Origin of the sequence: uncultured Kordia sp., assembly GCF_947489565.1 — a bacterium.
In the GTDB taxonomy this organism is placed as follows: Bacteria; Bacteroidota; Bacteroidia; order Flavobacteriales; family Flavobacteriaceae; genus Kordia.
On record NZ_CANLEA010000003.1, the window covers coordinates 115344 to 173014 of the forward strand.

Here is a 57671-nt window from a genome sequence, read left to right on the forward strand (position 1 = left end):
AAAAGTCTATTTGAACAACATGCTTTTGAAAGCTACAACTTTGGAACAGCGTGTTTCTTCACTTTTAATAGCTTGTAGACATGAAACTTTTTATGGTGCAACGGAAAAAGCACTTACACATGTTGACACTGCAATTTCTTTATTACAAACTCAGCAAAATAATAGCTTATTAGGAAAAGCATATGAACGAAAAGGCTTTGTTTTTTATTATAAAGAGAAAAATTATGAGGTAGCACTAGATTTTTATTTGAAAGCATTGCAACTTGCCAAAGATGCTGATAATAAGCTGTTATTAATCACTGTTGAGCATAAGATTGCAGCTTTGTATTTTATGATTGATAATAAAGAAGTTGCGCTACAAAAATATCGCGCTTTATATCATGAAACTTACAATAAGTCTAACATTCCTTATGAAGTGAAAATCCCTATTTTAAAAAGTTTAAGCAATGTTTATTTTAAAAAGTATTCTGTACATCCTGCGGAGAAAAAGTTATTAGACTCTTCCCTTTTTTTTGGCGAAAAAGGTTTGAAACTTGCTTTAGCAGAAAAAAACAAAAAAGATATTACCTATTTGACAACCTTATTAGGAATTGCTTCTTATACTGACAAATCGTACGATGAAGCTTTGTCATATCTAGCGAAAGCGGAAAACACAGCCATCAAAATTGGCTTACAAGGACGATTGCCATCTATATATCATTATAAAGGCATGGTTTTTTTGGCAACACAGACATCCGATTCGGCGATTTATTATTTTCAAAAGAATGCCGAACATTTGAAAGACACTACAAAATTGTTTGCTTTTCCAAATACCTATGCCTTGTTATCTGAAGGTTACGAGCAACAAAACGATTTAGAAAATGCTTTACATTATGCTCAATTAGCCATTGATTATACCACAAAAACATATACTAAAAGAGCCGCATTACAATATACATTAGATACAAAATACGACATTCCGAAACTCAAAGAGCGATCAGAGTTACTGAGAAAAGAGTTACAAAAGGCTTCGTATACTAAAGGAGTTTGGATAGTTTTGACCATATTTTTAGCCGTTATTTTGATGTGTAGTTTTATTTTTTTTAGAAGAAGAGAACGCTTACATCAGAAAAAAATTGACACTATAACAGTCGCTACCGAAACAGAGAATGTTATTAATACTGCTACGAAACAAACTGTGACTACTCAGGTTTCAGAAGCACAAACCAATACTATTTTGAAAGCTTTGGAACATTTTGAAAATAGTACTTTGTTTGTAAATCCAGATTGCACTTTGTCATTTTTAGCGCAAGAATTAGCTACAAACACTTCGTATCTTTCAAAGACTATCAATACACATAAAAAACAAAGTTATACGGAATATTTAGTCAACTTACGTATTTCTTATGCCATAAAACGACTGAAAAATGAAAAACGATTTAGAGCCTATTCTGTAGCTTCCATAGCGCATGAATGTGGTTTTAAAAGCGCCAAATCATTTTCAAGAGCATTTAAAAAACATACCGGAATTTATCCTTCAAATTATATTAAAAATATAAAGTCCGAATTCTCACATGGACGAAATCCTTAGGTTTTATTTACAAATGAACACTAGTATGTTTGACTTTACATTTACATTTGAAAATACATTTTTTAAAACCTTATTATTATGAAAAGAAAATTAGTCTTAAAAAAACACTCTGTCTCTAATTTGAGGAGTTTTAAGATTGCCGGAGGAACTGGCGAAGGAAATTCATTAGACGATGAAACGAACCAAGTACCAACAGGCACTTGTGTTCAAACACAACAACAACAAAATGGTTGCAGACATACCCGAGATTATCCTGCTGATTGTAGTGCAGAACCTTGGAAATGCATGGTTGATCCGCCTACGCATCCGTAAGCTATTTTATTTTGAGAAATAATTCCATTGTTATCCCAAAAAGACAACAATGGAATTATAGTCATCTTATGCTACCTTTTAACAAACATTTATCTGATTACTTGGATTGCACATTCCATTAAAACATGATGGTTGACAACTCACGTTTGTTGGACAATTGTTGTTGGTAGGACATGTTACCGTGCAATTTACAGTACAACCTGCTGATGGACAATTTGCAACACTTAAACACACAAAAACTTGTGATGTATCACAGGTAACTTCTCTTGTATCTCCTGTTCCACCTTTTACTTGTGAAGCTTTAAGGTTTGATACAGTCGTTCTTTTAAAAGATAATTTTGCTCCTAAATTCTTTTTTTTCATGGTATAAATTTTAAATGGTGTATACTTTGAATTGGTATTGCAGTCAAAGTTTCTGCGTTTGAATTCTGAGTGAATCCAAACGAAAGTAACCATTCGTTTTAGGCATAAAAAGAAAAAGATATGCCCATTTATAAATGGGCACACCTAAAGATTGCTTGTAGTATGTAGTTTTGGTTATTCTGAGAATTTATTCGTTTTCATAAATAGAAACGGTTCCACTATCTTCATAAGAAATGATGACCAATGCTTTTCCTGTTGGACTATCTTCTGCTTTTACAGCCAATAATCCTTCTGGAGCAAAGTCAGTATCTTTTTGCAGGAATTGTAAAAATTGTGGCGCTACAGGATTGGTAATATCGTATACCATTACTTGACTGTTTCTTTCCAAGCCCACAAAAAGAATGTAACGTTGGTTGGCAATGTTTAAGACTTCTACAGATTCTGGTTCTGCGCCTTTGTCATCGCTTCTTTTGTCTGTAGCATCATCTTCCCAATCCCAATTGAAACGATCTGGAGTTTCTGCTAATACACGTGTTGCAATTTCGTTTCCGCTATCATACAATAATGCTCCGTCGGCAGACCAAATACTGAACGAACGTGCTCCGTAATTGTATAATTTATCATAATCGCCATCGCCATCGGTATCTCCTAAATCTAGCGCAATTTTTAAACGACCAATTTTTTCATTTGCTTGATAGTCTTCTGAAGTTGGAAAGGCAGTTTCATCAAGTGTTACGTCTTTTACACGATCTTCCCCAACATATCCTGGTGTTCCTTCGTATTCTCTAGAATCTCCTTCGTTTGCCGAAATTACATAGTCAGTTCCATTAATATTTACCGAAGTAATGGCATCAGGTTGATACATTCCGTATACAGGCCATGTTTTCAATTCGTTGGTATCATCTTTATCGCTGGCATCAATCGCATTTCCTGAAACACTGTAATCTTTGAAACCTAATGGATAAATAGCTTCAATTGTTTTTGTTTGTAAGTTGACTTTCGCAATTCCGTTGTTTTCTTGCAACGAAACCCATGCATATTGTGAGTCTTCTGAAACCGTAATGTATTCTGGTTCTACATCTGCGGCTAAATCTGCATTGGGTCCAAATACTCTAAATCCTTGATTTTCCAATGCTGCTTCTTGCGAGTTGAATGCTGAAAAATCTAAAGTTGTTACCGTATTATTAGCCACTTCAATAATACTTACCGTTCCGTCAGGATCTACCGTATAATCGTCATTGGGTTCACCTTCATTCGCCACTAAAATAAAGTTTCCATCTTTCGTAAATGTCACCATATCTGGCAAAGAACCTACGGTGTATTCATTGGCTAAAGAACTATCGGAGGTATTGTATACATATACTTTTCCTGCTGCTTGTTTATTGCTTGCTTCTACAGCAACAGCCACTTTTCCATTATGAACCGCAACGCTGTTTGGCGCACCAAAAGCGCTTACATCAATTGGAGTTGCTAGTACAGGAACATTTACATCAGAAATATCATAAATTGAGATTTGATCTGATTCTGTATTCACAGTAAATAATTTGTTTGTGGAAGGATCGAAAGCAGAGATTTCTGCCGAACCTTCTCCTCCAATATTGATGGTGCTTTTAAATTGAAAGTTTACAGAAGTATCTACTGGAGGCGTCGTAGTTTGATTGTCATCATCGTTATTACAACTGTTTAATCCTACGAGAGCAGCTGCAACAAAAAGTGTGTGTTTTAAGGTTTGCATTGTGTTGATTTATGTTTATTTCAACAAAAATGAACCTTGTGTTTTATTTGAATGTTAGTGAAAAGTGATTGAATTGTGTAGCTTTTGAAAACTTATTGTAAAGAATTACTCATCCGTTAATATAAGCTTAATGATAACTTCTTGTTTGCTTCTTATTGCTGCTTCTAACTGTGTTAATTTTGAATGAGAAGCTACTGCAGGAAAATCTTTGAAATTATAGTCAAGCCAATCCATGTTTCCTGTATATGCATCTCTAACTTCCACTTTTATATTTTTTAATATTGGATAGTTTTTTTGCAAGCCACGAATAGCATTTTCAAAAGCAGTTAGTTTTGCTATAAATTGTGTGGATTTCTCTGTGTATTTGCCATTTTCTTTGAAGAAAACGGCATTGTTTTCTGTTATTTTAGGGGATTCACCAAGATCGTGTGCGGCAAGTCCGCCTGGAAATAACGCTTCTTGCAACTCTTTTATATGTGTGATGATTACTTCGGAAATGCTATTGAACGCTTCCAAATTCACTTTTTTATCTGTTGATTCTTGTGATTTTATAATCGATTTTAGTGAATCTATTTGCGCTTCAGTTCGAAGTACTTCGTTTGGATTGATCGTTTTCCTTATAACGAAATCCTCTAGTTTAGGATCGTCTTTCTGTATAATCCTTTTTAGGGAATCCTCCTGTTTTGTCGCTTCATCCACTTTGCTTCTTTTTGAAGTTTCTGTAACTGGATGTTTTTCTAAAACCGAATTATTTCTACCATCAACCGCTAAAAACATAATTCCAATCAATAAAAGACTGACAACTGCAAACGTGATGAGAATTCCTTTTGGAGACATTTTATTTTTTTCTAAAATACACTTGTACAGGAACTCCGTTAAAATCAAATTGTTCTCGGAGTTGGTTTTCTATGAAACGCTTGTACGGATCGCGCACATATTGTGGCAAGTTTGCAAAAAAGGCAAATTGCGGATACGGCGTTGGCAATTGCGTACAGAATTTGATTTTCACATATTTTCCTTTGTGTGCTGGCGGCGGCGTACGTTCAATGATTGACAACATTGTATCATTTAGTTTGCTCGTTGGCACACGGTTGGAACGATTTTTATAGACTTGCACAGCCGTTTCAATTGCTTTGAAAATACGTTGCTTTGTCAATACCGAAATAAATACGATTGGCACATCTGTAAACGGTTCAATCTGCTTGCGAATGTGTTGTTCAAATTCTTTAACTGTAGATGTATTTTTTTCTACCAAATCCCACTTGTTGACCAAGATGACAATTCCTTTGTTATTTTTTTCAGCCAACCAGAAGATATTTTGTACTTGCGAGTCAAATCCACGAGTAGCATCTACCACTAACAAACATACATCACTATGTTCAATAGCACGAATAGAACGCATTACAGAATAAAATTCTAAATCTTCTTTTACTTTGGCTTTTCTACGGATTCCGGCAGTATCTACCAAGTTGAATTCAAATCCAAAACGATTGTATTTGGTATCAATAGCATCACGTGTAGTTCCTGCAATGTCGGTTACGATGTAACGTTCTTCTCCAATTAAAGCATTGATCAACGATGATTTTCCAGCATTTGGTCTTCCGACAACCGCAAAACGAGGTAAGTTTTCTTCTTCAACTTCTTCAATGTCTGGCAGAGCTTCTACCAAAGCATCTAACATTTCTCCTGTTCCACTTCCGTTGATGCTGGCAATAGGATAATATTCGCCTAAACCTAAAGAATAAAATTCGGTAGCATCATGCAAACGATTGGCTGCATCTACTTTGTTTACTACTAATAGTACAGGTTTATTTACACGACGTAATAAGTTTGCAACTTCTTCGTCCATTCCTGTGACACCCGATTCTACATCCACTACAAAAAGAATGGCATCTGCTTCATCAATAGCCAATTCTACTTGCTTGTCAATTTCTTGTTCAAAGATGTCATCACTTCCAACTACATATCCGCCAGTATCGATAAGCGAAAATTCTTTTCCGTTCCAATCTGATTTTCCGTAATGGCGATCTCTGGTTACACCACTTACTGAATCAACAATCGCTTCTCTACGTTTAATCATACGATTAAATAAAGTCGATTTTCCAACATTTGGACGTCCTACGATGGCTACTATATTACTCATTTCGTTCTTTTTGTGCCTGCAAAGGTACATTTTCTGTCGATGCGTAAAAAGTAAATTGAAGTAAGTTTTTCTATAAACCTGCTAAAGCATGCTATTTATGCTATTATTTGACACTTCTGATACATTGTTTATATCTTTCTAGACACGTTTTTCCTAGTTCAACTTTATCATTAGACACCCATTTTTCTTTTAGAGTACTTACTTCTACCCTCATTAATTCTAAGGTTTCTAAATTCAGAAGTATTTTGCTTTTACGTGCCTTTTTTTCTTGATAAATTTCAAATTTTATATAATAAGGCATGATCTCTTTGGAATGATACCAAGAAGCTAACACACGTATATTTGAAGTATTCGAAGTTTCAAAATATTCACGAACACATCGAGGAAACGTAATTTTTTTATCTTTTATTCTCAGGTGTTTATTTTTCAAATTAAACCTAGCTTTCCCATATTCTGCAGGCAATCCAAGTATGTTTCCGTTTTTATCAATTTTAAGAATTGTGTCTTTATGTAAAGGATGATGACTTGATAAGAAGAAAAATGTGGCTAAAAGCAGTAGTTGGAGTTTCATGGATATAAAAATTATGTACGTACTATTTGATATAACTTTCTAACATAAACGCACACATACTTCATATCATATTCTGAGGACTACTTTTTTGTTGTTTTTACAGCAAAAGCATTTTCCTTGTAAAGTTTCATGAACAGTTTTGGATCAAATTTCATTTCATATTTTGGATTGATCTGATTTCGTTCGAATCTAAATTGTACCAATTCATTTAGAAATGATGAAAGTCCGCCAAAACCACTTTTAGTATCAAATCCCACAAAAGAAACTTTCATGATTTTATTCTTAAAATAGAATGTATAGTATGCTCCAACGTTATTACTCAAAGGTTTTTTATACAAAACATAATCTCCGTTTGCATAATAAAGATGCAATTTCTCACTAGAGTTTTTATACCTTTCTATGTATTTTTCATCTTTTTCAACCCAATATTTATAAATAGCATCAACAAACTTTTTTCGGAGACTATTATCATCATCAATCGCAATTTCTAAGAGATAGTTAGCCGTTACAGTATCAAATGTTCCTCCTGTTAAGTTACAAGATGTTTGCACTCTTATGTTACTATTTATTTTAAATCTTTGGACTGGAATTGGCTTCTTATCAAAAAATGTACTTGTAGAATCTGAAAGCTTTTCAATAGTATTATATCTCAACATAAGACCATCTAGAAGCGCCAAACTATCTTTTGGAAGCTGTGTTTTTTGTTGTGAATATCCGCATATACTCGCTAGCAACACAAACATACATACCATTCTCATAGCATTGATTTTTAGTATTTATAAAAGTAATCGATTGTATTGTAGAATTAAATTTGAGATTGATAAAGTTTTCATAAATCATTTTAATTCTTGTCAAACCAACATGATATATATCAGTCTTATTTTTAACGGAATGCACTATTTTGGAAGCCTAAAAAAGTATTTGTAATGAGTTTAGGAGAAGAAATTGTATTACGTCCGCGGTTTCAAATAACGATTCCAGAAGCATCTGAAAGTATATTAAATCGTTTGGAAGCAACTAAAAAAACACAGAAAGATTTTGTGGTTTCTCGAATTGATCAGCATGTTTTTATAAAAATTCCGAAACAACAACAGCATTTTTGGTCGCCGCAATTGCATCTAGAAATTGATGAGATTGATGATCATAATTGCCTGCTTCATGGATTATTTGGACCAAGTCCGACCGTTTGGACCTTTTTTATGTTTTTGCACTTTTTGGTGGCATGTTTGTTTATTGGATTTGGTGTTTGGGCGTATTCCAATGCTACTTTAGGGAATTCGTATGCTATTCAAGTTGCGTGTATGTTTTTCATGGTATTGGTTTGGTTTTCGTTATATCTTGGTGGTCGTTGGGGAAAAGCTACTGGAAAACAGGAAATGCATGATTTGTATGGTTTTTTGAAAACTATGATTGAGGTGTAATTTTCATTTTTACACTATTTTTTCATAGTAATTATGGGAATCCACAAAGTTATTAATATGAGATTATCTTATTTTATAAATTAAAAGATATGACTGAAGCACAAAAAAATGGTTTAGAATTGAGTCAGTTTGTAAACACCCACAAACTGCGAAATAAAAATGGAATCATTCTCTTTAATGCATTAATATCAATTTTCACTACTAAAAACAAACTACTAAATCAACAATTAGAGGTGATGATTTCATTTGATAATTACAATAGTTATGGAGACTTGAAGTTTTTAACTGGTGAGCTAGATCCCTATTTATTTCCAACAGATTTTGAGGCTAAATGGCAAAAGTTTGAAAATGAACCTGATCATCTACTAATTACTGGAAATCATACTCAAAATAAAGATATTGGGAAGTACAGCGTTAAAGTTACACCTTTAGGGCTAATTTAATGCTTAAAATTCCATCTTAAAGTATCTAAAAACTACTTATTGTTATACCCAAAACGCTTCAATTGCTTAGCATTGCTACGCCAGTTTTTGTTAACTTTTACATACAATTCAATATGGATTTGCTTCCCAAAAAACTTTTCCAAGTCTTTTCGAGATTGCATTCCTACAGTTTTTAGTGCGCTTCCTTTGTGACCAATGATGATTCCTTTTTGAGTTTCGCGTTCTACCATGATTACAGAGCGAATTCGGATGATGTTTTCTTCTTCAAAAAACTCTTCCGTCTCTACTTCTACTGCATATGGAATTTCCTTTTTGTAGTTTAATAAGATTTTTTCGCGAATGGTTTCGTTGACAAAGAAACGTTCTGGTTTGTCTGTCAATTGATCTTTTGGATAAAATGCTGGCGATGCAGGTAATAATTCAATAATTCTTGAAAATACTTGTGGTACATTGAAGTTTTCCAACGCTGAAATCGGATAAATTTCTGCTGTTGGTACTTTTTCCTTCCACAATTCCATTTGCTCTTCCAACTGTTCTTGTGACGATTTATCAATCTTATTCAACAATAACAATACAGGAATTTTACTGTTGATGATCTTTTTGAAAAATGCTTCATCTTTTAAGCTTTTCTCTCCAATTTCTACGATATAAATTAATACATCAGCATCTTCAAAGGCAGACTTCACAAAGTCCATCATAGAAGATTGTAATTCATACGCAGGTTTTATAATTCCAGGTGTATCTGACAAAATCACCTGAAAATCATCTCCATTTACAATTCCCAAAATGCGGTGACGTGTAGTCTGCGCTTTTGAGGTAATAATGGAAAGTTTTTCACCAACAAACGCGTTCATTAAGGTTGATTTCCCAACATTTGGGTTTCCAATAATATTTACAAATCCTGCTTTATGTGTCATATATTGTATTGATATTCAAGTATTGTTCTGTCGATCTTAGATTTTCTAAAAAAACAGCATTCTACTTCTCCTTTACAGCATGCAAAAGTACACATATTTCCCAAGAAACATTGGTTTTCCTGCTTTTTCATTGTTTTGATTTTCAAACAATTCTCATTTATTTTTTTAATTCATTACACATTTTTTTTCAAAAAAAATAGTTAAACTTTTATTTTTCAATAGTATTACTATTATATTTGTAATTAGTAGTATGGATCGTTTGCAAATACATATCGTTATCAGTGAAGAACTCTACACGAAAAATCCTGAATCGTCAGAATTGGGTAAAAAAATCGTGTCGCGTAGTATTGAAATGATTGATGAATTGGGTTTTGAAGCATTTACATTCAAAAAACTCGGACAGTCAATTGGTTCTAACGAGAGTTCTATTTACCGCTATTTTGAAAGCAAACACATGCTGCTAGTGTATCTGATTTGTTGGTATTGGAGTTGGATTGAATATAAGTTAGTATTTGCTACGACAAATATTCAGTCGAAAGAAGAAAAATTATCTGCTGCGGTTGAAATTTTGACACGCAAAGTAGATGTCGATAATTCTTTTTCATACGTAAATGAAGTTATTTTGAATAGAATTATCATTGCAGAATCTTCCAAAGCGTATCATACCAAAGATATCGACACCGAAAACGAAAAAGGATATTACAAAGTATATAAACGTGTTGTGCAACGTGTAAGCAATATGGTAAAAGAGATTAATGCAGATTTTGATTGTCCGCAAATGTTAATTTCAACAGTTATTGAAGGCGCGCATCAACAACGCTATTTTTCAGAACATTTGCCATCATTGACAAACGTTCAAGAAGGAAAAGACACTATTGTTCAATTTTATAACAATTTAGTTTTTAAAGTAATTAACTAAGAATGCTAAACAACCACCAAAATATATCAAAATTGCTAAAACAACTTCCGTTTTTGCTGGTGATGTGTGCATTATTGTCACAACCTATTATACAAACGTATTCGATACTTTCTGATTCTAATATAGAAGTTGCAGACTTTGACTTTGAGGATGATACCGAAGAAGAAGCTGAAGATGCATCGGAAGACGAAAAAGTAACACAAGATTCAATTCATTTTATACTTGCTACCAATGATTTATCTTTGTACAATTCTCACTTTTATGTACAAAAATCAAATCTTTTGCACAGCATTGAAATATTGATTCCTCCGCCAGAAATGGTCTAAATTACCGCTATGTACATCGTGTACATCGGAACAATTTTCTGTGTATTCTCACAAACTAAAAACACAGTAAAAAGTTCAATTCTCAAAAAAATAAGCTAACTACGAATTTGAAGTAATGTGTATATCACAACTTTCTATTCAAAAAACATTTACTTACTATCATGCATAGTTCAAACCCATTTAAAAACTTGAAAGCGGATTTACCCGCTAGTATTATTGTATTTTTCGTCGCTCTTCCTCTCTGTTTAGGTATCGCTATAGCCAGTGGAGCTGAACCTTTTGCTGGTTTAATTGCCGGAATTATTGGAGGAATTGTTGTCGGAGTTATGAGTGGCTCACAAATTGGTGTGAGTGGTCCTGCCGCAGGTTTGGCAGTTATTGTACTTACCGCGATTAACACACTTGGTTTCGAAAACTTTTTAGTAGCCGTTATTATTGGTGGTGCGATTCAAATTGTCTTTGGAATTCTGAAATTTGGAATTATTGGATATTTCTTTCCATCCTCTGTAATTAAAGGAATGCTAACCGGAATTGGTATTATTATTATTTTAAAAGAAATACCACACTTTTTCGGTTATGATAAAGATCCACAAGGAGATTTTGCCTTTTTTCAAGTAGATGGAGAAAACACATTTTCTGAAATCTTAAACTCTGTCAACCATATTAGTATTGGGGCAACTTTAGTTGCTATTACTGGATTGGCAATTTTGATTCTTTGGAATACCGTTTTATCTAAAAAAGGAAAAATCTTTCAATTGATCCAAGGACCGCTAGTGGTAGTAGCTTTAGGAATTATCTATTTTGCATTGACTCAAGGTAACGATACTTTTGGAATTTCTGCAGAACACATGGTAACAGTGCCTGTGCCTGGAGATTTTGATTCGTTCATAGGACAATTTACATTACCAAACTTTGAAGCAATATACGATTATAACATCTGGATTACTGGTTTTACCATTGCATTGGTGGCTAGTTTAGAGACATTACTTTGTGTAGAAGCTACCGATAAATTAGATCCGTTAAAACGTGTAACACCAACAAACAAAGAATTATTAGCTCAAGGAACAGGAAACGTAGTTTCTGGATTGATTGGTGGATTGCCAATTACGCAGGTAATTGTAAGAAGTTCTGCAAATATTCAATCTGGTGGACGTACTAAAATGGCTGCCATTGTACACGGTTTCTTATTATTAATTTCTGTGATTTTAATCCCAGGTTTATTGAATATGATTCCACTTTCTGTATTAGCAGCAATCTTATTAATTGTAGGATATAAATTGGCTAAACCGAAATTATTCTTACAAATGTATAAAGCGGGTTGGAAGCAATTTGTACCATTTATTGTAACGGTATTAGGAATTGTTTTCATCGATCTTTTATGGGGAATTGGATTAGGTCTTGCAGTTGGTATTATAGTGATATTATACAAGAGTTTCCAAAATTCTCACTTCTTACACATTGAAGATAAGAGTAACGGAAAGCATAGAATTAAAATGACACTAGCTGAAGAAGTAACTTTCTTTAATAAAGGAGCTATTTTAAAAGAATTAGACAGTTTACCAAGAGATACATTCTTAGAATTAGACGTTCGTAAAACACGTTTCTTGGATAATGATATTATCGAAATATTAGAAGATTTTTCAGAAAAAGCACGTAACCGAAACATTGACATCAAGTTAATTTCAGAACGTGGTATTGTGGAAAATCCACCTAGTTTTATAGAATTCTTTCAGCTAAGACCTAAAACTACTTAAGTAGATTCTAATCAAAAAAGATGAATTAAAAGATATTGCTACAACAATTTCTAAAAATAATATTGGATTGTCATACATCAATCCGAATACAAAGAAAAGTTCGGAATCTTTAAGCAATCTAAAATCTAACTTTAAAGAAGCGATTCAAAAAATCAACGTACTGATTTTAATCGTGAATAATAAATCAACAATTCAATTACAATAACACTATAATTAATTATATAATGAAAGCACAAACAAAAGAAACACAGGCAGTAATGACTCCAGATTCTTCAATCCAAGCATTGAAAGACGGAAACCAACGCTTTGTAGAAAATACGCAGGTTTCTCGTGACTTACTAGATCAAGTTTCAGACACAAGCACAGGACAATATCCATTTGCGACAGTTTTAAGTTGTATAGATTCACGCGTTTCCTCTGAGCTTATTTTTGATCAAGGAATTGGTGATATTTTTAGTGTTCGTATTGCTGGAAACTTCGTAAATGAAGATATTTTAGGAAGCATGGAATTTGCTTGTAAACTTGCAGGAACAAAAGTAATCGTAGTTTTAGGACATACAGCATGTGGAGCTGTAAAAGGTGCTTGTGATCATGCTAGACTTGGAAATTTAACAGCATTGATCAACAAAATAGAACCTGCAGTAGAAGCTGTAACTGAGCCAACAGACGAAAGCTTACGTAATTCAAAAAATATTGAATTTGTAAACAATGTTGCGGCTAAAAACGTAGAAATGACAATCGAAAACATTCGCCAGCAAAGTCCTGTATTAGCAGAATTAGAGCGTGATGGAGACATTAAAATTGTAGGCGGAATGTACGATATCAGTAATGGTAAAGTAACTTTCTACTAGGATGAAATTAAACATACAGAAAAAAATTATTGTCCTGCTATTGTGCATGACACCACTAATGAGTTGGAGTCAGGATGAAACAGGAAATTGGTTGATGTATTTTGGATCAAACCGAATTAGTGAAAAATTTAGTATTCACTCGGAAGTTCAATTTCGTAACCATACCGTATTTCCTAACAATACAGAACAATGGTTGCTACGTACAGGATTAAATTATCATTTTACAAAAAATGCTTTTGCAACGGCTGGATATGCCTACATTGGAAGTTTTGTGTACGAAAGTGAACGCGATAGTCCGGAAACGGAAGAACATCGTATTTGGCAACAATTGATTACGAATAATTATTTAGGACGTGTAAAATTTGAACATCGCTACCGTGCCGAACAACGTTGGGTAGAAGGCGATTTTAAAACACGTTTCCGTTATCGATTGATGCTGTTCATTCCAGTAAACAAACCAAAAATGGAACCTGGTGCATTTTTCTTCGGTGTCTATAATGAAATCTTTGTCAATGGACAAGAAGAACTGTTTGACCGAAACCGTTTGTATGGTGGTATTGGTTATCAGTTAAATAAAAACCTGAATTTACAAACAGGAATGCTCTACCAAAGAGTGCGTACCACTGGAAAAGGCTACTTACAATTTAGCGTTGTATATAATACCGATTTGCGTAAAAAGAAAAAGGAAAACGATAGTTAAAAGAGTTAGCTTATTTAATACTGAGAAAAACCGAAAGTTTCTAATAGAAACTTTCGGTTTTCTATTTTTTTAAGGTTTAAGAAAAATTGGAAATCCAACATTAACTCTTATGAATTCAATAGTAAATGATTAAAAATACAAAACATTACTGCAAAGAGTTCACGACGTAACTGTCTGTTACAATCATATTCCTATTTTATTTAGAAAATTCTCATACTTTCAAATTTAAAAATTTAGCATTTTACATTTATCATTCCATTGTCGTATCTTTACAAGGCTATAAAAAAGAAAAAATTATGTTCGGACTATTCAAAAAGAAATCAGAAAAAGACAAACTCTATGAGAAGTATCAAAAGCTAACTCAAGAAGCTTTCAATCTGTCTACATCAAATAGAAAACTAAGCGATCAAAAAACTGCCGAAGCAGAAGCGATCATGAAACAAATTGAAGCGTTGTAAAATTTCACAAAATGTATTTATGAGAAAAGCTGCTTGTAATAAGCAGCTTTTTTAGTGTATTAAACTCTGTTCTCAGTTCAATTAATGTTCATTCTCGTTTACTAGCAGTAACTCTTTTCAAGACAATAGTAGCTTTTCCTTTTTGATCGAATAATGTTAACATTGAATCATCACAAGACTTAATTGTTGCCTTATTTTCGTTACCATTAATGACAACTACAATATCATTCCCTTCTATTGTAAATTTTTCTGTTTGAGGTTCTGAATTTCCCAAAGCAACCGTGACTGTATTATCTTTCTTAAAAATCATAGAACCTTCTTGACTACCTTCATTAATGGTTTCTATTGCCCAATCACCATATATACAATCTTTATCTTGCGCAAAAATGGAACCTGATATAAATACCAATAAAATCCAAAAGCGAGATATCATAAAATTTTTCATCTTGTTATTTTTTTAGTTGTCATAAAAGTAAGCATTTTTACGTGGAATAGATATTTCTTACAAAGCAATAATGTAACCAATGTTACAGCACAGTATTTTCAAAAGCGGTAATTTTGAAAATCAAATACTTTCATTACTTTTAGAAAGCTATGATAAAAATCTAAATTGTGCTTCATGATTCAAGAACTTAAAGACAACTACGGACATCTCTTTGAAGAAGATTTACTCAATGAAATTGCACACGTAGGAACATTTAAAGAAGTGCCTGCAGGTTTTACCATGATGGCCATTGGCGATTACGTACGCGGAATGCCTTTGCTTGTTTCTGGAGCCATTAAAGTGATGCGAGAAGACAAAGAAGGAGACGAATTGCTATTGTACTACTTAGAAAGTGGTGAAACCTGTTCTATGACCATGAATTGTTGTATGGGGCAAACCAAAAGCGAAATCAAAGCTGTAGCCGAACAAGATACCACACTTATTATGGTTCCCATTCAAAAAATGGAAGAATGGACTGCAAAGTATAAAACTTGGCGCGATTTTGTGTTTCAAACTTATCATAACCGACTCAATGAAGTATTGCATATATTGGATAGTGTAGCGTTTGAAAAAATGGATCAACGCTTACTAAACTATCTTAAGGAGAAAATTCGCATCAATAAATCAAACACAATTCACAATACACATCAAGAAATTGCTTATGATTTACACAGCTCGAGAGTAGTCATATCAAGGCTTTTGAAAAAATTAGAGCAAATGGGACGCATAGAATTGCATAGAAATCATATTAAAATCATAAATTTAGCCTGAATATGTAACTTTTGTTACTGCAAAATCATTGCATGTACTATACTTTGCACTGACAAATATTTGAACAATTATGGAAATACTTGGCTATGTTAGTGCCTTGGTTATTGGAATTTCTCTAGGTCTTATTGGCGGCGGCGGCTCAATATTAGCTGTTCCTGTACTTGCGTATCTATTTGCTGTAAACGAAAAAATAGCAACCGCATACTCTTTATTTATTGTCGGAACAAGTGCACTTGTTGGTGGACTTAAACAGCACTTAAAAGGATTTGTTGACTGGCGTACCGCAATCGTTTTCGGAATTCCTTCCATTATAGGCGTAACACTGGTTCGCTATTATGTAATTCCTTCTTTACCTGATACTATATTTACCGTAGGAGACTTTGAATTTACACGCAGAATGGGCATGTTTGGCTTGTTTGCAATGCTTATGTTTCCTGCTGCCATTTCTATGCTGAAAGAACGTAAAGAAAAAACAAACTCAGGACAAGTTTCATATAATTATCCGCTCATTCTTTTGGAAGGTTTGGTCGTTGGAGCAGTTACCGGAATGATTGGTGCTGGTGGCGGTTTTTTAATTATTCCTGCGTTGGTATTATTGGCTAATGTAGAAATGAAAGTCGCTGTAGGAACTTCATTAATTATTATTGCCTTTAAATCTTTATTAGGTTTCTTTTTAGGCGATGCGATAACCATGGAAATTGATTGGCAATTTTTAGCAATTTTCACTTCCATTTCTTTAGTTGGAATCTTTATTGGAAGTTACTTAGGAAATTTTATCGATGGAAAAAAACTCAAAAAAGGATTTGGCTATTTTATCTTCATCATGGCCATTTTTATCTTTTATATGGAATTTTTTGTGAAGCAATAAAGACTTCAAAAAACACGATTCTGTAACACAAGTTACTGTGTATGAATGTTTGACTATGTAATTTTATATCATCTTAAAATTACTACTTATGAAGATTGAACAAATATATACAGGCTGCCTAGCACAAGGCGCATATTACATCGAAAGCAACGGCGAAGTTGCTATTATTGATCCATTACGCGAAGTACAATCGTACATTGACAAAGCACAACAACAAAACGCTAAAATCAAATACATTTTTGAAACACATTTTCATGCTGACTTTGTGAGCGGACATGTAACTTTAGCAAAACAAACTGGTGCGCCAATTATATACGGACCTAATGCAACACCAGCGTTTGATGCTATTATTGCACAAGACAATCAAGAGTTTCGTTTAGGAAATAGTACGATCATTGCTTTGCATACGCCAGGTCATACCATGGAAAGTACTTCGTATTTATTACGTGATGAACACGGGAAAGATCATGCATTATTTAGCGGAGACACTTTATTTTTAGGCGATGTTGGCAGACCTGATTTAGCACAAAAAACAGGAGAAATTACCGTAGAAGATTTGGCAAGTCATTTATATGATAGTTTGCGTAAAAAAATTATGCCTTTGGCAGATGATGTCATTGTATATCCTGCGCACGGAGCGGGTTCAGCTTGCGGAAAAAATATGATGAAGGAAACGGTAGATACTTTAGGCAATCAGAAGAAGGTAAACTATGCGTTACGTGAAGATATGACACGAACAGAATTTATCAAAGAAGTTACGGAAGGTTTATTACCGCCACCAAGTTATTTCCCAGACAATGTAAGACTCAATAAAGAAGGCTATGATGATATTTCGAAAATCTTACAACGTGGTACGACTCCTTTGTTGCCAACAGAGTTTGAAGTCATTGCCAACGAAACCAATGCTATTATCTTAGATGTGCGTCATCAAGATGATTTTGTCAAAGGACATATTCCGCGTTCTATATTCATAGGATTGGATGGAAGTTTTGCTCCTTGGGTTGGCGCTTTGATTGCCGATATTCAACAACCTATTTTATTAATAACACCCGAAAATCGCGAAGAAGAAGCTGTCACGCGATTATCGAGAGTTGGTTTCGATCATACCTTAGGATATTTACAAGGAGGATTTGAAGCATGGAAAAAAGCTTCGAAAGAATATGATACTATCAGTTCAATGTCTACCAAAGCTTTTCAAGAAAGTTTCCAAAAAGAAACACTCATATTTGACGTAAGACGCACCTCTGAATTTACTTCAGAACATATCCTAGAAGCAAAAAATACACCATTAGATTATATCAACAATCATTTAGCGGAGTTTCCACAAGAAGATACATTTTATGTGCATTGTGCTGGCGGTTATCGAAGTGTCATTGCTGCTTCTATCCTAAAAAGTAGAGGCATTCATAACCTCATCAATATTGAAGGTGGATTTAAAGCCATCAAAGAAACCACAATTCCTATTTCAGAATTTGTGTGTCCATCGAGTTTGTAAATACTATTTGAGTGCAGTTGAGCAAAAAATGTTTTGAGTTTGTTATGGTATAATCGCTCGGCTGCGCTCAAAAATAATAATCATATATTTTGTGACTAAGGTTACTGTATACTATCAACAGACACCCTATTTTTGTAACAGAAAACCTCTAAATCTGAATACATGTCTTTTTTCAATTCCTTATTTGGCGCAACATCAAAAGCTACTGAAGCCATCGAAATTATAGATGCTATAGCTTTCAAAGAAGCAATTTCCGCTGAAAACGTTCAATTAGTAGATGTACGAACAAAATTAGAATACAATGCGGGACATATTGAAAACGCTATAAATATTGACTTTTTTGATCGTTCAAATTTCGCAGAAAGCTTTGCTAGTTTTAACAGAGAACAGCCTATGTATTTATATTGTCGTTCTGGACATAGAAGTCAACGCGCAGCCAAAAAGTTAGCTAAAATAGGCTTTCAAAAAATCTACGATTTACAAGGTGGTTTTAAAGCTTGGAAGTAAATACTATTATATAAAAAAAGCGACTTAAACACATAACTTAAGTCGCTTTTTCATGTTATCTTCTACTCACTAATATAGGCTTCTAACTTAGAAAATGCTTTTTCTCTGTAGGGAATTAATGCTTGATATGCGTCACTCTCAAATACTGCATTAAGCGCATCCATATCTGGAAATTCCATGATCGATACGATATTCGGTGTATACGCACCAATCAATGGTTTCGTGACTTTAAACTTATTCACAGGTTTTGCATTTACTTTTTTGTAAAGATCACCTACTTTTTCGATATAGTGTGACAATTGTTCTTTTCCTTCTGGATTGATCGTACCTACGATCGTTACATTTACTTTTCCCATGCTTTTAATATTATTTGTTAACTATTTTGCTTGACCCATTGCATGATAATGTAATGAGAAATAGAATCTTCTCTAGAAACCACGAGTTTCTTTGCTTGCACTAATTCTGTAATCTCAGCAGCTGAAAACCATTGTGCTTTCTTGATTTCTTTATCGTCTATTTTAAATTTTTTACTATTTGTTTTCGCTGTAAAACCTAGCATCATAGAAGCTGGAAATACCCAAGGTTGCGAAGCCACATAGTTGATATGACTCACATCCACATTTACCTCTTCTTTCATTTCTCTGACTACGGTATCTTCTAAGCTTTCTCCTATCTCTGAAAATCCTGAAAACAACGAACACATATATCCATAATCCTTTTGATGCATATTCAACAAACACAAAGGCGATTGATTCGTTCCTTGATATTCTATCAATACAATGACTGCTGGATTAATTCTTGGAAAATGCGGAATTCCACAACTTGAGTTAGTACATTTTCGACGATGTCCTTTTTCTTCCATTACCGTTGAAGCGCCACAATTGTTACAGAATTGATGTGTATTATTCCAATTGATAAGACCTTTTGCATACGCCAATAAAGATGCTTCTTGTTCATTGATAAGATGTAGACAATCACGAACAGAAAGTAACACTACATTTGGAAGATATTTTGCAATGGTTTCCTGTGCTATCTCCGAAAGATCAATACACCAAACCTCTTGATTGTCAACAATACCTAAAAAATAATACTTATCTGTTTTGCTGACTAATTCCATGGGCGTTTGCATCAAAACCGAGGCAGTTTCGCCTTGAAGCACAAAAAAGTCTCCTTTATACATTGGAACAAACGAAATATTCGTTACATCCGTAACAACTTCACGTAATTCAGCAGCTCTATTAAATTGTTTATTACTATAAAACTGTACGTTATGCATCTTCCTTAAAGTTTTTTGCCCATACTCTAGCCCATGATTCTAATGGTGCTAACAACTCAAAAATTTCTTTTCCTTGCTCGGTGAGTGCATAACCATCTACGGTTCTTTCTATTAAAAAAGCTTTGGTTAGTTCTTTGATTCTTCTGTTGAGTGTTGTGGGAGAAATGGACTCGCATCGTTCCTGTAAAGCTCTAAACGTACAAGAACCTTCATTCAACCTCCAAATAATTCCCATTGCCCAACTTCTTCCTAATAAATCAAAAAGCGCCATTAAATGGTTTCCTGATTTTGATCCTCTTACGGGTTTGCCTGGAATTGGTAATGACATATTAAATAAATTTGCTACATTTTACGTAGCAAAGCTACACAATGTGTAGCAAATAAAAAATAGAAATGTTATTTATTTTGAATTCAAAAGATCTTAATCCAAATTAAAGCTTAGAAGTCCTTTTAAAAATCAATATACCGTTTGAACGTATAAATGATTCAATGTTTTGTCCACACAAGATTCTTCTTGAATTTTGGTTGTCAAATTTATGATTTCTAAACCATACGTATTGGTAAGACGTGCTGATATTGTTTGAAAAGCAGGAAATTCACTCAGTACTTTAAGTTGGTATTTTGTCACAAGTTTTGCAATCTCTTCTTTGGTGGTTTTAGGATGAAAACTAATATCAATTGTTCTTTGAAGACCTACTCCATAGTTCATCTCGATATCATAAATTTGCGGTCCAAAAAATTGTATTTTATCGTACGAGTATAGTGTTTGATATATGTTTCTTAGCGTTATGCTATCCATGACTGTGTTTTGAAAAACGAGTTTTCTGTAAAAAACATGCCCTATTTTATCATCTGCGATTCCTTTGTGTTCTATGGTAAATTTATAGTTTTTAAGCAGTTTTAAAAGCTCTTTGTCTCTTTGTTCATTTTTAATGCTATCGTGTAACGATTCATTTATCAAACTCAAATAAAATACATTTGGTTTTATGTCTTTTGAATACTTTTTCACACCGTGTTCCCAATAAAAATTAGGTACAGTCGTATTGTTTTGACAAAAAACGTTGGTCAAACTAAAAACAAACAAAATACATATACTAATTCTCATAGATGATAAAAATTACTTCATTAACACCAAGGTTGTCATGCTTCGTAAGTCACTGACATTGGTACTTTTCACATGTTCCAATAATGAAAGTTGATGTGTTACCATCATTTCATTTAATAATGAACGTGTCAACAAAAAGCGTTCCGAATCATCTGGTAAAAAATACACACCGTTGTGCAAATGTTTGGGTTTTCCTTCAATACCAATATCCGAAGTCATTCGTATAAATAAGCTTCCGCCCTTTTTCAATACACGCACCAATTCTGAAAACATCGTTTTAAAATGCGCTTCACTTTTTGCAAAATGTAGTACGGCATTGCACAAAATATGATCAAAAATAGCTGATTCAAAAGGTATATTTTCTAAAGCTGCTACTTTGAAATTGGCAGAAAGTTCAGGATATCGCTGTTGAAGGTCTTCAATTTGTGCTGCATTCGTATCAATGGCATAAAACGTATAATCGCTTTCATGGAAATAGTGTAAATTTCGTCCACTTCCACAACCTGCATCTAAAATTAAGTCGTCGTTTTTGTAGCGTCCTTTTAAAATTTGATCGATCAAATAAATATCTGCATTCCCTAAAATTTCAGTCAACATTTTTTGCTTCATGCATCTAAAATAAATAAACAAATACACATTTTAACAACTCTGTAACTTAAGTTACTTTCTACTGCTTTTTATTTTCTTTTTTTTGTTAGAAATTACTTGTTATGGAATGGATATATGAACCTTGGCCATGGTACGTTTCTGGTGTGATGATTGCGCTGGTCATGTTTTTATTAATTATGGTTGGAAAGAACTTTGGAATGTCTGGAAACCTGCGTACAATTTGTAGCATTTGCGGTGCCGGAAATAAAGCAGGTTTTTTTCAGTTTGACTGGAAAGCACAGCGTTGGAATTTAATCGTAGTGCTAGGAACTATTATTGGCGGATTCATTGCTCATGAATTTTTAATGATCGATGATTCGGTGGCTATCAACTCAGATACTGTGGCAGATTTACAGTCTTTAGGATTCAAAAGTGCAGGAAAAGCCTATCTCCCTGAAACCTTGTTTTCTCTAGAAGCTTTTACAGATATAAAAAGTCTTTCCTTATTAATTATTGGCGGATTTTTAGTTGGTTTTGGCGCTCGATACGCTGGCGGTTGCACTTCTGGTCATGCCATTTCTGGTTTGAGTAATTTACAAGTCCCTTCTCTCCTAGCCGTCATTGGTTTCTTTATTGGCGGTTTATTGATGATTCATTTTATTTTTCCTTTACTTTTTTAAATTATGAAAAGAACACTCGCTTATTTATTGATCGGAATTGTATTCGGAATTACCATGATGAAGTCAGAAGCAGCTTCCTGGTTTCGCATTTACGAAATGTTCAAATTTGATTCGTTTCACATGTACGGAATTATTGGAATTGCATTTTTCTTGGGTGTAATCATGACACAAATTATCAAACATTATAAGGTGAAATCATTGTATGGGGAAACTATTCAATTTCCACCAAAACAAAAAAAAGTGCTTCGATATGCCTTCGGCGGAATCATTTTCGGATTCGGTTGGGCTTTGGCAGGCGCTTGTCCTGGACCAATGTTTACATTACTTGGCGCAGGTTTTCTTCCTGTTGGTATTCTCATTGTTGCAGCATTGGCAGGAACTTTTGTATATGGATTGTTGAAAGATAAGTTGCCACATTAATTCTGGTATTGGATTTTAGGTTTTTGGTGTTAGAAAAATCATAAAGAAATACTATATTAAAAAAGTAATCGTTTCATAATTTAGACAACTTAAAATCCAATAATGAAACGAATTTTACCTTTACTTTTTTTAATGCTTGCTATGGTTTGCTTTGCGCAAGATCAAGATATTTTTGAAGTAACAGTGGATGCCAATGTAGAAAATGCCAATGATGCTAATGAGAAAGAAATTATAGCACTTTGGACGGCTTATTTACAATCTGGCGAATATAAAAATCCAGCAACTCCTTTTTGGGACACAAGTCAGTATCGCATTCCAGATGATTTTTTATGGATGATTGATCTTAGATCATTGCGTACGCGAACTCCCAAAGTCCAATGCACTGTATTAGGTGTATTTGCAGTTGAAAACGATCATTATGCGATTAAAACTTCTTTAGCACATCTTACGGAAGATAATACTATTGTTTTAGAAGCCATTCTTTCTGTATATGCTAAAAAAGTGAATGGAAAATATGTACTCGTAAACAGTTCACAATACCACAAAGGTGTTTGGCAAAAAAAGCAGATTGGTGCTATTACCTATTATATTCACCCTACACATCAATTTGATGAGAAAGATGCTGCTAGAATGAATGTTTTTAACGAAGAGATTGCAAAAATTTTCAAGGTCGCTCCTATTTCGTTTGATTATTTTGTGAGTAGTTATTCCAGAGAAATTGTACGTTTGTTAGGCTATGATTATATGGCAAAAATTTACATTCCGGGACAAACTGGTGGCGTTGCCGATATCCAGAATCGAATTGTATATGCTGGAAACAACTCTGCCTATTATGCGCATGAGTTGGTTCATATTTACACTCACGAACTGTTCCCTGAAGCAAATCATTTTTGGTTGAATGAAGGGTATGCAACGTATATGGATGGAAGCGGCGGCTATGATTTGGCTTGGCATACTAAAAAGCTTAAAGCGTATCTTTTAGAAAATCCAGATTTTGAAATTTCATTGAGTGAATTACGCGGTTATATTCCGAATGGCGAACATCATACAGAGTTTCGATATGTTATTGGCGGATTGATTTGTAAAAAGGTGTTTGAAAAACATGGAATGAAAGGCGTTATTGATGGTTTGCGAACTGTAGATACAGATGATGATTTTTTTAAGTTTATTAAAGAGAAATTAGGCGTAGATCGAGATGATTTTTCTGCGTATGTTAGAAAAATTGCTACTGAACAGTTTTAGTCTGATTATTATAAATACATGTTTTTGTCACGAATTCACGAATTGTTTTTGTGTTGTTTCCTTTGAATAATTGGCACAAATCGTTTCGATTTCAAAAGAAAGTAGGTTGTTTTTTTATAGATTGTACTTCGGAAGTATCTCAATTCTAATTAAAGCTTCACCACGAATTCACGAATTGTTTTTGTATTGCTTCCTTTGAATAATTGGCACGAATTGTTTTGGTTTCAAAAGAAAGTAGGTTGTTTTTTTAAAGATTGTACTTTTGAAGGTATCTCAATTTTAATTAAAGTTTTACCACGAATTCACGAATTGTTTTTGTGTTGTTTCCTTTGAATAATTGGCACGAATTATTTCGATTTCAAAAGAAAGTAGGTTGTTTTTTATAGATTGTACTTCGAAGGTATGTCTATTCTAATTAAAGTTTTACCACGAATTCACGAATTGTTTTTGTATTGTTTCCTTGGAATAATTGGCACGAATCGTTTTGGTTTCAAAAGAAAGTAGGTTGTTTTTTTATAGATTGTACTTCGGAAGTATCTCAATTCTAATTAAAGTTTTACCACGAATTCACGAATTGTTTTTGTGTTGTTTCCTTTGAATGATTGGTACGAATCGTTTCGATTTCAAAAGAAAGTAGGTTGTTTTTTTAAAAGATTGTACTTCGAAGGTATCTCAATTTTAATTAAAGTTTCACCACGAATTCACGAATTGTTTTTGTGTTGCTTCCTTTGAATGATTGGTACAAATCGTTTCGATTTCAAAAGAAAGTAGGTTGTTTTTTTTAAGATTGTACTTTGAAGGTATGTCTATTCTAATTAAAGTTTTACCACGAATTCACGAATTGTTTTTGTGTTGTTTCCTTTGAATAATTGGCACGAATCGTTTCGATTTCAAAAGAAAGTAGGTTGTTTTTTTATAGATTGTACTTCGAAGGTATCTCAATACCCAATACTAATATCTCAGTTCTAATAACTAAAAATTCAAATCAACTTCTGAGATCTCGCTTTTTGAACAGCTTCCATTTTGTTGTGGACTTTTAGTTTTCGGTATATGTTTTCTATATGTTTGCGAATGGTTCCTGAAGAAATGAATAGGTTTTCTGCGATTTCGTTATAGTTTAAACCTTTGCTTAGTTGTAATAAAACATCGGTTTCTCGTTTGGTGAGTTTTACTTTTTCGATTTCTGAATCTGTTGTGATTTGAAGTGGGTTTCGCAGTAAATTCAGTGCTTTTAAAGCAATACTTGGTGACATGGGCGCACCATCGTTCACAACTTCCAGAATTGATTTATGAATGTTTTCTGCATTGATTTCTTTCAACAAATAACCATCAGCACCTGCCTGAATCGCTTTAAATATGTTTTCTTCATCATCAAAAACTGTCAACATAATGATTTTGATTTGCGGATGTTTTTCCTTGATGATTTCTGTTGCTTTGATTCCGTCCATTTCAGGCATTTGAATGTCCATCAGAATGACATCAATATTATGGTTTGCTTCTAATTTTCCAACCATTTCTGCACCATTAGCCGCTTTAAATTTAAACACAAAATCGTCAAAGAAAGATAGTTTTTCAATCACAGCTTTCGCTAAAAAATGGTTGTCTTCGGCAATGGCTATTTTGAGTTTCATGGGTTTTGGGTTTTAAAGAATACTGTTTATCGATTTAAAATTATCAAATTTCACCACAATTTCAGTTCCTTTTGATGACGCTGAATTGATCGTAATATCTGCATTGATTTCATCCATACGTTTTTGCATATTAGACAATCCGTTGCCTAATTGCACAGTTTCTTTTTTAAATCCGATGCCGTTATCTTTTATTCTAAATATGATTTGATTGTTTTCTTCTTTAAAATCAACCGTTACCAAATTCGCATTCGCATATTTTAATGAATTATTGATCGCTTCTTGGATGACACGAAATAAATGCATTCCTTGAATTGCTGTGAATTGCATGGAAGTATTGACTTCATTATTGAATTTAAATTTAACTTCCTGCTTGGCTATTTTGGCTTTTTCAATAAACGCTAGTGTTCTGCTTTGCAAGTCCGTCAATGAGATTTCATCTTTGTTCATTGCCCAAATAGTGTCTCGCAATTGATCTATCGTTGCTGATGTGAATTCACTGATATAACTGAGTTTGTCTTTGAATTTAGCAGATGTTTCTTTGGAGGCATATTGTAAGTTGTCAATCGACGAAATGATGAATGACAATTGTGCACCAATATTATCGTGCAAATCGCGCGAAATCCGCAAGCGTTGTTCCTGCAATTTGTTTTGCGTTTCTATTTCTTTTAGTGCAACTTTTAGCTTGTTTTCTTTGACTAATTGTCGGTTTTTCAACTTCTGTTGATTGTAAAAAAGATAACCTAAAACTAATATTAATAACGCCAATCCTAAAGCACCATAAATTTGATATTTGCGTTCTTGCAGCAATAATCCTTGTTCAGCGATATCAGCACGTTGTTCTAAGATTTGACGTTCTTTTTCGGCGGTTTTGTATTTGGTTTCCATTTCCGAAATTCCATCCGCAAAACGTTTGTTGTAATTCTTAATGGTTAATGAATAAATAGAATCTCCCAATTTGCTAGCAGCTTCATAGTCTTCTTTTAACATTAACAAGCGTTTTTTTTCTACATAACCGTATAACAATCCTGGATTATCCGTGACCTTTTTGTAGGTTTCAATAGCAGTATCATACATTTTTTGTGCAACTGCATACTGTTTTTGGTCTGCTAATAGCTTTCCTTTTTTTATTAATGCGAAACCTTCTTGCGCAGCATTTTGAGCTTTTTCTGCAAAATAAATCGCGCTATCTAATAATTTCAATGTTTTTTGACGGTTCTTGAGCTGATTGTAACTTTCTGCCAATAAACTGTAATTGGACGCTAGTTTTGTATATTTTTTGTTTTTACGATTGATTGATATTGCGTTGTTTAACCTTTCAATTGCATCTAAAAACAAAGCTTTGTCTTTTTGCTGCATGCCCAATTCTATATTGACCGCCGCAACATTTGCTAAGGCACTTGTGGCTAAATCTTCATCGACATATTGTTTATTTTCCAAGACTTCTAACATGGTACTTTTCGTGTCTTCGCGTCGATTTACATAGTAATAACAGATCCCAATTTTATAGCGTCCGCGGTAATAATTTTTATAGTCTTTTTGAAGTTTGAAGAATTCCGTTGCTTGTAATAAGACTTTCATTGCTTGATCTGATTCTGTATTTCGTATGAGTGCCGAACCGCGAATGAGATCTGCTCTGTAATGATAGGATGAGTCTTGTATTATGGGAAGTAATTTGTCTAGTTTTTTCAAATAGACTTGCATGGAATCAAATTCTCGTTTTTGATTAAAGGCTTCTCCCTGTTGTTCATAGGTTTCAAACAATACGATTGCTTCTTCTTTTGTAGATACTGAGTTTGCAGTATTCGTTTGGGCAACAAGCAATGCTGTTACAAATAAGAAGAATATAAATATGCGTAATTTCATCTTTATAAAGATAGAAAATGTTTTGGTGCTTTTGTTTTGTGTGATGATTCACTAAACAATATTCTTACTTTTTTACGGTATTTCCTATACGAAGAGTTGCGTATATTTTTGGATTTGAAAGCTGTTATGTGAAATGCAGAATCAGGTTCAGCATGACGAGAAAACGAATTATACTCTTTTTACAGAATTCGAATTCTAAAGGATTGATCTACATAAATAATCGCCCAACTTACGATCAGTACAATGATGAATGTTGCTAGTTGAAACTTCCAATTGAGTTTGTATTTTTTACTCACAATATATACCAATGAAAATAAAAAGATGCTGATTATGAGTGATAATGTATGTGTTCCTATTCCCAAATATTGACCAACACGTGCTTCATCATTTGGATTTAAAAAGTTCATAAAACCTGCAAAAAGACGCATGTAAAACGCCGTGAATAGAAATAGGTATGCGTATTTATTCCAGCCCTTAGATTTTAGTAGTACAAAAACAATCACACCTTGCAAAATGGTAATTATGGGTCCTGAAATAGAAATAATTGCTTTGTGTCCTTCGTTAGAGATAGCTCCGTTTACAGGTCCTACACTGTTGAGTCGCATGAAGGCTTCATATCCTAATAATTCACTTGTAATCCAATGTGTAAATTCGTGAATACACCAAGTTATCAATACAGCTAGTATTCCAATGAAAGTATATTTCAGCGTTATTTTTTGATTTTTCATGCAATGAATTTCTAGGATTTGCGATGTAAATTAACAAAAATCCTGTGATTCTTACTTATAAAATCTATGTTTCCTAAAAAGAAAGAGATCACTTAAAAAAAGTATTTTAAGCAATCTCTTTACCACGACTAACTGGGTTATTTTAGGTATTTAAAACTGTTCCAAACAGTTGAAATCGTTAGTTTGTCTTTGAAGTCTTCATACGTTTTTACTTGATCTTCTCGTGCTGCCATGAGCATGATGATGTTTGTGTCTCCATACGGATTTGGCTTTGCAACTACATTAAAGAAATATCTGCCTACAAATTCTTTACTGATGCCTTCTTTCATTGTTCCGATAGCACGTAATGTCATGTATTCTTTTCCATCAAATTCTTGTACTCCAATATTTTTTTCTTCTATTTTGTAGCCGCCACTTTTAAGCATTTGCAAGATTTGATCCATAAAAGAGCCACCATCTTTTTTGAGTGACATGTTTCCTTCCATTTTAATGTATCCAAAAGAGCACATTTCTCTAGTAACACTATCTTCTCCAACTTCCTGAATCATTCCATACGAATATGTTTTTTTGCCTTCAACAGGTTTGTCAAATTTTAGATTTTTAGGAATGTCTACTATAAAATGCACTTCTGGCTTGTCAATTTTTTTAGCAAATTCTGGGGTCACTTCATACGTTTCTACTTCAATCTTCTCTTTGCATTGAACGAAACAGATGTGCACACAAAGAAGCATTATAATACTTGTAATTTTCTTCATTTAAATGTTTTATTTATCGTTTTAATATTCTTTAATTTTTGCTCCTTTATTATTAAATACACCGTGAACTATGTTTCCTGTTTTCTTGTATTTCATTCTTCCTAAGCCATCAATTCTATCATTGACAAATACACCTCTATATATAGAGCCATCTATGTACATATAAATTCCAAAGCCATTGCGTTTTCCATCTGCAGTGTACACTCCTGTATATTCACTTGAGTTGCTCCAAATATAATTCCCTACAGAATAGCGTTGACTATTTTTGAAGAATCCTAAATAAGTATCGCCATTGTTATACGTATATTTTCCAAAACCATTGCTGCAGTTTCCTTTACAGTTTCCAGCCGTTTTTCCAGCTATATAATCGGTTGCTTGTTTTTCGACAAGTTTTCCGTTTTCAAATCGACCAGCCGAAGTCACCTTCAAACCTTTGTCTAAAGTATATCCCAATCCGTGTTGTTTGCCATCTTTCCAATATCCTATATATGAATTTCCGTTTGCCCATCTGTAATACCCGAATCCGTCACGTCGATTATTTTTGTATTTGCCGTGATAGTATGCATCATTCGGATATGATATATACGCTACACCATCAATAGCACCATTTTTAAAGGTTGCTTTGGTAATGATTTCACCAACTTTTATTTTCCCCCAACCTTCGTTACAATCGCCTTCAAGACATTCTAACTTATTCGTTGTTTTTGTTGTTTCTGAAGTTTTTTGAGCATTGTCTAATTCGCCATTATATCTTTTCCCAAAAAGCACTTCTCCATCTTGCGCCATTCTAAATCCTGTGAGCACATAGCTAGGTTTTTCATTAATAAAAATGACAGGATCACCATTGGTTAAATACTCAAATCGCGCTTTTTTATAATCAATATGTTTTCCTTTATCTAGGATGAAGAAATTGTCTTTTTTCAATTCACGCGTATATAAAATAGAAGCTGTGTCTGCTGAAAACAGTTCCATTTGTTTTACTTTCTGCTCTTTGATGTTTTTGTAGTTTCGGATGATGTATGTTCTTCCAAGGGTTTTGTCAATTCGATAATCGATCATGTGTGCGCCAAGAAAAGCAAAGTCACGCGATTTTACTTTATTAAAACCATATACATAGTTGATAAATTTTCCATCACTTACATAATTGATATACGGTTTTCCTTTAGAAAGTACCGTTGTCACTGGAATTCTAGTATCTATGGTATGATTTTCAGGCACAATGTTTGGAACTGCATAATAGGTATGTGTTAAGCCATCATAAATGACTTTTTCATTTGGTTTTACACCTTTACTAATGGTAATATCTGTACTTCGTGTTCCATTTACATATATAGTTGTCGCTTTTTTAGCTGTTGTACTCTCGTTTACTTTGTAATACCCTAATTCAAGTTTTATAGGCTTGTTTGCATCACTAAAATAACGGTTGAATGTTCTGTAGTGTTTTGGATTTGGTACACCCGCAGTATAAAAATCAATTTTATTTTGCTTGGCATCTGTTTTAACCACATACGTATAGGTTCCTGAAGAAAGCTGCTCTTTTACCAAAAATCCATTGATATAGTATGATTTCGTCATAAATCCGTTTTTTCCATTGGTATACATATATTCCATATCTACAATGAGAGAATCTCCTTTTTTGCTATATGTAAACAAACGTTTTTGACTCAGTTTTCCTTTCTTTTTAATGATCGTACTGCTCAAACGATCTTTGTTGTCGTATGTATACGTTTTTTCATCTCCATACGAGCTTTTTTCATGTACGAGCAAGTCTTTTGGACTGAATTTGTAGGTAGTAATTCCGCCGCTTTTATATTTGAATTTTATGATGTTTCCTCGCGAATCATATTCAAAAGTATCATCATAGTTGTTGCCCGTAATTCTCCCATTAGCATTATAATAATAGCGTGTTCCATAATTGAATATTAAATTTCCTTTTTGGTCAAAAATCTTTCCTGAAGAAGAATAGATATCGCCACGTAAAAAGAAATGCTCTTTTTTATGTTTGAAACCTATAGGATTTCGTGGTGCATTGACCATGTCTATTTTTTGCGCCTTTGTCAGTTGACACATCAAACAAAAAAGCAGCATCAGTACTATATTTTTCATTTACAATTATTTATTTGATTCGTTTTTAAAATTCTTTAAGTGTATTCATCATCTCATCACACATATGTATTTTTACAGGCAAGCCACTAAATACTTTTTTTGTCAATTCCATTTTTAAGCGTGTCAAATAGCTTAGAACAGCTTCGTTTTCCAGTTTGTTTTTAGCAATGATTAGTTTAAAAATGTAGGTCATACTTTCTCTATCGAGTTCAACAGTTTTCTCTACGTTATCACTTGAAAACCCATATTCAATCAAAAAGTCTTTTAACTTTTCAACATCTTCAATCATTACCTTATCTGTATAGCGAATTTCAGTTCTTTTCGCCATCATGGTTTTGAATGCATCTTCTAGTTTATACACTCGTAACGTGTTGAATTGGCTATCACAAAGGTGTAAATCGATCGGCAAATCCATATAGCCTGAAAGTTCTTTTGGAAAGATATTAAAGATGTTTTCCAATGATTTGTCTTCTAAAAATTGTTCTTTAATGACCATTTTAAATAGATACATATCACCATCTTTGACAAACTGAACAGATTTCACTTCGCCATTAGTAAATTCTGCATCCATCAAACTTTTTCCAAGTTTATCTGCTTGAGCTTCTGTAACGCCATCTTTATAATATATTTCTGTACCATCAAAGATTTTCTTTTCTCCATAATTGGTACAAGAAGAAAGAAGCGTTAGTATAAAAAGTAGTATTCCTGTTTTTTTTATCATGTCCTTAGTTTTGATCATTCTGATATGTCAAAATTCTCTTTTTTAAACAGTTTGTACAATACGACATATTGCGTATTTTCTACAGATTTAGTTTTGCTTACACTTTGCCATGTATCGTCTTTGATTGCCTGTGTATCCTAGCTCTATAGCTTTTTTCCAGTTGGCACATGCGTTTTTAAGATCACGCTTCATGTCGTAAATATTTCCTTTGTTGGAATAGGCTTTTCCATACGACGGATTGAAAATAATTGCCTTTTCAAAGTAGCTCATGGCCATATCTATATTTCCTTTTTTCGCATTACAAACGCCCATACTATTGTACACTTCGGGTTGATTTACTTCTATAGCAATTGATTGTTGATAATCTACCAATGCATCTTCTATAAAACCCATCGCATCATGCGCGCCACCACGAAAAAAGAATGCTTTTGCATGTTTTAGATCTAGTTCAATTACTTTGGAATAGTTTGCAATAGCAGCTTTGTAATTTTGATAATCTGCACTCGCATTTTTCTTGTTGATTAATGCTGTATGAAATCCTGCTTTATAGAAATAAGCATCTATGGAAGTACTGTCTAAAGCTATTGCTTGTTCACATAATGCAATGCCTTCCGTAAACTTTAGTTGCTCTTTTTTTACCAAAGCACTATCGAGTAAGGTTTTAGTAGTTTGTGCCATTGCGAATGATGTGATACAAAGGCTCAACAGTAGATATATGTATTTCATGAGTGATAAATTTAGAGTTTAAAATTCCGCATTTACACTGCATCAAACAATACGACAAATTGCGTATTTACAGTATTGTTAAAAAAATATGTACCTTGAACTCGTATCATAAAAACAACACCTATGAATACGCAATCAATGCCATGTCCAAATTGTAAAAAAGGAAAAATCCATTATACTCTTGAAACATTATTAGCTGGACAAACATTTAAATGTGATTCTTGTGATATAAGCATATCTCTAGGGACAAATGGTGAGGAACTTACCAAAGGAAGTTTGGATGCTTTGGAAAAATTAAAACATAAAAAATAAATATCTATAGTTTGGAATTATTTTATATTATAATTAGTGGTTTTGCAGTAATTGCTTTGTTTGACGCAATTGGCTCAATATTATCTAGACAGTTAAATTTTAATTATGCTTTTTTAACACTCGGTTCTATTGTAATTTATGCTTTCATTGCAATATATGCAGCAAAATCTGGAGGAACTATTACAGGAATTATCATCAGTTTTTTAATGGGGATTTTTGATTCAACTGTAGGACTGAAAATTTCTGAAAAACTAAAAGCGAATATTCAAAATACTGGCGTTAACTTTGCTATTGATGTTAAAACCGTTTTGGGTGTAAGCATTTTTGCTGCCATTATTGGTGCTATTGCCATTAGTATTTTTCTTTAAAAAACAATGTATCACTTATGAAAACAACAATTACATACCTATTTATTTTTTCTAGTTTATTGCTGGTTTTGAGTTGTTCTGACAAAAAGAAAACACAAGAAACAACTGAGCAAAAAGCAACTACTATAGAAACATCGAAAGAAGTAAGAGAAGCGAGTGATGTGAAAGACACAAAAGAAACGAAAAATACTACTGATACTTCAACTGAGGAAATAAAAATACGTCCGTACCATTATATTTGCTACACCAATGACGACAAACCTTCTTTACAATTATCAATTGCGTTCAATGAAGAAGGAAATGCTTTATTTGTAAGGTATAAAGGACAACAAAGTAGTATTCCATTAGTAAACGTAAAAGAAAATTTTGAAAATGATGGTGCGTATCCAACAATTACTCAGTTTTACAACGAAATGTACAATGGGAAGAAAAATGGGGTTTATGAATTGACTCATTCTGGAAATTGGGACTACGCAAAATACATACGCGAAAAAGATGGAAAAGTATTCAAATTCACTATAAATCACGAATTGACAGTCACGGGAAATGGATACAGAGCCACACCATGTTGGTAGTTATAAATAAGACTATTTTTTAATCTTTATACGAATGACTAGAATATGGATGTGAAGAAAAGTAGTCGCTAATATTGAATTTTCGATCTTCAAATTTCTCTTCCGATATTTTAAAATTTTGAATTCGATCAATTCTAAAAGAACGCATTTCATTACGCAAATGACACCAGGCAATTAAAATCCACTTATTGTCAGTAGAATACATTGCACAAGGTTCAATTTTTCGATGGGAAACTTGATAATCATTTGCCTTCTTATAATTGATTTCCATGATATTGAAATTAGTAATTGCCAACTGAATTTCCGAAAGTGCATCACTAGAAGTATCTTCCAATTTCCAATTAAATACATGAATTTTATCGCTCAATAATTCACTTTTTTCTTGTATCGATGTTTTAAAAACCGATTTAATTTTAATCAGTGCTTCTTTAAAATCATTTACAAACGAAACATCTTTGGATTGATTGATGATATGTTCAGCCGTAATAAGCGCATTGGCTTGTTTTTCGGTAAACTGCACCGGCGCAATCGTATACGTATCAATCAAACTATAACCTCTACCTTCTACGGTATATACAGGCACGCCAGCTTCTTCTAGCTTTCGAATATCTCTGTAAATTGTACGTACACTCACATCGTATTTTTCTGCGAGTTCTGTTGCTGTTAACAATCGTTTTGATCGTAACAATGTTAGTATTGATATCAATCTTGCAAGTTGTGTCATGATCTATTTTTCAATCATTATAAAAAATTCAATTTCGAACAAGCCAAACTTGATTCAGTATCTCTTTAAACATGCATCACCACTTTATGAGATGCTGAATCAAGTTCAGAATGACGTTAAAATAGTCTTTTTTGTTAACTCATAGAATGTAACGCTACTCTATTTCCTTCGGTGTCTAGAAATTGTGCGATAAATCCATTTTCTTGAATGTCCGTTTTTGGCATCACAATTTTTCCGCCTGCTGCTTCTACTCTGGCCAATGAAATACTTAAATCGGCTCCACCATTTAAATACACTGTTGAACCATCTTGTGAAGGATTTGAACCTTCCATTTGCATGATAGCGCCTCCAACATTATGATTTTCCATATCGTATGGAAAAATTCCATATTTCATATTGTCCATATGATGGTCTTTAATTTCTTCTCCCAAAACTTCAGAGTAGAATTTTTTGGCTCTTTCATAATCTGTTACTGGAATTTCAAACCAATTTACTGCGTTTTTCATGTTGTTGTATTTTTTTAAGAATTAATAATACTGCAAATGTATCCGCGTCTTTGACAGATGATGTCAGAGGTATTTTATTTTTTAAAAATTAAAGTTCCTCGTTGATATTTACATACATATTCCACGTTTGAAAGCTGTTTGTATTTTTTAATAATATCTTCATGAATTGCTGCTGCTGGCAATGGATGATGCGCTCTGTAATTTTCGCCTATAAAATCAATAACCGTCAATTCGTTTGCTTCACACAATTCTAAATAATACAGGTACGACAAGCGATTGGTATAAGCGATATCGTTGCCTGCCCAAAAATTCCAAGTTGCATCTGAATACTTTAAAAAGTTAAATTCTGAAATATTTTTGTCTTGAAAAAAACCTGGATTCGCAAAGTGATCTATAAAATTGATCGTATGCACAGCGCGACCATCTTCGGTTAACCAAACTTTCATTTTTGCAAACAAGTCTTGTAAAAATGCAGGTGGAATGTGTTCAAAAACAACTTGTGAACAGATATAATCAAATGAATTCTGTGTGCTTTCTATAGCGTCTAAGGTATATCTTGGAATGTAGATAATATTGCAAAACGCAACTACCTTTTCAAGTGTTTTAAAAGATTGTATCTGTGTCAATTTCTCTTTGATTTCTGATAGACTAAACTTTCCATGTTTTACAATGGTTTGAAGCAATGCATCATCGTTTAGATATTGGATTTGTTTTTGAAAGGTTTTCATTGAAACATCTTTGGAAATATCGACTGTTACAACGGTTTCAAAACCTAGCAGATACAAAATTACAGGTGCAATCAACGAATATCCTGTACCAATTTCTAAAGCAGACTTTTTAGTTTCTGTAGCTAACTGAATGTTTGAAGCTTCAAACTTTCGAATGCATTCGTAATATTGATACAAACACACATTTTTATGGTAGTCTTTTATAAGCGTAGCCGGAATATGATTGAGCTGATCACCAATCTTTGTGAAATGCAATATTTTTTGCAAACTCGCTTTAATTTTCCAGTGCATACGTTTTCATTTAGTAAAATCCTTCTTAACTTTTCTATGTATGAAAAGAGAATTGGCATCCATACTTCAATATTAAAAATTTTAAAGCAGACGATATCAATAGAATCGTGATAAATACATTTTTGAAACGTGATTTTCTATGAATTCAGATAAATTATTCAATTTTTTCTAATAAATTTTAACATATTTTTAACTTTTTGATTAACTTGTACTAAGCCATTAACTCGTTCACTATACAAACCTATTTTGAACGCTAACCGAAACCAGTTAAAACCCATTTCTTATTTTGAAAGAAATTCATAAAAACCTACATCTTACCTTATCTTCCATTGCTATTTTGGTTGTCGGTGTTACTTACGGACTCTATCCGAGCACTTTTTTACCACTATTCTTTGATTTTAGTGTTGAAACTACTGATTTAAATCATGTTTTTAGAGCCATGATGGGCTGTTATTTTGCACTTGGTTTTTATTGGGGCTACAGTGTTCTTTTCCAAAAACATTGGCGTAGTGCTACCTATTCTGTTGTCTTTTTTATGGGCGGATTGGCGTCTGGACGCTTGTTAAGTATGCTTATTGATGGAATTCCTTCTACAGCATTTACAGTCGGTACTTTTTTAGAAATCCTATTTGTTATTTGGGGCTGTTATAATTTAAAAGTCTACGAAAAAGAATAATTATCTTTCTATTTTTCACAACATATATTTAGTTTGTTAGCTATATGAATGTACTTGTTTTGTTGTATTTTTACGCTGATTGTTTAGCATAAAAATTACAATGAAAAAAGAAGCGCACAAAATTTATATTGTTGGAGCAGGAATTAGCGGATTAATCGCTGCACAAGTTTTAGAAAATCACGGATTTCATCCAGAAATTATTGAAGCTACCGATCGTGTTGGTGGACGCGTAAAGACTGATATTGTAAATAATTATCAATTAGATCACGGATTTCAAGTATTGCTGACTTCCTATCCTGCTGCTACAAAATATTTAGACTATGATGCGCTCGATTTACAGCAGTTTTTGCCTGGTGCTACTGTTTTTACAAAAGGAAAACAAAAAACGATTGGCGATCCATTGCGAAAGTTTTCTTTATTATTCCCAACACTTTTTTCAGGAATTGGGAATTTTTCAGATAAACTTAAAGTGCTAAAGCTAAATTCAAGTTTGAAGAAGAAATCGTTGGACGAAATCTTTGCGCAGCCAGAAACTACAACACTTGCACATTTGCAAAAACTAGGTTTCTCAGATAATATGATTGCAAAATTTTTCAAACCCTTTTTTAGCGGAATCTTTTTAGAATCAAACCTAGAAACATCCAATAGAATGTTTGAGTTTGTATATAAAATGTTTGGCGATGGTTTTGCTGCTTTGCCAAAATCAGGAATTGAAGCCATTCCTAAGCAATTACAATCCAAATTAAAACACACAAAATTTCATTTCAACACAAAAGTACAAACGGTAGAAGATGGAAGAATCACTTTAGAAAACGGAACGGTTTTAGAAAGTTATTTTACCATTGTAGCCACGGAAGCTAGCCAATTGATTTCAAATTTGAAGTCGCAAGAAACCGCTTGGAAATCTTGCGAAACTCTATATTTTGAAACTCCTAAACGTACCATTTCGAAACCGCTCATCGGATTGGCAGCCGATAATACATTGTTTGTAAACAATATCTTTTTTCATCATAGTTTGCCTGTAACTTCTAAAGGAAACAAAGAATTGTTATCCGTTACCGTGGTAAAAAATCATAATGTATCTAACGAATTTTTGATTAAAAAAGTTCAAGAAGAATTGCAGCAATATTGTGGCATCACGGATTGTACATTTTTAAAACAATACACCATTCCGAAAGCGTTGCCAAATTTACAACAGCTTCAATATAGCGTATTGCCTTCAGAAACACGTTTAACCACACACACTTTTCTGGCAGGAGATGTACAACTAAATGGTTCATTAAACGCGGCAATGTTGGCAGGAGAAGCTTCGGCTTTAGGAGTTATTGAAGCATTGGGAAACATATAGCCACAATTTGCAAAAATTGAAATAACAATGCTGCTCTATAAAATTTCTCAACTCTTTTGTCGTTATTAGCTTAATTATATTGAATCGTTTATCTTTCAACGCCCAAAAAGCGTAATTTTAGTACATGTCAAATCTTACCCGAATTGTTATCGTAATAGTATTCTGTTGTTCTTCAGCTGTATATGCACAATTGGGCGATTTAGCACGTATCGATTACACATACATTCCAAATGCAAAATCAGATGTAGAGTATGAACGTTTTCGTGCGTTGTTCAACTATCCTATCAAATTAAAAAATGATGATACTTATTTATTTTTAGGATTAGATTACAGCAAAATTCATTTAAAATCTGAGGTTCAATTTCCTTTTCCTACCAGAGATTTAAACGATTTTCAATTGCTCGATTTGAGTATTGGATATACAACTCCATTACGCAACAATTGGCGATTAGGCATCCGATTTCAACCTGGAGTAAGCACCAATTTGGTAGCTGATGCGCTTAGTGTAAAAGATATTGTTCTTTCGGGAACTGTCGTATTTATTAAAAAGGGAAAAATGTATAACGGGAAAGCTCAGAAATTAATTTTAGGTGTTTCTTATGCTGGAAATTCAGGATTTAACTTTCCACTACCTTTTATTAGTTATTTTAAGAAGTTTCACCCAAAATGGTCGTTCAATTTGGGAATTCCCAAAACAAATCTGCAGCATTATTTTTCCCAAAAACACCGACTCAAAGCGTATGCGCAATTGGATGGTTTTACTTCCAATTTGCAACGAGAAGTTCCTGTGATTAATGGAGAAGCAGCTAGAAGCATCAATATGTCGCTCATTTTATCTGGATTGCAATATGAGTATTACTTCACCAAACAATTGCAATTGTATGTACGTGCCGCTTATATTTTTTCGTTGGATAATGAACTTCGAAATGAAAATCGAGAAACAATTTTTTCTTTAGATAATGAAGCAAAAATCTATTTGAGAACTGGAATTAAGTTTAAGATTTAAGAAGTTTTATAGCATTCGATTTCAACTAAAATGGTTGTTTTTCACTTAAGTATTTCCAATAGCGTTTTGGAACATGTCGCACATGCAACAACATATTTTTCCTGGATTCTATATTGGTGCTTTTGAAGTAGTTTTGCCATAATTCTTGAAATTCCAATTCTTCTTTGGCGAAAAAATCTTCGGACGTTTTTGTAAAATCAAAGTGTTTCGGAAATTCCATCACAATGGTCTCTACATGTTCTAAATTGTAATGCAATCCATAATTTCGTTGGATATCATAAATCACCCATTTCTGGTCTGCATACCGCGATTTAAAATGCTTCGCTAACAATGGTAATACATTAAAATCTGGTGCTACATTCGCAAAATACAAACCATCTTTGGTCAGTTTGAAACGCACAAAAGCTTCCATTCTATGCTTCTCGCGTCCAACGCTTCTCGTAATTTTTGATAGCTTTAAAACGGTACTGTTTGAAAAGTCTTTTTCTATATTTTCTGTAGTGTCAAACACTTGCCGAATGTAGTCTAACAATGTATTTTCAATTGAATCCATTTCGCTTAGAAACGAATAATACAATTGATTTCGACCGTAAGATGTTAATTTCTTTTGAAGTCCTTTCCAAACACGATCCGCATGTGTTTTGTTGGTAATTATTTCCTCAGTCGCTCCAAAAAAAGAACCTTGCACATTGCTTTCACGCTGAATATCTACTTGCGATAATTTTTCTTCATATACTTTAAAAACAGTACTTAGAAAACCTTCAAACGTACCATCATAACTTAAAACTTTCTGCATTATCCAAATAGATTTAACTGATTACTTGTAGCATTTCTGAACTTACTTTTTGAGTTTTGAAGAATGAGTCCTTTAATTTTATCAGGTGCTAAATCGCGGCGTTCAAAATCGTTCGAATTACAGATCAAAAAATATTTTGCTCTATTGAGCGCAACACCTAAACGTTTTAAATGTTCCCAATTGAGTTGACGAAATTTTCGAGCATTCAATATTTTGTACACAGACGTCATTCCCAAACCTGGAACGCGCGCCAACATACGTTTATTAGCACGATTTACGTCTACGGGAAACTCATGAATATTCCGCAAAGCCCATGATAGTTTTGGATCAATATCTAAGTCCAAATGTTGATGTGTTTCATTGACAATTTCGTGAATATGAAAACCGTAGAAGCGCATTAACCAATCGGTTTGATACAATCTATTTTCACGTAACATCGGAACTTCGCTTCCTATTTGTGGCAAACGACTGTCATAACTTATAGGCACATATCCTGAATAATACACACGTTTTAGATTGAACTTTTTATAGAAAAAATTAGACGCAGTCATAATTTGATAATCATTTTCTCCACTGGCGCCAATAATCATCTGCGTACTTTGTCCTGCTGGTGCATATTTTGGTGTGCTTTTGATAATTTTCTTCTCAGCCTTGTATTGAATAATTTCCTGTGTCACCTTTTTCATAGGTTTGATAAAATCTTCACGTTTTTTATCAGGAGCAAGTCGCTTCAGACCTTCACGAGTTGGGATTTCAATATTAACACTCAATCGGTCTGCATACAATCCTGCTTCGCGCATTAATTCGTCTGAAGCACCTGGAATTGATTTTAGGTGAATATATCCATTAAAGTTTTCTTCCAAACGCAATCTCTTCGCGACAGCCACTAAGCGTTCCATCGTATAATCTGCATTTTTGAAAATCCCTGAACTCAAAAACAAGCCTTCGATATAATTTCTGCGGTAAAAATTAATGGTTAAATCCACAACTTCCTGAACTTTGAAAGCTGCGCGTTTGATATCATTACTTTTTCGCGTGACACAATAAGCACAATCAAAAATGCAATGATTTGTCAATAGAATTTTCAACAAAGAAACACAGCGACCATCTTCGGTATATGTATGACAAATTCCCATACCTTTTGCATCGCCTAAACCTTTGTTTTTATTGGTTCGATCGCTTCCACTAGATGCACAGGAAACATCATACTTTGCAGCATCTGCTAGAATGCTAAGTTTTTCTTTGATACGTTCAAAAGACATAAAATGATTTCTTTTATTGATGGTAAATACGCGTTGATCAGGTTTTTACAAATATAACATTTTACAGATTTAAATTAAAACATATTTTAAATAATTCTGTTAAATGTTTTAAAATTATTTTTATATACAATTGAAATTCAACTGTTACGGAATAATTATTGCTACCATTAACATCATATTACATGAACATTTTACCATTTTTATTTATGAAAAAAATTACACTTTTATGCTTGTTTCTCACAAGCTTGTCATTCACAGCAATTGCTTCAAATCAAAGTAGCATTCAAAAAGCACAAAAATCCACTAACGAACGTACATTTTGCGAAGGCTGGAAAGATGGATATGAAGTAGGTTTTAGTTATTACAATCTAACGAATCGCAAAGTGAAACCTATTTTTATTACGCCTATTTGTCCTATAGCACGTATCGGACAAGATTCGTATCAAGATGGATATAATCGCGGGTTAATTAAAGGGAAAAAAGATTTTAAAAAGCGCAATCCATCCATAAAAGATGATGATAGTCATCCATTGGCGATTCCTGTAGTTGATAACGATGATAAACGTTCGTATTGTGACGGCTGGGAAGATGGTTACAGAGCTGGATATACTTACGAGAGTTCCGTCAAAAGAAGAATAAAACCCATTTTTATCACACCCATATGTCCTATCGCTAAAATTGGTGCTGACACTTACCAAGATGGCTACAATAGAGGACTGCGTAAAGGCTTGGAAGATTTTAAAAAACGATAGTTCTAAAAAGAAAAAGCGGACATAAAGTCCGCTTCCTATTCGTTATAAAAATATACATATTCCATTTACACACCTGGAAGCACGGTCGATAAAAAAGCAATCAGAACGACGTACACATCCTATAGGAAATCGTATTCCTCCATTGATATTTCCCTGTTCTTTTTTGTTTAATTCTTTTGCTCCTTCTAAGTTTAAAATTGATTTTAACATAATCTAAGTTTTTGGTTATACCGTAAATTATTAAATATAATTTTGATACGTTTACGGGAATCCCATATTTAACATTGACCAATTTTAGGGCACCGATTTTACTACAAAAAAGCTTCACATTCCTGCGAAGCTTTCGTGTATGAGCACAACTCCTAATTTACCTGAAATAAAACTTTTTATTACTGAGATCCGAAGTAAAAAAGGAGTTGCTAATCATTCATAAATCATATTTGACATGCATAATCTTCAAACATATTTAACAGTGAAATTAACTATGAATTGTAGTTATAAAAAGGAGTTGATATCGTATTTATTTAATTTCGAGTAGTAAAAAACTGGTCCCTTTCGAGTATTTAGAATGCTTTACACCATTTTTCAATCTATTTTGAAAATGTGTGTATTTTCATGAATATAATGAAATATCATACAATAATAATCATGAAAAAAAGTACGATACACTTCTCAAACTTTATATTTTCTTCACAATTAGAATCTATCTTAACCATAAGATAAATAATTCATAACTCTTAATATATTTTACAATTAAAAGTAAGTATTTACACTTGTATTTGAAAAATAGGGGTTTCCACTTCTATAAAGAAACAGAAAGAAACCTATGTTTACATAACATAAGAATAAAAACTCAACCACCTGTAAATGAATTAAATACATAATATCAGCAGTCTATTTTTGAAAGTGATTAAAATTGGAAGAAGTATTCATAAAATAACTGTGAATTGTATTTAAAGAGTCACTTACAAAAGAATGAATTCACCATTTGGTAACCTAAACAACAAACCAATGTACAGCCTAGAGAATCCTGCCCAACCTCAGCTAGTAGAAGAGCTTGATCCTTCTTCAAATTTCCAAGATGCATTTGACGCTCAAATTTTAAAAAAAGCTACTTCAGTCGCCATTGAAAAACTTAAAGACAATATTTCAAATTCGAATCCTAGAGGACTGAAATTGCTATCGCCTGATAAATTAATGACACTCGTAGAAGCATTTGCAAAAAGAAACTCAACATCTTCAGCATTATTAGATACACAACTTTTAGAAGAAATTATTGATTTGTATACTGCGACCGGAATTCCTGTGTATTCCACAGGTTATATGGGACGACAGTTTTCTGGTGTCATTCCAATTACAGGACTTACCGATTTATTGACTTCTATGATGAGTCAGCCTTCATCCTTTTACGAATCTGCACAACTTCCTAGCATGGTAGAAAAAGTAATTGCAAAAGAATTTGGCGATTTACTCGGATGGAAACACGGAACTTACGATATGGTCACTACCTCTGGCGGATCCTTGGCAAATATTACTGCGATTTTAACTGCCAGAAATAGCAAAATACCTGATTTTACAAATTTCAAAATCAAAAGAAAAACCATTCCCGCAATTGCCGTAAGTGCCGATGTGCATTATTCTATTAAAAGAGCTGTGGGAATTTTGGGAATTGGTGAAAATCAAATTATTCCATTACCCATTAACGACAAAGGGCAAATTTGCATGTCGCAGGCAGAAAATACTTTGCTAGAAGCTGAAAATAATGGTTACCATGTGTTTTGTTTGGTCGCTACTGCAGGAACAACTGTCGTTGGTGCTATTGATCCATTGGAAGAATTGACTGCATTATGCAAACAAAAAGACTATTGGTTTCATATCGATGGCGCGCATGGCGGAAGCTTTTTAGTTTCAGACACCTTACGAAGTCGTCTCAAAGGAATTGAATTGGCAGATTCTTTTGCCTTAGATGCGCACAAAACTATGTTTTTACCTGCTTCTTGCACACTTTTATTTTATAAAGATATTGCTTCGCCCAAGAAGACTTTTTATAAAGAAGCCAGTTATATTTTTGAAAACGAATCCAACAATTTTGATGGCGGAGAAAAAAGCTTCGAATGTACCAAACGGCCTATGATTATGAATCTTTGGATTCCGTGGGTTTTATATGGGAAAGAAATCTTCGCTCAAAAATTAGAAGCCTTATGTAATATTGCAATGCAAGCGTATAATGAACTTACCATAGCTTCCGATTTTGAGTGTTTACACCAACCACAAACAAATATTTTATGTTTTCGATATCAGTCTGAAGATGCGCAGTATATGGAAGGTTTTGACTTTCAAATTGCAATTCGAAATAAAATAAAAGAAGAAGGTAAATTTTTCATTTCTAAAGTAGAAGTTCAAGGAAAAACGGCTTTACGCGTGGTTTTTATGAATCATGAAATTAATATCGAACATTTTAGAAGTCTCTTAGACGAAATCCGAAGCATCGGTCAAAAAATAGCATCCAACAACAACATAGAACAAGCGATCACAATCTAAATGGAAACAACTACACCTACACAAAGCAAGCAGGAAACGTTTATAAACCAACTATTTCCAAATGCCGAACTGACGCCAACATCCATAGATCAGGTAGTACAATTACCTCGATTCCTTAGTAAAATTGAGCAATGTGAGCAGCATTTCGGAATTCCCTTTGATGCCTTAGCTTATGAAACACAACAAGAAATTATAGGAACACGATTGCACCAAATCGTAAACATTCTAATGTTAAATCCGTTGTGGAAAGCGCGTTTTGAAGAACACGGAATTACAGAAGCGCCAAAAACCTTTGAAGATTGGCAACGTATTCCTATTACGGATAAAGAAACAGCTATCAACTTTTATTCGGAAGAACGAAAAGGAATGGTGGTTTCGTTAGAATATGGCGGTTTTGAAATTGTTGCCAGTGGTGGAACAAGTACTGGAAAACCTTCTGAAACAGTATATTCTTTAGAAGAATTAGACGATACGTATCATCTTTCAGGGAAATTTATGGGCGATCATTTATTACCTAGATTTTTTTCCGAAGAAGACGGAATGCCGATTATATCTACCACATACGCAGATTTTCAATTGTGGAGTAGCGGAACGATGGTTGGTGGCGTTTTGCAGCGAATTCCAAATACGAATTACATCGCGGCTGGTCCAATTGATAAAAAGGTTTACGAATTAATGATGAGTTATGAAGGTCCAAAAGTAATTTTGGGATATATCGAATCTATTTGTCAGTTGTATGATAATGGTTTGGATTTAGATCAAGAAGCAAAAGACAGCTTGCGTTTGGCATTATATTGTAGCGGATTGCTGTCTAAAAAGAAACAGAAAGAATTAAAAACACTCTATCCAAATCTTGATATTCTAAGTTATTTTTCTGCCACGCAAGCAGAAGCCATTGCCATTCAGTTTGATCCGAATGATGATGCTTTAACCACGGTTCCGGCGTTACATTTTATAGAAGTTGTTGACGAAAATGGAAAATGGGTAGAAGAAGGTGAAGAAGGCGAATTGGTAATTACACGATTGCACTGTAACAAAGCGCCTATTATTCGTTATAAATTAGGTGATAGAGCTATCAGGTTACCGATACGAGAAGAAGAAAACTTAAAAACATTTCAGTTTGAATTTAGAGGACGAAGCGGAGATGTAATTCACATAGAAGATCATCAATTTTCAGCATTGAATACCTTTGATTACGTGAAGTATCAGTTGAATAATTATCACAACATCGATTTGGATGATATTGCTTCAGAAACACAAATTACACATTACAGAGATCAAAAATTACTCTCCATTGTCATTGCAACTGATTATTCTGGTTATTACGAATCTGTATTACAGACAACTTTAGGAACAGAAGGTGTTCAATATTTGGTAAAAGATGCACTTATGAAATCAATGGGATTGTACAGTAAATCATCAATCAAAGAAAATTCGCTAGACCAAATAGGATACACATTCAAAATTACATTCGTAAACACACATTCCGATCAAATTTACAAAACGTCACTTGGAAAAATTCCATTCTACAGAGATGTCCTAGACTCAACATCAAAATCGTAAGCAATGGAAACCACAACCAATATAGAAATTATAGAAAATCTTATTCATGGGAATACGAAAGAACTTCCATTAGATTTTAAGAAAGTATTTGACACGAATTTGTTTGAGAAACATTCCGATATTATTGTCGATAAGCTCGAAGCATATTTGTTAGAGAGTCAGCAAACTCCAAAAGGAATTGACCTGAGAAAACCGGAAGAATTATTGGAAGAAATCCAGGATTTAATGAATTCCGAATCTTCGAACACTGAAGATACCTTGAAAAGTATTATCGATTTATATCTTCAAACAGGTGTACAAGCCAATTCGCCAGGGTACATGGGAAGACAGTTTTCTTCTGTATTTCCGTTAGCCAGCGTGTTCGATTTTATAAGTTCCATGTTAACGCAACCTTCTTCTTTTTATGAAGCCGCGCAATTGCCTAGTGTAGTTCGTGTATACATGGCAAAAGAACTGAATAAATACATCAACTATCCTGAAGATGAATTTGATATGGTCACTACTTCTGGTGGATCATTGGCAAATTTAACCGCTTTATTATCAGCCAGAAACTATTACTTTCCAGAGTTTTGGGAACAAGGAATTTTGAGTATTAAAGAAAACGAGATTCCAGCAATTGCCGTGAGTGAAGAAGCGCATTACAGCATTATTCGTACGGTAGAAATGTTAGGTTTTCATAAAGATCAAATTGTAAAATTGCCTGTCAATCAAAAACGACAAGTAGATATCAAAAAAGTACAACCTGCACTTGATCAAGCTAAAAAAGAAGGTTTTAAAGTATTTTGTATTGTTGCCAATGCTGCTACGACTGCCGTTGGTGCTTTTGATCCTATTGATGATTTGGCAGCTGCAGCTGAAAAAAACGATTGTTGGTTACATATTGATGGCGCTCATGGTGCGAGTTTTTTACTTTCAGAAAAACACCGTGGAAAATTAAAAGGCATTGAAAAAGCAGATTCAATTACGTGGGACGCGCATAAGATGATGTTTATTCCGGGAACCTGTAGTATGCTTTTTTATAAAGACAAGCGTCGAAGCAAATTAGCGTTCAGACAGAATGCGAGTTATGTGTTTGAAAAAGAAGAAGATCAATACACAAAATATGATGGCGCTAAGAAAAATATAGAATGCACCAAACGACCTATGATTATGAATTTGTGGGGAATTTGGATGTTTTACGGACCTGAAGTTTTTCAACAGAAAATTGATCATCTCTGCGATCTTGGTCGTAAAGCATACAACGTATTAAAAGCAAATTCCCATTTTCAATCTTTACACGAACCAGAAGCAAATATGCTCTGTTTTCGATATAAACCTAAAGGTTTCGACAGTAGCAAACTCAAAGATTTCCAGTTACAAATCCGAAATCAGATTAAAGCAAACGGTAATTTTTTCATCTCTAAAGTTAATATTGACGGAGAACCTGCATTGCGCGTGGTTTTCATGAATCACCGAATTCAAATAGACCATTTTAAAATGCTTTTAGCAGAAATTCAACAAATAGGCAATCGTATACTAAACCCAAATACCAAAGCTATGGACGTACACAATCATATCTCCATAAAAAATACTCCAATCAACGGAGCGGCAAGCATTCAGAAAAAGACGAAAAAAAATAGTAATAGCAAAGCTTCAAAAGCAGCTGCATTTGCTAAAAAAATTATTCCCGACACGGAGTTTTCTCCAAAAAGCATTGATGATGTAAAGAAACAACCAATGTTTTATGAGAAGATTAAAATGGTGGAAGCAGAAAAAGGAACCAACTTTTACAAAGTAGATTTTGACACACAAGATGCTTTGGTATTGAGAAGGTTGCAACAAATGGTCAATAATCTCTTTTTAAATCCTTTTTGGAAAAATAGATTGGAAACTGCTGGCATTACAGAAACACCGATTGATTTTGAAGCTTGGCAAAATATTCCTTTAACCGATAAAGAAACAATGACGACGGCTTTTAATGGAAAAAGAGAAGGAATGGTCGTACCCTTTAGCGATGGCGGTTTTGAAATTGTTGCCAGTGGCGGAACTACTTCTGGAATTCCATTAGAAACTGTATACGAATTGCAAGAATTACAGGATACATATAAAATTGCAGGAGAGTTTATGGGGAAATTTATTGCGGATAAATATTTTAAAAAGAAGACTCCAAAATGGATTATTACCACTTTAGCAGACACACAAATGTGGAGCAGTGGAACCATGGTTGGCGGTGTTTTACAAAAAATTCCAAATACAAATTTCTTAGGCGCAGGTCCATTAAATCTTAGCGTGTACGATCATATGATGTCGTATAAAGGAGATAAACTTATTATGTCTATTTCTTCAGCAATTGCCGCTTTAGCAGATTACGGAAAAGAAATGAGCGAAGAAAAACGAGCGAGTTTTCAATTGGCCATGTATGGAAGCGGATTGATGTCTCAACAACAAGAAACTGCGTTAAAAGAGGTGTATCCAAATGTAAAACTACTCAGCTATTTTGCAGCGACACAAGCAGAAACTATTGGACTTCAATTAGATCATAAAAGCAAAACTTTATCGGCAGTTCCGGGACTTCATTTTATAGAAATTGTAGATGAAAACGGAAAATGGGTCAAAGAAGGTGAAGAAGGAGAATTAGTTGTGACAAGATTGCACAGTAACAAAGTTCCTAATGTTCGTTACAAATTGGGTGACAGAGCGATTCGATTGAAAAGAAAAAACACCAAAACCTTACGAACTGACCAATTTTTATTCCAAGGACGTAGTGGAGATATCATTCACATTACAGATTCACACTTTTCAACAATTAAAGTAATGAATGCTTTGTTTGCTGAGTTGGACAAAATTGGAGTCGAAATTTCCAAGCAGGCTTTAGAAATTCAGTTTTTAAATGATAGAGCAAATTGTAAACTAACCTTGCTCGTTTCCACAGAAACTCCCAAAAAATTATATGAAATGGTACAGCAGCATTCAAAGGAAAAAATTGATGAATTATTTGTGAATTCATTAGTGCAATCCTTACCAATATTCAATGCTTGGGAATCGAACGTAGCGTATATCAAAAAAAGCAAATACGAGTTTGAATTGAAGGTTGTTGACAAAGGATCAGATGCCATATTTAGAACTCCATTAGGAAAAACTCCCTTGATTAAAGATCAATTTTAACCATAAAAAACCTTACCATTATGCGAGAGCAAATTAATATCATGATTATGGTAGATTCTATCAAAGCTTTAGTAGATCAAAGCTTAGAAGGAAACTGCTTCATGGTGGACGATAGCTGTTTTTTTAGTAAACAGAAAGGAACGCTTTATCTGGACACACAATGCATTCCGGATCAAAAAATACATTGGACGGTAAAAGCGGTGGATGTACAAACGCCGGTTAGCATCAAACAAATTTCTTTTGAACCGTATCAAGTGTATTTTAACACTACACATGTAGACAACTTAGATGCCTTAGTTTGGAATGGAATTGTGCCATATGTAGGCAGCAAACAAATGACTTACAAATACAAAATTGTATTACAGATTGGGAAAGGAAAGAAAAGTAGACTTGCAACGTTTACACCTTCATTAACCATTTTACCACCTTATTAATCATCTAACACAACACATTATGAGTCAACAATTTGGAATCATGATTATGATCGATGTGAAAGCAGCCTTAAAAACGCGAAATCTAAAGGATCATGTATATTTAATTGACAATATGAAAGACTTTGGATCTCAAAACGAAGGAACCAATGCTTTAATCTCAAAAGTGAATGGAACTTATTGGGCAGATGGAACACAAGCTGGTGAAGAAGTAATGAATTGGCTTGCTATCGATATTAATGATATGCCTCGAACCGTACAAAAACCTTCTTATTATACCTATTTCAAAACCAAAGCCATTGAAAGTTTTTTAAAGAATCATTTGTTAGATGTCAGAGAAAAGAAGAATGACAAAAAGGATGAAAAAACGAACTATGAAATCGAAATGACATCCGATGGTTTTAATACTATGTTTGACAAACTTCAAGACATTGCGAATGTAGCGCAAGGAGGATTGAAAACGAATACCGATTCTACTAAAAATATTGAAACCGTGTGGCCATTAGTAAGTGTTACTGGAGAAATAGAAGGTCAAAACACAACAGATATCAAAGAAGACGATTATATAAACCTTCCTCCTATTGTGACCAATATTACGGGAGAAGCTGTGGATCTAGGTATTATTTATCCTGCGCAATATGGATCGCCGAATTTCATTACAGAAGGTTGGTATTGGTGTGCTACGGTGAATACTGCAAAGGCAGGAAAATATAGATATACAGCACATATCACGTTGTTTGATTTGGTTACCAAAGAAGGTAAAATTTCTTGGAAGCCTGTACAAATGACGTTTGATTCGCACATATTAATTTCTAGAGATCCGATGCGAAACGGATTTACAGGAGCAGGCGATAGTTATTTACCTATTTATTAATTTAATCAAGAAACATCATGAGTTATGTAAATATAAAAGCACTTGTAGACGTTGTTGCAGTGCTCTCAAACGATCAATTGGAAGGCAATGTATACATTTTAGACACTAACAAGTTAAAAGGATCTAGCAAAGAAGGAACTATTTATTTAGAAACTGCCGTTGAAAAGAATGATATTATTCTTTGGAGTACTTACGGATTGGAAGTAGAATCGTATGTGAAAATTTGTGACATTCAGGTAAATGAAACCTATTTATCGAAACCTACGGAAGAATACTATCAAGGTACAAACATACAGTATTGGACATCGACAGTTAAGAAAGTACCAACACAAAACATTCCATACAGTATTCATTTTGAAGTTGGAAACACGACTACTCTTTTCGCTACGAAAAGTAACGGACCAAGTGTCAAATCAGTAACAAACAGCTAGAAATCATGAGTAAAAAAGAAATACCTCAAGGAGTAGTCAATGGAATTCAATTAAATATTGTGAGTACTATTGACTATAAAAGTATTAAGCGAAGTGGATACAAATCATTGAACAATGCCGTGTTTTTGACTGATAATGCCTTTGAAAGCACTAAAAAAGGAACACCCGATTTGGAAACGGTTTGCACACAAGGACAAGTATTGAATTGGTTAGTTTTTCCTATAAATATTGATGAATTTAAAGATCCTTTTGTTTATAGTCCGACTATACGAATAAGCAATATTGTTTTTCTTAGAGACAATGGTGAAATCTATCAGGAAAAAATCTGTGAGAACCTACATTCTTATGGTAGTTTAGAAAAAGGAAGACCGTATTTATGTCCTCCAGTATTTTTCTATTGGGCAGCGAATGTACGTGTAAATCTTCCGCCAGGACGTTATAAATATAGGCTCATTTATGAAGTAGACGATTATACTTCACCAGCTATAAAGTACTATTTAAATTTAGATTCTGCGAGTTTGTGCGTTGTGCCTTTACAAACAAAAACCGCATAAAATTATCATATAAGAAAGCTTCACAGAGATGTGGAGTTTTTTTGTTTTACGGCAATAATTATTTTAAAGAAAATACTTACTTTTGATTATTGCTAACAAAATAGCATTTTAACAAATTATGAGTAATGATAAGTATAGTGAAGTTTATGACAAATGGATAGAACTGTATAAGTTTTCTATGTTTATAGTACTTCCAGCTGCTATCATTTGTATGGTAGTATTTAACTTATTTTCATACGCTTACTATTCAATGCTATTTGTTTTTTTACTTGTAGGTATTTTATATTACAAGTATATTATGTTCAAAAAACAATGTGCACAATACAATTTACCAATATTCTTTACCAACAAAAATCCTGTTTTATGGATTCGGAAATTTTCAAAAGGATCAGATATATGGAAATCACATGCATTTATAGACATTGTATTACGACCTTGGTCAACGGTTATTACTTTAGCTGATAATAAAATTAAATATGGTGTTGAAACTAGAGTGTACAAACGAAAAATAATTGTCATCATTATACTTCTCTTCTTATTGATTCTTTATACAATTCACTATTTCAAATCTTATGATTCTTTTGCTACGTATATCATAAGTGCTACTGTATTTATTATAATATTTGGCTACATTTATTTGAAGCAACTTACAACAAGCGGAAGTGTAACAATTTTAGAAAAAGATATTTCAAAACTAAATATCTCTGAAAGCAAAATAGCAGGAAAGCATTTTAATGGAAATGTTTTAAGAGCTCCTAGTGAAGGAAATTTATGGTGGGAAATCATTTTGAAAATATCGCCGTCAGTTTCTGCTGTTATTGTTGACTGTGAAGATATTATTATGGAATCTGTTAGTCTCAAAAGAGAAATTCATCATTTCTTAGACACATTGGGAGCAAATCGTTTGATTCTGTTGACAAATGGAAACGACCAAGGAAAAGTTCTTGAATTATATCCTGAGCTAAAAAACAGTCTTTTTATTAAGAAACCTAAACGTATGGGATTTCGTTATTTCTCTGCTGAATACCGTGCTATTTCTATACAAATTGCAAAAGCTATTTTTTAAAAATAATACGTATCATTTCTAAAAATTACCATTGGAATTTCTGAATCATTTTATTGTTTCCTTTTTAGCTAACAATATTTCAATTAGTCTTTTACTACTTTAAAAGTTTGCGTTCCTTTATCACTTAAGGCTTTTACAATGTATAATCCTTTGGACAGATTTTCGACATTGACTTCTGAAATAGCTGCTGATTGTAGTGATTTAACAAGTTCTCCTTGTAAACTATAAAGTTGTACTTCTGTAATACTTGTGGTATTTGTTTTGAAATATATGGTGTTTGAAGCTGGATTGGGATATGTAATTATATCCTTAGCAGTACTTACTTCATCAACAGAAAGGCTTCCATCGTACTCGAAAAAGTATGCTGAACCAGCATTTTGTATAAAATTGATATCCATACTGTCTTCATCTTCATCTGATGCGCCTACAAAACAAGTCGTACCGTCTATAGCTACTGATCGGCCAAAAAAGTCATTTGCAGCCCTTGAAGGAGCTATAATTCTTTGTTGTTCTGCCCAGATTCCATTTACATCTCTATGAAAAACGTATGCAGCACCTGCATTACTATTTATAGATCTTGAACCACAGATAATTGCATTTCCTGAAATAGATATAGAATCTCCAAAATTAGCACTGGAAACTCTATCAGAGGCGACTAATTTCTGTACAAATATCCATTCTCCTTGGTTATTTAATTCATAGACAAAAGCGGCTCCGTTATTAAATCCTGGATTCATATCGTTGGCATCCGTATCATCTCCAAAATTGGCTAGTACTAAATAATTCGTGTCTATAACAACTTCATTAGCAAATAAATCATCTTCATCTCTTGAAAAAGGGTTTACAATTTTTTGTATTTCCTCCCATACACCAGAATTATTTCGTTTAAAAACATAAGCTGCTCCTTCATCTGTATCAATTGCATTATTAATATCTTCTAGTAATGCTCCAACCACAATGTGATCTCCAGAAATGGCAACCGCTTCTCCAAAATCATCGCCATCATCTCCATCAGAAGGTACTAAGCGTTGAATTTCGGCCCAAATCCCATTGGTACCACGCTCATACACATATATAGCTCCCGTGGTTGGTGTAGTGATATCTCCAGTTCGTTCACTTTGTGAACTAACTACAATATAATTTCCATCAATCGCAACGTTTCTTCCGAATAGGTTTGCTGAAGAAGTTGAAGTAGTAGTTAATATCTGTACTTCCTGCCAAACTCCATTGGAATCACGTTCAAAAATATAAGCGTTATCATTATCAAATTTACCTACAACTGCGGTATCTCCAGAAATGCCTACTGAAAATCCAAAAAACTCTCCTGCTACCAATCTATCTGAAGGAACTATCTTTTGAGTTTCTATCCAATCACCCAAAGCATTTTTTTCAAAAAAGTAAATAGAACCTGCATCATTAATAAAGTTCATATTATTTTCATCTGTATCATCTGCAGGGACTCCTACTATAGCATAATTTCCTGAAATTCCTGTAGACCATCCAAAACTATCAGTTTCAGATCGATCGGAAGCTACTATTTTCTGCGTAAAATCCCAATTCTGAGCAATAAGATTTATTGGGATTATAAATAAAATAACCCAAAAATATGTGGTTGGTTTCATGGTTAATCTTTTAAAAAGAGCACTTTTAATAATCATGTAAATGTATGTACAAAAATTCAAGTTCACATGAAACTATAAGAAAATGCTATATTTTCATATAAAAGTAAGCATTATAATTCTAATTCAGTACTTACAATTACTTCTAAGTCTCCTTCTTGTAATAATGTACCATTTCCAACTCGTATTGTATCTATTTTAAAAGTCACCACATAGGTATATTCGGGTTTAAACCATAAATAAATATGATTATCAGAACCTATATATTGTCCTGCTGTGATAGTAGCTCCTTTATCAACATGGGCGTTTGTATTGATTAGATTTGTAGATCCACTTGCATAACAATATCCTACCCAAGTAACATCAATAACTTCTGCTGTTTTATAACTATATCCAAGTGCTTGAATATAATACATTTTATTATCAACATCTGATTTATATGGTAGCTTAATGTGGAAATACTTATCTGATTCATTATATGCTCCACCATGATAATATTTTAGGATTCCTTCATTAGAAGAACCTCTTCCAGTATCTGTATTTCCTAAATTCAATACAACATTCCCTGTTTGCCCATTGATACTTTGCACAGGAGCAAATGTTTCTGCGGCACGCTTAGCGCCTTTTGGTGTTACAAAACGTGTATCATCAGTTGCAGCTTGTACTTCCGTTAAGGTCGCTTGTTCTACAATTCCTTTTTGTGTAGTTGTTGCATCTGGTAATGTGGATACAAAGTCATCATCTAATCTACTTACAAAACTATCTATCAAATCTTCAAATTGATTTCCAGTAGGTCTTAAATGTGGTTGAAAATATCCTTTTAATTCTTCTCTGCTTTTTTCTGCCATGATTTATTTTTTATTTTTTTATTCGTTTGGTCGTACTACAAATGTTCCTTCTAGAATCATCCCATCGGTTCCATCTAATGAAATTCCTCCAATATATTGCCAAGTACTTTCATCGTATATGGTTAGTATATGCTCTTCTGTACTAAACATTCCCGAAGTATTTTCGGCAATTACTTTAAAGTGATGATATAATGGATTATTATCTGCATTTGTAGTTGCTAATGTTGCTGACTCTAATGTTGTTGCATGTAATGGAATATACAGGTTATTCATATTTGATTGTATCTCAAAGATTTTAGCCCAATTTCCATTTTTATTCATCTGATACACATGATATTTTCCTTTATAACATGTTTTCTGCCAGTGCAAGGTTACTTCATGTAATTCATTCGTTTCAGTAATAGGTTCTGAATAATAATTCAACACTGGAGAAGCTGGATTAGATACTTCTGCCATAAAAGACGCTACTATTTTTGATGCTTTGGAAGGTGCATATTCCGTAACAATAGTTCCATTTTTGTCTGCATATTCTATTTCTCTAGAAGCTGTGACTCTATAAAACAAGGCTTCTTTGTATGGAACTTCTTCCAAATCTTCGAAAGTATCGTATACTTTCCAAACGGCATCGTCAAGTATTCCTTCTTCAGTCAAATCAACAGTTTTTACTAATTTCATGGTTCGGATCGATTGTGCATCTAGTCGACTCATGGTTCTGTAAATACTTAGTTTTTTCACATTTTGAATGCTTGGATATGCATTGATTTCAAACTGAATAGAAGGAGTAATTCCTAAAATTTGATTTTCTAAAACAGGCATGATACGTTTTACTTCTGGCGCTTCTGGCGCATTCGTATTTACTTGCTTTACTGGACCTAAAAAAGGACTAAATTCTCCTAGTTTCATTCTAGAACCTACTTCTCTAACCGCATAGAAATATAGGTTATCTGAAGTCCCATCTAGATTAAAGTCTGTGTATACTGTACTATGCGGACTTGTTCCGGAAACACGCATCATTGGCGCCATATCAAAATCTTCATGAGTTGGCGACAATACATGTCCGTTTTCATCACGAATTATTTGTTTTTTATTTATCGGTTGATACGGTTCGCCAGTACTATCTACTTCTTTTATATATTCATAGATAATAGGTACTTCTGTGAGTGATACAAAAGCATTTAAAATAGCTCCTTTTACAAAGTTTACAATTTGAGGGTTTCCTGCACGTAAACTTCCTGGGGTAGCTGTTATGAGTGGTTGTTCTAATTGTGTTAGAATTCCATTCGCCCATTCAAATAATCCTGGCTTATCAGGTTCAGGAAACTTATATCCAACATATTCAGCATAATCTCCTGTAGCTGCAAGAGCATCAAAGTCTAAAAAGTTTCGCCAACGATCTACAATAAAATGTTCTACTCCACTAATATCTTTTAATGCAGTTTTAATTTCTTTGATTTTTTCTTTTGTATACAATGCATTTAATAAAGCCTCATCGCTAGAACGATAAAATAATACACCATGTGGTTGATGTGCATACCCAACATTAAATGTAAAGGTAGAACGACCAAAGAAATCTGGACGTGTAGCATATATAAATCCTTCTGGCAATTCAATGGTTGGCACTTGAGGTTCTATAATTTCTTGTGCAAACATCAAGGCTGGCACGCTAATTTTAGAACGATACGGTTGTCCCATTACATCAAACTGATCACTATCTTCGCTTCTAAATCCGAATATAGAATTTCTAATTCCTTCTCCTATTTGAGGTAAGGTATTTGTTTCTGTGAGTCCGTGAATTGTATTTTTATGCAGATATACTTTATATCCTGGATAAAAGTTTACATCGATGTTATCTCCTATTACAATAGGATCATAACTGCTTTCTAAAGAAAATGTCGGGTCTTTTGCATATACAATTACATTTGGTGCTCCAATATTTTCAATTTTTAGAACATGCAGCATTTTTCTTGTTTTTGAAGGAACTGAGCCTTCGCTACTTTCTTCTGTATGCACTCGTATGATTCCTTGATGCCACTCCACCGAATCTCCAGTTTCACTATGTTGTGGGTGCTGCGCTAACGACTCATTAATCGTAATTTTATACTTTCCTTGGTGTGCTTCACTTGTCACATTGCCGTCTGTATCAATCTCGGTTGGATCGAGCACTTCTTCTATGAGTGCTGAATTCCATATTCCTCGAGTTTTTTCAACTTTTCGTTCTGTTTCTCCATAATTATTTACATATTCAATGACCTCTCTATGTATTTCATCATATACTTTTACGTTTACTTGTAAAGTATGCGGATTTGTAATTCCAGGCATTTCCCAACTCGAAGTATTCAGCATATTTTCTACTGCCATAAATAGTGCATCACCAACCATTTGCGGTATTTGTAAGCTTTCTGCATCTGCTGATGGAATGGTATCCATGACTAGTGCTGTACTTATTTCTCTTTTATAAACTGTAAATATTGGCCATGTAGCTGAAGTGTTTATTTCATGAATAACATATGGTTCTTCATTAATAATGATGGTTCCTCCTATATAATTACCTTCAGTTCCCTCTGTAATTGTAGGCTCTAAATTTTGATTGATACTTGCTAAATAATAGTCTTGTGTTGTGATAATAGCTAATATCGGATTGCTTGGATGCTCTTGTATAGATACGATTTGTCCATTTATTTGATTTGGAATTTGATTCCTAAAAAAGACATCTACATGGCTTGCAAAAACTTCCTGATTATCAGGGAATAATACATCTGCATCACCTGTATTAAGCTCTAGTTCAGAATTATCATAGATTGACAAAG

At 33.6% G+C, this 57671-nt stretch carries 61 protein-coding genes (2 of these 61 cut by a window edge); 32 read left to right on the top strand and 29 right to left on the bottom strand.

Going from position 1 to position 57671, the window contains the following annotated elements; all coding sequences use genetic code 11:
* On the top strand, positions 1-1570 hold the 3' portion of the coding sequence (locus Q0845_RS05290; RefSeq protein ID WP_298510238.1) for a helix-turn-helix domain-containing protein. The gene continues 158 nt to the left of window position 1, outside the view; the window shows 1570 of its 1728 coding nt (coding positions 159-1728); its start codon lies off the left edge, out of view; it ends in the stop codon at positions 1568-1570.
* A gap of 78 nt (positions 1571-1648) precedes the next feature.
* Complete coding sequence (locus Q0845_RS05295; protein WP_298510240.1) at positions 1649-1882, top strand: hypothetical protein; 234 nt, start codon at positions 1649-1651, stop codon at positions 1880-1882.
* A gap of 78 nt (positions 1883-1960) precedes the next feature.
* Here the strand turns inward: Q0845_RS05295 and Q0845_RS05300 are convergent, their stop codons facing one another.
* The 6 genes from Q0845_RS05300 to Q0845_RS05325 form a co-directional block, all read right to left on the bottom strand.
* A complete protein-coding gene (locus Q0845_RS05300) occupies positions 1961-2245 on the bottom strand; it encodes a class I lanthipeptide (protein WP_298510242.1) in 285 nt (94 codons plus the stop codon).
* A gap of 187 nt (positions 2246-2432) precedes the next feature.
* Positions 2433-3980, bottom strand: coding sequence for a choice-of-anchor I family protein (locus Q0845_RS05305; protein ID WP_298510243.1), 1548 nt, complete (start codon positions 3978-3980; stop codon positions 2433-2435).
* A 105-nt stretch (positions 3981-4085) separates the two neighbouring features.
* Positions 4086-4817 (bottom strand): hypothetical protein, encoded by a 732-nt coding sequence (locus Q0845_RS05310; RefSeq protein ID WP_298510244.1) that lies wholly within the window; start codon positions 4815-4817, stop codon positions 4086-4088.
* Position 4818: 1 nt separating this feature from the next.
* On the bottom strand, positions 4819-6123 hold the full coding sequence (gene der, locus Q0845_RS05315; protein ID WP_298510246.1) for a ribosome biogenesis GTPase Der: 1305 nt from the start codon (positions 6121-6123) through the stop codon (positions 4819-4821).
* Positions 6124-6226: 103 nt separating this feature from the next.
* The gene (locus tag Q0845_RS05320) at positions 6227-6694 is read right to left on the bottom strand and encodes a hypothetical protein (RefSeq protein ID WP_298510247.1); all 468 of its coding nucleotides are present in this window, start codon (positions 6692-6694) and stop codon (positions 6227-6229) included.
* An 80-nt stretch (positions 6695-6774) separates the two neighbouring features.
* Entirely contained in the window at positions 6775-7452 is a 678-nt protein-coding gene (locus Q0845_RS05325) for a hypothetical protein (RefSeq protein ID WP_298510249.1), read from the bottom strand.
* Between the two features lie 168 nt (positions 7453-7620).
* Here Q0845_RS05325 and Q0845_RS05330 point away from each other — a divergent pair, with 168 nt between their 5' ends.
* Entirely contained in the window at positions 7621-8115 is a 495-nt protein-coding gene (locus tag Q0845_RS05330) for a GTP-binding protein (RefSeq protein WP_298510251.1), read from the top strand.
* A gap of 89 nt (positions 8116-8204) precedes the next feature.
* Complete coding sequence (locus Q0845_RS05335) at positions 8205-8558, top strand: hypothetical protein (RefSeq protein ID WP_298510253.1); 354 nt, start codon at positions 8205-8207, stop codon at positions 8556-8558.
* Positions 8559-8590: 32 nt separating this feature from the next.
* Here the strand turns inward: Q0845_RS05335 and era are convergent, their stop codons facing one another.
* Positions 8591-9475 carry a GTPase Era gene (gene era / locus Q0845_RS05340; RefSeq protein ID WP_298510255.1) on the bottom strand — a complete coding sequence of 295 codons (885 nt, stop codon included), beginning with the start codon at positions 9473-9475 and terminating at the stop codon, positions 8591-8593.
* A 250-nt stretch (positions 9476-9725) separates the two neighbouring features.
* Between era and Q0845_RS05345 the strand changes: the two genes are divergently transcribed.
* From Q0845_RS05345 to Q0845_RS05370, 6 genes are all read left to right on the top strand, one after another.
* Entirely contained in the window at positions 9726-10394 is a 669-nt protein-coding gene (locus tag Q0845_RS05345) for a TetR/AcrR family transcriptional regulator (protein WP_298510257.1), read from the top strand.
* A gap of 32 nt (positions 10395-10426) precedes the next feature.
* Positions 10427-10720, top strand: coding sequence for a hypothetical protein (locus tag Q0845_RS05350; RefSeq protein WP_298510260.1), 294 nt, complete (start codon positions 10427-10429; stop codon positions 10718-10720).
* A gap of 161 nt (positions 10721-10881) precedes the next feature.
* On the top strand, positions 10882-12474 hold the full coding sequence (locus Q0845_RS05355) for a SulP family inorganic anion transporter (RefSeq protein WP_298510262.1): 1593 nt from the start codon (positions 10882-10884) through the stop codon (positions 12472-12474).
* Positions 12475-12698: 224 nt separating this feature from the next.
* The gene (locus tag Q0845_RS05360; protein ID WP_298510265.1) at positions 12699-13325 is read left to right on the top strand and encodes a carbonic anhydrase family protein; all 627 of its coding nucleotides are present in this window, start codon (positions 12699-12701) and stop codon (positions 13323-13325) included.
* 1 nt (position 13326) lies between these two features.
* Positions 13327-14025: a DUF2490 domain-containing protein gene (locus Q0845_RS05365; RefSeq protein WP_298510270.1), complete on the top strand. Its 699-nt coding sequence runs from the start codon at positions 13327-13329 to the stop codon at positions 14023-14025.
* Positions 14026-14321: 296 nt separating this feature from the next.
* A complete protein-coding gene (locus tag Q0845_RS05370; protein ID WP_290680543.1) occupies positions 14322-14483 on the top strand; it encodes a Lacal_2735 family protein in 162 nt (53 codons plus the stop codon).
* A gap of 88 nt (positions 14484-14571) precedes the next feature.
* On the opposite strand, the gene Q0845_RS05375 is transcribed toward Q0845_RS05370, so the two are convergent.
* Positions 14572-14928, bottom strand: coding sequence for a hypothetical protein (locus tag Q0845_RS05375; protein ID WP_298510274.1), 357 nt, complete (start codon positions 14926-14928; stop codon positions 14572-14574).
* A 174-nt stretch (positions 14929-15102) separates the two neighbouring features.
* On the opposite strand from Q0845_RS05375, the gene Q0845_RS05380 reads away from it, so the two are divergent.
* The 4 genes from Q0845_RS05380 (at position 15103) to Q0845_RS05395 (ending at position 18608) form a co-directional block, all read left to right on the top strand.
* Positions 15103-15738, top strand: a complete 636-nt coding sequence (locus Q0845_RS05380; RefSeq protein WP_298510277.1) for a Crp/Fnr family transcriptional regulator — start codon at positions 15103-15105, stop codon at positions 15736-15738.
* 70 nt (positions 15739-15808) lie between these two features.
* Positions 15809-16606, top strand: a complete 798-nt coding sequence (locus Q0845_RS05385; protein WP_298510280.1) for a sulfite exporter TauE/SafE family protein — start codon at positions 15809-15811, stop codon at positions 16604-16606.
* An 88-nt stretch (positions 16607-16694) separates the two neighbouring features.
* Positions 16695-18101, top strand: coding sequence for an MBL fold metallo-hydrolase (locus Q0845_RS05390; RefSeq protein WP_298510283.1), 1407 nt, complete (start codon positions 16695-16697; stop codon positions 18099-18101).
* A gap of 162 nt (positions 18102-18263) precedes the next feature.
* Positions 18264-18608 carry a rhodanese-like domain-containing protein gene (locus Q0845_RS05395; protein WP_298510286.1) on the top strand — a complete coding sequence of 115 codons (345 nt, stop codon included), beginning with the start codon at positions 18264-18266 and terminating at the stop codon, positions 18606-18608.
* A 62-nt stretch (positions 18609-18670) separates the two neighbouring features.
* Here Q0845_RS05395 and Q0845_RS05400 read toward each other — a convergent pair whose 3' ends face one another.
* From Q0845_RS05400 to Q0845_RS05420, 5 genes are all read right to left on the bottom strand, one after another.
* Positions 18671-18964, bottom strand: a complete 294-nt coding sequence (locus tag Q0845_RS05400; protein ID WP_298510289.1) for a DUF1330 domain-containing protein — start codon at positions 18962-18964, stop codon at positions 18671-18673.
* 17 nt (positions 18965-18981) lie between these two features.
* Positions 18982-19884 carry an NAD(+) diphosphatase gene (gene nudC / locus Q0845_RS05405; protein WP_298510292.1) on the bottom strand — a complete coding sequence of 301 codons (903 nt, stop codon included), beginning with the start codon at positions 19882-19884 and terminating at the stop codon, positions 18982-18984.
* Positions 19877-20212, bottom strand: coding sequence for a helix-turn-helix domain-containing protein (locus tag Q0845_RS05410; RefSeq protein WP_298510295.1), 336 nt, complete (start codon positions 20210-20212; stop codon positions 19877-19879). Before Q0845_RS05410 ends, nudC begins: the two co-directional genes overlap by 8 nt.
* A gap of 129 nt (positions 20213-20341) precedes the next feature.
* The gene (locus tag Q0845_RS05415; RefSeq protein ID WP_298510299.1) at positions 20342-20851 is read right to left on the bottom strand and encodes a hypothetical protein; all 510 of its coding nucleotides are present in this window, start codon (positions 20849-20851) and stop codon (positions 20342-20344) included.
* A 150-nt stretch (positions 20852-21001) separates the two neighbouring features.
* Positions 21002-21586 carry a class I SAM-dependent methyltransferase gene (locus tag Q0845_RS05420; RefSeq protein ID WP_298510302.1) on the bottom strand — a complete coding sequence of 195 codons (585 nt, stop codon included), beginning with the start codon at positions 21584-21586 and terminating at the stop codon, positions 21002-21004.
* Positions 21587-21699: 113 nt separating this feature from the next.
* Between Q0845_RS05420 and Q0845_RS05425 the strand changes: the two genes are divergently transcribed.
* The 3 genes from Q0845_RS05425 to Q0845_RS05435 all read left to right on the top strand — a co-directional run bounded on the left by Q0845_RS05425 (position 21700) and on the right by Q0845_RS05435 (position 23919).
* Positions 21700-22257, top strand: a complete 558-nt coding sequence (locus tag Q0845_RS05425; RefSeq protein WP_298510305.1) for a YeeE/YedE thiosulfate transporter family protein — start codon at positions 21700-21702, stop codon at positions 22255-22257.
* 3 nt (positions 22258-22260) lie between these two features.
* On the top strand, positions 22261-22677 hold the full coding sequence (locus Q0845_RS05430) for a DUF6691 family protein (protein WP_298510308.1): 417 nt from the start codon (positions 22261-22263) through the stop codon (positions 22675-22677).
* A 102-nt stretch (positions 22678-22779) separates the two neighbouring features.
* Positions 22780-23919 (top strand): hypothetical protein, encoded by a 1140-nt coding sequence (locus tag Q0845_RS05435; RefSeq protein ID WP_298510311.1) that lies wholly within the window; start codon positions 22780-22782, stop codon positions 23917-23919.
* A 980-nt stretch (positions 23920-24899) separates the two neighbouring features.
* Here the strand turns inward: Q0845_RS05435 and Q0845_RS05440 are convergent.
* The 7 genes from Q0845_RS05440 to Q0845_RS05470 all read right to left on the bottom strand — a co-directional run bounded on the left by Q0845_RS05440 (position 24900) and on the right by Q0845_RS05470 (position 32401).
* Complete coding sequence (locus Q0845_RS05440) at positions 24900-25550, bottom strand: response regulator transcription factor (RefSeq protein WP_298510313.1); 651 nt, start codon at positions 25548-25550, stop codon at positions 24900-24902.
* A gap of 12 nt (positions 25551-25562) precedes the next feature.
* A complete protein-coding gene (locus tag Q0845_RS05445) occupies positions 25563-27413 on the bottom strand; it encodes an ATP-binding protein (protein WP_298510315.1) in 1851 nt (616 codons plus the stop codon).
* Between the two features lie 179 nt (positions 27414-27592).
* A complete protein-coding gene (locus Q0845_RS05450) occupies positions 27593-28141 on the bottom strand; it encodes a hypothetical protein (RefSeq protein ID WP_298510318.1) in 549 nt (182 codons plus the stop codon).
* Positions 28142-28278: 137 nt separating this feature from the next.
* Positions 28279-28896: a hypothetical protein gene (locus Q0845_RS05455; protein WP_298510321.1), complete on the bottom strand. Its 618-nt coding sequence runs from the start codon at positions 28894-28896 to the stop codon at positions 28279-28281.
* Positions 28897-28917: 21 nt separating this feature from the next.
* Complete coding sequence (locus Q0845_RS05460) at positions 28918-31002, bottom strand: MORN motif precursor (RefSeq protein ID WP_298510325.1); 2085 nt, start codon at positions 31000-31002, stop codon at positions 28918-28920.
* A gap of 25 nt (positions 31003-31027) precedes the next feature.
* Complete coding sequence (locus Q0845_RS05465) at positions 31028-31723, bottom strand: hypothetical protein (RefSeq protein ID WP_298510328.1); 696 nt, start codon at positions 31721-31723, stop codon at positions 31028-31030.
* 87 nt (positions 31724-31810) lie between these two features.
* Positions 31811-32401, bottom strand: a complete 591-nt coding sequence (locus tag Q0845_RS05470; protein ID WP_298510330.1) for a hypothetical protein — start codon at positions 32399-32401, stop codon at positions 31811-31813.
* Positions 32402-32572: 171 nt separating this feature from the next.
* On the opposite strand from Q0845_RS05470, the gene Q0845_RS05475 reads away from it, so the two are divergent.
* From Q0845_RS05475 to Q0845_RS05485, 3 genes are read left to right on the top strand one after another with little or no spacing between them, the layout of a single operon-like run.
* Complete coding sequence (locus Q0845_RS05475) at positions 32573-32761, top strand: hypothetical protein (protein WP_298510332.1); 189 nt, start codon at positions 32573-32575, stop codon at positions 32759-32761.
* Between the two features lie 11 nt (positions 32762-32772).
* A complete protein-coding gene (locus Q0845_RS05480) occupies positions 32773-33129 on the top strand; it encodes a hypothetical protein (RefSeq protein WP_298510335.1) in 357 nt (118 codons plus the stop codon).
* Positions 33130-33146: 17 nt separating this feature from the next.
* Positions 33147-33704 carry a hypothetical protein gene (locus Q0845_RS05485; RefSeq protein ID WP_298510337.1) on the top strand — a complete coding sequence of 186 codons (558 nt, stop codon included), beginning with the start codon at positions 33147-33149 and terminating at the stop codon, positions 33702-33704.
* 19 nt (positions 33705-33723) lie between these two features.
* Here the strand turns inward: Q0845_RS05485 and Q0845_RS05490 are convergent, their stop codons facing one another.
* The 3 genes from Q0845_RS05490 to Q0845_RS05500 all read right to left on the bottom strand — a co-directional run bounded on the left by Q0845_RS05490 (position 33724) and on the right by Q0845_RS05500 (position 35953).
* Entirely contained in the window at positions 33724-34428 is a 705-nt protein-coding gene (locus tag Q0845_RS05490; protein ID WP_298510340.1) for a YafY family protein, read from the bottom strand.
* 134 nt (positions 34429-34562) lie between these two features.
* On the bottom strand, positions 34563-34934 hold the full coding sequence (locus Q0845_RS05495) for a VOC family protein (protein ID WP_298510343.1): 372 nt from the start codon (positions 34932-34934) through the stop codon (positions 34563-34565).
* A gap of 74 nt (positions 34935-35008) precedes the next feature.
* Positions 35009-35953: a methyltransferase domain-containing protein gene (locus Q0845_RS05500; protein ID WP_298510345.1), complete on the bottom strand. Its 945-nt coding sequence runs from the start codon at positions 35951-35953 to the stop codon at positions 35009-35011.
* 286 nt (positions 35954-36239) lie between these two features.
* Here Q0845_RS05500 and Q0845_RS05505 point away from each other — a divergent pair, with 286 nt between their 5' ends.
* From Q0845_RS05505 to Q0845_RS05515, 3 genes are all read left to right on the top strand, one after another.
* Entirely contained in the window at positions 36240-36629 is a 390-nt protein-coding gene (locus Q0845_RS05505) for a DUF4345 domain-containing protein (RefSeq protein WP_298510348.1), read from the top strand.
* 100 nt (positions 36630-36729) lie between these two features.
* Positions 36730-37977, top strand: coding sequence for an FAD-dependent oxidoreductase (locus Q0845_RS05510; protein ID WP_298510350.1), 1248 nt, complete (start codon positions 36730-36732; stop codon positions 37975-37977).
* A gap of 124 nt (positions 37978-38101) precedes the next feature.
* Positions 38102-38983 carry a DUF6268 family outer membrane beta-barrel protein gene (locus tag Q0845_RS05515; protein ID WP_298510353.1) on the top strand — a complete coding sequence of 294 codons (882 nt, stop codon included), beginning with the start codon at positions 38102-38104 and terminating at the stop codon, positions 38981-38983.
* A 25-nt stretch (positions 38984-39008) separates the two neighbouring features.
* Here the strand turns inward: Q0845_RS05515 and Q0845_RS05520 are convergent, their stop codons facing one another.
* Entirely contained in the window at positions 39009-39779 is a 771-nt protein-coding gene (locus Q0845_RS05520; protein ID WP_298510356.1) for a TIGR03915 family putative DNA repair protein, read from the bottom strand.
* Positions 39779-41041: a putative DNA modification/repair radical SAM protein gene (locus Q0845_RS05525; protein ID WP_298510359.1), complete on the bottom strand. Its 1263-nt coding sequence runs from the start codon at positions 41039-41041 to the stop codon at positions 39779-39781. Before Q0845_RS05525 ends, Q0845_RS05520 begins: the two co-directional genes overlap by 1 nt.
* A gap of 206 nt (positions 41042-41247) precedes the next feature.
* Between Q0845_RS05525 and Q0845_RS05530 the strand changes: the two genes are divergently transcribed.
* The gene (locus Q0845_RS05530; protein WP_298510362.1) at positions 41248-41793 is read left to right on the top strand and encodes a hypothetical protein; all 546 of its coding nucleotides are present in this window, start codon (positions 41248-41250) and stop codon (positions 41791-41793) included.
* A gap of 42 nt (positions 41794-41835) precedes the next feature.
* On the opposite strand, the gene Q0845_RS05535 is transcribed toward Q0845_RS05530, so the two are convergent.
* On the bottom strand, positions 41836-42003 hold the full coding sequence (locus Q0845_RS05535) for a hypothetical protein (protein WP_298510364.1): 168 nt from the start codon (positions 42001-42003) through the stop codon (positions 41836-41838).
* A 765-nt stretch (positions 42004-42768) separates the two neighbouring features.
* On the opposite strand from Q0845_RS05535, the gene Q0845_RS05540 reads away from it, so the two are divergent.
* The 8 genes from Q0845_RS05540 (at position 42769) to Q0845_RS05575 (ending at position 52397) form a co-directional block, all read left to right on the top strand.
* Entirely contained in the window at positions 42769-44334 is a 1566-nt protein-coding gene (locus Q0845_RS05540) for a pyridoxal-dependent decarboxylase (protein ID WP_298510367.1), read from the top strand.
* Positions 44335-45897, top strand: a complete 1563-nt coding sequence (locus Q0845_RS05545; protein WP_298510369.1) for a hypothetical protein — start codon at positions 44335-44337, stop codon at positions 45895-45897.
* A gap of 3 nt (positions 45898-45900) precedes the next feature.
* Complete coding sequence (locus tag Q0845_RS05550) at positions 45901-49041, top strand: aminotransferase class V-fold PLP-dependent enzyme (protein WP_298510372.1); 3141 nt, start codon at positions 45901-45903, stop codon at positions 49039-49041.
* 20 nt (positions 49042-49061) lie between these two features.
* Positions 49062-49475: a hypothetical protein gene (locus Q0845_RS05555; RefSeq protein WP_298510375.1), complete on the top strand. Its 414-nt coding sequence runs from the start codon at positions 49062-49064 to the stop codon at positions 49473-49475.
* Between the two features lie 19 nt (positions 49476-49494).
* The gene (locus Q0845_RS05560) at positions 49495-50346 is read left to right on the top strand and encodes a hypothetical protein (RefSeq protein ID WP_298510378.1); all 852 of its coding nucleotides are present in this window, start codon (positions 49495-49497) and stop codon (positions 50344-50346) included.
* 17 nt (positions 50347-50363) lie between these two features.
* Positions 50364-50777 carry a hypothetical protein gene (locus Q0845_RS05565; RefSeq protein ID WP_298510381.1) on the top strand — a complete coding sequence of 138 codons (414 nt, stop codon included), beginning with the start codon at positions 50364-50366 and terminating at the stop codon, positions 50775-50777.
* A gap of 5 nt (positions 50778-50782) precedes the next feature.
* Positions 50783-51331 carry a hypothetical protein gene (locus Q0845_RS05570; protein WP_298510383.1) on the top strand — a complete coding sequence of 183 codons (549 nt, stop codon included), beginning with the start codon at positions 50783-50785 and terminating at the stop codon, positions 51329-51331.
* A 298-nt stretch (positions 51332-51629) separates the two neighbouring features.
* A complete protein-coding gene (locus tag Q0845_RS05575; RefSeq protein ID WP_298510386.1) occupies positions 51630-52397 on the top strand; it encodes a hypothetical protein in 768 nt (255 codons plus the stop codon).
* An 83-nt stretch (positions 52398-52480) separates the two neighbouring features.
* Here the strand turns inward: Q0845_RS05575 and Q0845_RS05580 are convergent, their stop codons facing one another.
* The 3 genes from Q0845_RS05580 to Q0845_RS05590 all read right to left on the bottom strand — a co-directional run.
* Complete coding sequence (locus Q0845_RS05580) at positions 52481-54019, bottom strand: T9SS type A sorting domain-containing protein (protein WP_298510389.1); 1539 nt, start codon at positions 54017-54019, stop codon at positions 52481-52483.
* Between the two features lie 110 nt (positions 54020-54129).
* On the bottom strand, positions 54130-54864 hold the full coding sequence (locus Q0845_RS05585) for a hypothetical protein (RefSeq protein WP_298510392.1): 735 nt from the start codon (positions 54862-54864) through the stop codon (positions 54130-54132).
* Between the two features lie 18 nt (positions 54865-54882).
* Positions 54883-57671, bottom strand: partial view of an Ig-like domain-containing protein gene (locus tag Q0845_RS05590; protein ID WP_298510394.1) — the 3' portion only. It continues 5335 nt past the right edge of the window; 2789 of the gene's 8124 nt are visible here — the last part of the coding sequence; the start codon falls outside the window, past its right edge; it ends in the stop codon at positions 54883-54885.

Coding starts and splice junctions, on each gene's coding strand:
- Q0845_RS05550 (WP_298510372.1), top strand. CDS start 45,901: ATGGAAACCACAACCAATATAGAAATTATAGAAAATCTTATTCATGGG.
- Q0845_RS05295 (WP_298510240.1), top strand. CDS start 1,649: ATGAAAAGAAAATTAGTCTTAAAAAAACACTCTGTCTCTAATTTGAGG.
- Q0845_RS05560 (WP_298510378.1), top strand. CDS start 49,495: ATGAGTCAACAATTTGGAATCATGATTATGATCGATGTGAAAGCAGCC.
- Q0845_RS05575 (WP_298510386.1), top strand. CDS start 51,630: ATGTTCAAAAAACAATGTGCACAATACAATTTACCAATATTCTTTACC.
- nudC (WP_298510292.1), bottom strand. CDS start 19,884: ATGCATAACGTACAGTTTTATAGTAATAAACAATTTAATAGAGCTGCT.
- Q0845_RS05390 (WP_298510283.1), top strand. CDS start 16,695: ATGAAGATTGAACAAATATATACAGGCTGCCTAGCACAAGGCGCATAT.
- Q0845_RS05385 (WP_298510280.1), top strand. CDS start 15,809: ATGGAAATACTTGGCTATGTTAGTGCCTTGGTTATTGGAATTTCTCTA.
- Q0845_RS05490 (WP_298510340.1), bottom strand. CDS start 34,428: ATGACACAACTTGCAAGATTGATATCAATACTAACATTGTTACGATCA.
- Q0845_RS05585 (WP_298510392.1), bottom strand. CDS start 54,864: ATGGCAGAAAAAAGCAGAGAAGAATTAAAAGGATATTTTCAACCACAT.
- Q0845_RS05345 (WP_298510257.1), top strand. CDS start 9,726: ATGGATCGTTTGCAAATACATATCGTTATCAGTGAAGAACTCTACACG.
- Q0845_RS05375 (WP_298510274.1), bottom strand. CDS start 14,928: ATGAAAAATTTTATGATATCTCGCTTTTGGATTTTATTGGTATTTATA.
- Q0845_RS05520 (WP_298510356.1), bottom strand. CDS start 39,779: ATGCAGAAAGTTTTAAGTTATGATGGTACGTTTGAAGGTTTTCTAAGT.
- Q0845_RS05395 (WP_298510286.1), top strand. CDS start 18,264: ATGTCTTTTTTCAATTCCTTATTTGGCGCAACATCAAAAGCTACTGAA.
- der (WP_298510246.1), bottom strand. CDS start 6,123: ATGAGTAATATAGTAGCCATCGTAGGACGTCCAAATGTTGGAAAATCG.
- Q0845_RS05370 (WP_290680543.1), top strand. CDS start 14,322: ATGTTCGGACTATTCAAAAAGAAATCAGAAAAAGACAAACTCTATGAG.
- era (WP_298510255.1), bottom strand. CDS start 9,475: ATGACACATAAAGCAGGATTTGTAAATATTATTGGAAACCCAAATGTT.
- Q0845_RS05460 (WP_298510325.1), bottom strand. CDS start 31,002: ATGAAAAATATAGTACTGATGCTGCTTTTTTGTTTGATGTGTCAACTG.
- Q0845_RS05355 (WP_298510262.1), top strand. CDS start 10,882: ATGCATAGTTCAAACCCATTTAAAAACTTGAAAGCGGATTTACCCGCT.
- Q0845_RS05535 (WP_298510364.1), bottom strand. CDS start 42,003: ATGTTAAAATCAATTTTAAACTTAGAAGGAGCAAAAGAATTAAACAAA.
- Q0845_RS05360 (WP_298510265.1), top strand. CDS start 12,699: ATGAAAGCACAAACAAAAGAAACACAGGCAGTAATGACTCCAGATTCT.
- Q0845_RS05430 (WP_298510308.1), top strand. CDS start 22,261: ATGAAAAGAACACTCGCTTATTTATTGATCGGAATTGTATTCGGAATT.
- Q0845_RS05495 (WP_298510343.1), bottom strand. CDS start 34,934: ATGAAAAACGCAGTAAATTGGTTTGAAATTCCAGTAACAGATTATGAA.
- Q0845_RS05425 (WP_298510305.1), top strand. CDS start 21,700: ATGGAATGGATATATGAACCTTGGCCATGGTACGTTTCTGGTGTGATG.
- Q0845_RS05300 (WP_298510242.1), bottom strand. CDS start 2,245: ATGAAAAAAAAGAATTTAGGAGCAAAATTATCTTTTAAAAGAACGACT.
- Q0845_RS05435 (WP_298510311.1), top strand. CDS start 22,780: ATGAAACGAATTTTACCTTTACTTTTTTTAATGCTTGCTATGGTTTGC.
- Q0845_RS05470 (WP_298510330.1), bottom strand. CDS start 32,401: ATGGCACAAACTACTAAAACCTTACTCGATAGTGCTTTGGTAAAAAAA.
- Q0845_RS05335 (WP_298510253.1), top strand. CDS start 8,205: ATGACTGAAGCACAAAAAAATGGTTTAGAATTGAGTCAGTTTGTAAAC.
- Q0845_RS05540 (WP_298510367.1), top strand. CDS start 42,769: ATGAATTCACCATTTGGTAACCTAAACAACAAACCAATGTACAGCCTA.
- Q0845_RS05510 (WP_298510350.1), top strand. CDS start 36,730: ATGAAAAAAGAAGCGCACAAAATTTATATTGTTGGAGCAGGAATTAGC.
- Q0845_RS05450 (WP_298510318.1), bottom strand. CDS start 28,141: ATGAAAAATCAAAAAATAACGCTGAAATATACTTTCATTGGAATACTA.
- Q0845_RS05530 (WP_298510362.1), top strand. CDS start 41,248: ATGAAAAAAATTACACTTTTATGCTTGTTTCTCACAAGCTTGTCATTC.
- Q0845_RS05555 (WP_298510375.1), top strand. CDS start 49,062: ATGCGAGAGCAAATTAATATCATGATTATGGTAGATTCTATCAAAGCT.
- Q0845_RS05545 (WP_298510369.1), top strand. CDS start 44,335: ATGGAAACAACTACACCTACACAAAGCAAGCAGGAAACGTTTATAAAC.
- Q0845_RS05320 (WP_298510247.1), bottom strand. CDS start 6,694: ATGAAACTCCAACTACTGCTTTTAGCCACATTTTTCTTCTTATCAAGT.
- Q0845_RS05305 (WP_298510243.1), bottom strand. CDS start 3,980: ATGCAAACCTTAAAACACACACTTTTTGTTGCAGCTGCTCTCGTAGGA.
- Q0845_RS05445 (WP_298510315.1), bottom strand. CDS start 27,413: ATGAAATTACGCATATTTATATTCTTCTTATTTGTAACAGCATTGCTT.
- Q0845_RS05420 (WP_298510302.1), bottom strand. CDS start 21,586: ATGTTGACTGAAATTTTAGGGAATGCAGATATTTATTTGATCGATCAA.
- Q0845_RS05380 (WP_298510277.1), top strand. CDS start 15,103: ATGATTCAAGAACTTAAAGACAACTACGGACATCTCTTTGAAGAAGAT.
- Q0845_RS05485 (WP_298510337.1), top strand. CDS start 33,147: ATGAAAACAACAATTACATACCTATTTATTTTTTCTAGTTTATTGCTG.
- Q0845_RS05475 (WP_298510332.1), top strand. CDS start 32,573: ATGAATACGCAATCAATGCCATGTCCAAATTGTAAAAAAGGAAAAATC.
- Q0845_RS05440 (WP_298510313.1), bottom strand. CDS start 25,550: ATGAAACTCAAAATAGCCATTGCCGAAGACAACCATTTTTTAGCGAAA.
- Q0845_RS05580 (WP_298510389.1), bottom strand. CDS start 54,019: ATGAAACCAACCACATATTTTTGGGTTATTTTATTTATAATCCCAATA.
- Q0845_RS05525 (WP_298510359.1), bottom strand. CDS start 41,041: ATGTCTTTTGAACGTATCAAAGAAAAACTTAGCATTCTAGCAGATGCT.
- Q0845_RS05465 (WP_298510328.1), bottom strand. CDS start 31,723: ATGATAAAAAAAACAGGAATACTACTTTTTATACTAACGCTTCTTTCT.
- Q0845_RS05365 (WP_298510270.1), top strand. CDS start 13,327: ATGAAATTAAACATACAGAAAAAAATTATTGTCCTGCTATTGTGCATG.
- Q0845_RS05400 (WP_298510289.1), bottom strand. CDS start 18,964: ATGGGAAAAGTAAATGTAACGATCGTAGGTACGATCAATCCAGAAGGA.
- Q0845_RS05515 (WP_298510353.1), top strand. CDS start 38,102: ATGTCAAATCTTACCCGAATTGTTATCGTAATAGTATTCTGTTGTTCT.
- Q0845_RS05570 (WP_298510383.1), top strand. CDS start 50,783: ATGAGTAAAAAAGAAATACCTCAAGGAGTAGTCAATGGAATTCAATTA.
- Q0845_RS05330 (WP_298510251.1), top strand. CDS start 7,621: ATGAGTTTAGGAGAAGAAATTGTATTACGTCCGCGGTTTCAAATAACG.
- Q0845_RS05325 (WP_298510249.1), bottom strand. CDS start 7,452: ATGAGAATGGTATGTATGTTTGTGTTGCTAGCGAGTATATGCGGATAT.
- Q0845_RS05565 (WP_298510381.1), top strand. CDS start 50,364: ATGAGTTATGTAAATATAAAAGCACTTGTAGACGTTGTTGCAGTGCTC.
- Q0845_RS05500 (WP_298510345.1), bottom strand. CDS start 35,953: ATGCACTGGAAAATTAAAGCGAGTTTGCAAAAAATATTGCATTTCACA.
- Q0845_RS05410 (WP_298510295.1), bottom strand. CDS start 20,212: ATGTCATTACCAATTCCAGGCAAACCCGTAAGAGGATCAAAATCAGGA.
- Q0845_RS05455 (WP_298510321.1), bottom strand. CDS start 28,896: ATGAAGAAAATTACAAGTATTATAATGCTTCTTTGTGTGCACATCTGT.
- Q0845_RS05310 (WP_298510244.1), bottom strand. CDS start 4,817: ATGTCTCCAAAAGGAATTCTCATCACGTTTGCAGTTGTCAGTCTTTTA.